This is a genomic window from Thioclava sp. GXIMD4215 (assembly GCF_045291555.1).
Taxonomy (GTDB): Bacteria; Pseudomonadota; Alphaproteobacteria; order Rhodobacterales; family Rhodobacteraceae; genus Thioclava; species Thioclava litoralis.
Window position 1 is genome coordinate 1468505 of sequence record NZ_CP149515.1, and the last position, 57456, is coordinate 1525960.

Annotated in this window: 51 protein-coding genes and 1 riboswitch (2 of these 52 only partly in view); of the genes, 24 read left to right on the forward strand and 27 right to left on the reverse strand. The window is 62.4% G+C overall.

Translation table 11 applies throughout. The annotated features are described in order from the left end of the window. The 9 genes from gcvP to WDB86_RS07330 form a co-directional block, all read right to left on the reverse strand. Positions 1-2422 carry the 5' portion of an aminomethyl-transferring glycine dehydrogenase gene (gene gcvP / locus WDB86_RS07290; protein WP_406735589.1) on the reverse strand. Its footprint begins 410 nt before the window's first position, so the window shows 2422 of its 2832 coding nt (coding positions 1-2422); it begins with the start codon at positions 2420-2422; its stop codon lies off the left edge, out of view. Between the two features lie 122 nt (positions 2423-2544). Continuing rightward, positions 2545-2904 (reverse strand): glycine cleavage system protein GcvH, encoded by a 360-nt coding sequence (gene gcvH, locus WDB86_RS07295; RefSeq protein WP_339109476.1) that lies wholly within the window; start codon positions 2902-2904, stop codon positions 2545-2547. A gap of 64 nt (positions 2905-2968) precedes the next feature. Next, a complete protein-coding gene (gene gcvT, locus WDB86_RS07300) occupies positions 2969-4069 on the reverse strand; it encodes a glycine cleavage system aminomethyltransferase GcvT (protein WP_406735590.1) in 1101 nt (366 codons plus the stop codon). A gap of 171 nt (positions 4070-4240) precedes the next feature. Beyond that, positions 4241-4331, reverse strand: a riboswitch (glycine riboswitch). 80 nt (positions 4332-4411) lie between these two features. Further along, positions 4412-5065 (reverse strand): HAD family hydrolase, encoded by a 654-nt coding sequence (locus WDB86_RS07305; protein WP_406735591.1) that lies wholly within the window; start codon positions 5063-5065, stop codon positions 4412-4414. A 104-nt stretch (positions 5066-5169) separates the two neighbouring features. After that, positions 5170-7461, reverse strand: a complete 2292-nt coding sequence (locus WDB86_RS07310; RefSeq protein ID WP_339109133.1) for an arginine/lysine/ornithine decarboxylase — start codon at positions 7459-7461, stop codon at positions 5170-5172. A gap of 334 nt (positions 7462-7795) precedes the next feature. Next, positions 7796-8887 carry an ABC transporter ATP-binding protein gene (locus WDB86_RS07315; RefSeq protein ID WP_406735592.1) on the reverse strand — a complete coding sequence of 364 codons (1092 nt, stop codon included), beginning with the start codon at positions 8885-8887 and terminating at the stop codon, positions 7796-7798. Between the two features lie 4 nt (positions 8888-8891). Next, entirely contained in the window at positions 8892-9782 is an 891-nt protein-coding gene (locus WDB86_RS07320) for a carbohydrate ABC transporter permease (RefSeq protein ID WP_406735593.1), read from the reverse strand. After that, entirely contained in the window at positions 9775-10647 is an 873-nt protein-coding gene (locus WDB86_RS07325) for a sugar ABC transporter permease (RefSeq protein WP_339109130.1), read from the reverse strand. The genes WDB86_RS07320 and WDB86_RS07325 overlap by 8 nt, the downstream gene beginning before the upstream one ends. A 68-nt stretch (positions 10648-10715) precedes the next feature. Beyond that, positions 10716-11963 (reverse strand): ABC transporter substrate-binding protein, encoded by a 1248-nt coding sequence (locus WDB86_RS07330; protein WP_339109129.1) that lies wholly within the window; start codon positions 11961-11963, stop codon positions 10716-10718. Positions 11964-12235: 272 nt separating this feature from the next. Between WDB86_RS07330 and WDB86_RS07335 the strand changes: the two genes are divergently transcribed. The 4 genes from WDB86_RS07335 to WDB86_RS07350 all read left to right on the forward strand — a co-directional run bounded on the left by WDB86_RS07335 (position 12236) and on the right by WDB86_RS07350 (position 15689). Beyond that, the gene (locus tag WDB86_RS07335) at positions 12236-12961 is read left to right on the forward strand and encodes a response regulator transcription factor (protein WP_339109128.1); all 726 of its coding nucleotides are present in this window, start codon (positions 12236-12238) and stop codon (positions 12959-12961) included. Continuing rightward, entirely contained in the window at positions 12958-14412 is a 1455-nt protein-coding gene (locus WDB86_RS07340; protein ID WP_339109127.1) for an ATP-binding protein, read from the forward strand. The genes WDB86_RS07335 and WDB86_RS07340 overlap by 4 nt, the downstream gene beginning before the upstream one ends. Before the next feature lie 66 nt (positions 14413-14478). Beyond that, positions 14479-14895, forward strand: coding sequence for a DUF1489 domain-containing protein (locus WDB86_RS07345; RefSeq protein WP_339109126.1), 417 nt, complete (start codon positions 14479-14481; stop codon positions 14893-14895). 71 nt (positions 14896-14966) lie between these two features. After that, the gene (locus WDB86_RS07350) at positions 14967-15689 is read left to right on the forward strand and encodes a GNAT family protein (RefSeq protein ID WP_339109125.1); all 723 of its coding nucleotides are present in this window, start codon (positions 14967-14969) and stop codon (positions 15687-15689) included. Positions 15690-15696: 7 nt separating this feature from the next. Here WDB86_RS07350 and WDB86_RS07355 read toward each other — a convergent pair whose 3' ends face one another. Further along, positions 15697-16407: a response regulator gene (locus WDB86_RS07355; RefSeq protein WP_339109124.1), complete on the reverse strand. Its 711-nt coding sequence runs from the start codon at positions 16405-16407 to the stop codon at positions 15697-15699. 178 nt (positions 16408-16585) lie between these two features. Between WDB86_RS07355 and mce the strand changes: the two genes are divergently transcribed. From mce to WDB86_RS07370, 3 genes are read left to right on the forward strand one after another with little or no spacing between them, the layout of a single operon-like run. After that, positions 16586-16990, forward strand: coding sequence for a methylmalonyl-CoA epimerase (mce, locus tag WDB86_RS07360; RefSeq protein WP_406735594.1), 405 nt, complete (start codon positions 16586-16588; stop codon positions 16988-16990). 3 nt (positions 16991-16993) lie between these two features. Further along, positions 16994-17245: a DUF167 domain-containing protein gene (locus WDB86_RS07365; protein ID WP_339109122.1), complete on the forward strand. Its 252-nt coding sequence runs from the start codon at positions 16994-16996 to the stop codon at positions 17243-17245. 54 nt (positions 17246-17299) lie between these two features. After that, positions 17300-17470: a YqaE/Pmp3 family membrane protein gene (locus WDB86_RS07370; protein ID WP_339109121.1), complete on the forward strand. Its 171-nt coding sequence runs from the start codon at positions 17300-17302 to the stop codon at positions 17468-17470. A gap of 93 nt (positions 17471-17563) precedes the next feature. On the opposite strand, the gene aspS is transcribed toward WDB86_RS07370, so the two are convergent. Further along, positions 17564-19339, reverse strand: a complete 1776-nt coding sequence (gene aspS, locus WDB86_RS07375; protein WP_339109120.1) for an aspartate--tRNA ligase — start codon at positions 19337-19339, stop codon at positions 17564-17566. A 403-nt stretch (positions 19340-19742) separates the two neighbouring features. Here aspS and WDB86_RS07380 point away from each other — a divergent pair, with 403 nt between their 5' ends. Next, positions 19743-19985, forward strand: coding sequence for a hypothetical protein (locus tag WDB86_RS07380; RefSeq protein ID WP_406735595.1), 243 nt, complete (start codon positions 19743-19745; stop codon positions 19983-19985). A gap of 232 nt (positions 19986-20217) precedes the next feature. Next, positions 20218-23550 (forward strand): carbamoyl-phosphate synthase large subunit, encoded by a 3333-nt coding sequence (gene carB / locus WDB86_RS07385; protein WP_406735596.1) that lies wholly within the window; start codon positions 20218-20220, stop codon positions 23548-23550. 52 nt (positions 23551-23602) lie between these two features. On the opposite strand, the gene WDB86_RS07390 is transcribed toward carB, so the two are convergent. Beyond that, positions 23603-24040 (reverse strand): hypothetical protein, encoded by a 438-nt coding sequence (locus tag WDB86_RS07390; RefSeq protein WP_406735597.1) that lies wholly within the window; start codon positions 24038-24040, stop codon positions 23603-23605. Between the two features lie 177 nt (positions 24041-24217). Here WDB86_RS07390 and WDB86_RS07395 point away from each other — a divergent pair, with 177 nt between their 5' ends. Next, positions 24218-24553: a carboxymuconolactone decarboxylase family protein gene (locus tag WDB86_RS07395; RefSeq protein WP_339109116.1), complete on the forward strand. Its 336-nt coding sequence runs from the start codon at positions 24218-24220 to the stop codon at positions 24551-24553. A gap of 97 nt (positions 24554-24650) precedes the next feature. Beyond that, entirely contained in the window at positions 24651-25475 is an 825-nt protein-coding gene (locus tag WDB86_RS07400) for a GH25 family lysozyme (protein WP_339109115.1), read from the forward strand. Positions 25476-25508: 33 nt separating this feature from the next. Here WDB86_RS07400 and WDB86_RS07405 read toward each other — a convergent pair whose 3' ends face one another. Further along, positions 25509-28013: an FAD-dependent oxidoreductase gene (locus tag WDB86_RS07405; RefSeq protein WP_406735598.1), complete on the reverse strand. Its 2505-nt coding sequence runs from the start codon at positions 28011-28013 to the stop codon at positions 25509-25511. Positions 28014-28243: 230 nt separating this feature from the next. Between WDB86_RS07405 and WDB86_RS07410 the strand changes: the two genes are divergently transcribed. Together WDB86_RS07410 and WDB86_RS07415 are read left to right on the forward strand one after the other, a co-directional pair. Then, the gene (locus tag WDB86_RS07410) at positions 28244-28993 is read left to right on the forward strand and encodes a hypothetical protein (RefSeq protein ID WP_406735599.1); all 750 of its coding nucleotides are present in this window, start codon (positions 28244-28246) and stop codon (positions 28991-28993) included. A 153-nt stretch (positions 28994-29146) separates the two neighbouring features. After that, positions 29147-30214 (forward strand): PRC-barrel domain-containing protein, encoded by a 1068-nt coding sequence (locus tag WDB86_RS07415; RefSeq protein WP_406735600.1) that lies wholly within the window; start codon positions 29147-29149, stop codon positions 30212-30214. Positions 30215-30316: 102 nt separating this feature from the next. Here WDB86_RS07415 and WDB86_RS07420 read toward each other — a convergent pair whose 3' ends face one another. Further along, entirely contained in the window at positions 30317-31777 is a 1461-nt protein-coding gene (locus WDB86_RS07420) for a glycosyltransferase family 39 protein (RefSeq protein WP_406735601.1), read from the reverse strand. A 6-nt stretch (positions 31778-31783) separates the two neighbouring features. Then, positions 31784-32770 (reverse strand): 2-hydroxyacid dehydrogenase, encoded by a 987-nt coding sequence (locus WDB86_RS07425; protein WP_406720312.1) that lies wholly within the window; start codon positions 32768-32770, stop codon positions 31784-31786. Positions 32771-33081: 311 nt separating this feature from the next. Here WDB86_RS07425 and WDB86_RS07430 point away from each other — a divergent pair, with 311 nt between their 5' ends. Both WDB86_RS07430 and WDB86_RS07435 read left to right on the forward strand, forming a co-directional pair. Next, positions 33082-33549 (forward strand): SH3 domain-containing protein, encoded by a 468-nt coding sequence (locus WDB86_RS07430; RefSeq protein WP_339109475.1) that lies wholly within the window; start codon positions 33082-33084, stop codon positions 33547-33549. 78 nt (positions 33550-33627) lie between these two features. Further along, on the forward strand, positions 33628-34518 hold the full coding sequence (locus tag WDB86_RS07435) for a cation diffusion facilitator family transporter (protein ID WP_339109109.1): 891 nt from the start codon (positions 33628-33630) through the stop codon (positions 34516-34518). A gap of 44 nt (positions 34519-34562) precedes the next feature. Here WDB86_RS07435 and WDB86_RS07440 read toward each other — a convergent pair whose 3' ends face one another. The 5 genes from WDB86_RS07440 to WDB86_RS07460 all read right to left on the reverse strand — a co-directional run bounded on the left by WDB86_RS07440 (position 34563) and on the right by WDB86_RS07460 (position 40127). Beyond that, complete coding sequence (locus WDB86_RS07440) at positions 34563-36581, reverse strand: M3 family metallopeptidase (RefSeq protein WP_406735602.1); 2019 nt, start codon at positions 36579-36581, stop codon at positions 34563-34565. A 57-nt stretch (positions 36582-36638) separates the two neighbouring features. Beyond that, a complete protein-coding gene (locus tag WDB86_RS07445; protein ID WP_406735603.1) occupies positions 36639-37409 on the reverse strand; it encodes a HesA/MoeB/ThiF family protein in 771 nt (256 codons plus the stop codon). Beyond that, positions 37410-37862: a dUTP diphosphatase gene (dut, locus tag WDB86_RS07450; protein WP_339109106.1), complete on the reverse strand. Its 453-nt coding sequence runs from the start codon at positions 37860-37862 to the stop codon at positions 37410-37412. After that, positions 37859-39064: a bifunctional phosphopantothenoylcysteine decarboxylase/phosphopantothenate--cysteine ligase CoaBC gene (gene coaBC, locus WDB86_RS07455; protein WP_406735604.1), complete on the reverse strand. Its 1206-nt coding sequence runs from the start codon at positions 39062-39064 to the stop codon at positions 37859-37861. The genes dut and coaBC overlap by 4 nt, the downstream gene beginning before the upstream one ends. A 184-nt stretch (positions 39065-39248) precedes the next feature. Further along, the gene (locus WDB86_RS07460) at positions 39249-40127 is read right to left on the reverse strand and encodes an RNA polymerase factor sigma-32 (RefSeq protein ID WP_406721641.1); all 879 of its coding nucleotides are present in this window, start codon (positions 40125-40127) and stop codon (positions 39249-39251) included. Between the two features lie 314 nt (positions 40128-40441). Here WDB86_RS07460 and WDB86_RS07465 point away from each other — a divergent pair, with 314 nt between their 5' ends. Further along, positions 40442-41971: a YifB family Mg chelatase-like AAA ATPase gene (locus tag WDB86_RS07465; RefSeq protein WP_406735605.1), complete on the forward strand. Its 1530-nt coding sequence runs from the start codon at positions 40442-40444 to the stop codon at positions 41969-41971. Here the strand turns inward: WDB86_RS07465 and WDB86_RS07470 are convergent. The 4 genes from WDB86_RS07470 to rsmI all read right to left on the reverse strand — a co-directional run bounded on the left by WDB86_RS07470 (position 41922) and on the right by rsmI (position 45316). Continuing rightward, the gene (locus WDB86_RS07470; RefSeq protein WP_339109103.1) at positions 41922-42845 is read right to left on the reverse strand and encodes an alpha/beta hydrolase; all 924 of its coding nucleotides are present in this window, start codon (positions 42843-42845) and stop codon (positions 41922-41924) included. The genes WDB86_RS07465 and WDB86_RS07470 overlap by 50 nt on opposite strands. A gap of 35 nt (positions 42846-42880) precedes the next feature. Beyond that, positions 42881-43825, reverse strand: a complete 945-nt coding sequence (gshB, locus tag WDB86_RS07475) for a glutathione synthase (RefSeq protein ID WP_406735606.1) — start codon at positions 43823-43825, stop codon at positions 42881-42883. A 157-nt stretch (positions 43826-43982) separates the two neighbouring features. Further along, entirely contained in the window at positions 43983-44420 is a 438-nt protein-coding gene (locus WDB86_RS07480; protein WP_406735607.1) for a YraN family protein, read from the reverse strand. Beyond that, the gene (rsmI, locus tag WDB86_RS07485; RefSeq protein ID WP_339109100.1) at positions 44417-45316 is read right to left on the reverse strand and encodes a 16S rRNA (cytidine(1402)-2'-O)-methyltransferase; all 900 of its coding nucleotides are present in this window, start codon (positions 45314-45316) and stop codon (positions 44417-44419) included. The genes WDB86_RS07480 and rsmI overlap by 4 nt, the downstream gene beginning before the upstream one ends. A gap of 89 nt (positions 45317-45405) precedes the next feature. Between rsmI and WDB86_RS07490 the strand changes: the two genes are divergently transcribed. The 3 genes from WDB86_RS07490 to murJ all read left to right on the forward strand — a co-directional run bounded on the left by WDB86_RS07490 (position 45406) and on the right by murJ (position 51054). Continuing rightward, complete coding sequence (locus WDB86_RS07490) at positions 45406-46587, forward strand: penicillin-binding protein activator (protein WP_339109099.1); 1182 nt, start codon at positions 45406-45408, stop codon at positions 46585-46587. Positions 46588-46712: 125 nt separating this feature from the next. Then, positions 46713-49493, forward strand: a complete 2781-nt coding sequence (locus WDB86_RS07495) for a [protein-PII] uridylyltransferase (RefSeq protein ID WP_406721640.1) — start codon at positions 46713-46715, stop codon at positions 49491-49493. Positions 49494-49506: 13 nt separating this feature from the next. Further along, a complete protein-coding gene (murJ, locus tag WDB86_RS07500; RefSeq protein ID WP_339109097.1) occupies positions 49507-51054 on the forward strand; it encodes a murein biosynthesis integral membrane protein MurJ in 1548 nt (515 codons plus the stop codon). Between the two features lie 33 nt (positions 51055-51087). Here the strand turns inward: murJ and WDB86_RS07505 are convergent, their stop codons facing one another. Further along, entirely contained in the window at positions 51088-51771 is a 684-nt protein-coding gene (locus WDB86_RS07505) for a rhomboid family intramembrane serine protease (protein ID WP_339109096.1), read from the reverse strand. 168 nt (positions 51772-51939) lie between these two features. On the opposite strand from WDB86_RS07505, the gene trpS reads away from it, so the two are divergent. The 4 genes from trpS (at position 51940) to rnhA (ending at position 55033) form a co-directional block, all read left to right on the forward strand. Continuing rightward, entirely contained in the window at positions 51940-52992 is a 1053-nt protein-coding gene (trpS, locus tag WDB86_RS07510; protein ID WP_406735608.1) for a tryptophan--tRNA ligase, read from the forward strand. A 146-nt stretch (positions 52993-53138) separates the two neighbouring features. Then, positions 53139-54086: a 4-hydroxy-3-methylbut-2-enyl diphosphate reductase gene (ispH, locus tag WDB86_RS07515; RefSeq protein WP_339109094.1), complete on the forward strand. Its 948-nt coding sequence runs from the start codon at positions 53139-53141 to the stop codon at positions 54084-54086. After that, entirely contained in the window at positions 54086-54520 is a 435-nt protein-coding gene (locus WDB86_RS07520) for a hypothetical protein (protein ID WP_406735609.1), read from the forward strand. Before ispH ends, WDB86_RS07520 begins: the two co-directional genes overlap by 1 nt. Positions 54521-54574: 54 nt before the next feature. Continuing rightward, positions 54575-55033, forward strand: coding sequence for a ribonuclease HI (rnhA, locus tag WDB86_RS07525; RefSeq protein ID WP_339109092.1), 459 nt, complete (start codon positions 54575-54577; stop codon positions 55031-55033). 97 nt (positions 55034-55130) lie between these two features. Here the strand turns inward: rnhA and WDB86_RS07530 are convergent, their stop codons facing one another. Continuing rightward, positions 55131-55847, reverse strand: a complete 717-nt coding sequence (locus tag WDB86_RS07530) for an LrgB family protein (protein ID WP_339109091.1) — start codon at positions 55845-55847, stop codon at positions 55131-55133. Continuing rightward, positions 55844-56200, reverse strand: coding sequence for a CidA/LrgA family protein (locus WDB86_RS07535; RefSeq protein ID WP_406735610.1), 357 nt, complete (start codon positions 56198-56200; stop codon positions 55844-55846). Before WDB86_RS07535 ends, WDB86_RS07530 begins: the two co-directional genes overlap by 4 nt. Before the next feature lie 273 nt (positions 56201-56473). Between WDB86_RS07535 and smc the strand changes: the two genes are divergently transcribed. Then, on the forward strand, positions 56474-57456 hold the 5' portion of the coding sequence (gene smc, locus WDB86_RS07540) for a chromosome segregation protein SMC (RefSeq protein WP_406735611.1). It continues 2476 nt past the right edge of the window; 983 of the gene's 3459 nt are visible here — the first part of the coding sequence; the start codon lies at positions 56474-56476; its stop codon lies off the right edge, out of view.

Below are 57456 nucleotides of genomic sequence, written 5' to 3' on the forward strand. Positions count from 1 at the left end.
CATCGGCAAAGCCACGTGTATCAAGGATGCACTCATGCGCCACACGGCCACGATTGCCCATGAACAGGATCGGGTAATCGCCTTTCAGGCGCGAGGCGATGTAATTGGCGTTCAGGATCGCCACACGGGTCGCCTGCGCCAGACCCTCGCCGCCCATCATCAGGCAATAGGCCCATGAGATCAGCAGGATAGAGGCCGAGCCATAGGGCGCCGCCGAGACCGTGCCCTCGGTGCCTTCTTCGGGGTGACCGGGCAGATAGGGTGCCAGATGCGCCTTCACGCCAATCGGCCCCATGCCCGGACCGCCGCCGCCATGCGGGATGGCGAAGGTTTTATGCAGGTTGAGGTGGCTGACATCCGAGCCGACCTCGCCCGGTTTCACCAGACCCACCATCGCATTCATATTGGCCCCGTCCAGATAGACCTGACCGCCATGCTTATGGGTAATCTCGCAGATTGTGCGGACGGTTTCCTCGAAGACGCCGTGGGTCGAGGGATAGGTGATCATGCAGGCCGCCAGATTGGCCCCTGCCTCCAGAGCCTTGGCCTCGAAATCCTCGATATCCACATCGCCATTGGGCGCGGATTTCACCACCACGACCTTCATCCCCGCCATCTGCGCCGAGGCCGGATTGGTGCCATGCGCCGAGACGGGGATCAGGCAGATGTTGCGATGCTCTTCACCGCGCGCCTTGTGATAGGCGGCAATGGTCAGAAGCCCCGCATATTCCCCCTGCGCGCCCGAATTGGGCTGCATGGAGAACGCGTCATAGCCGGTGATCTCGCACAGCTTTTCCGTCAGATCGGCAATCGCCTCATGATAGCCCTCGGCCTGATTGCGCGGCGCAAAAGGATGCAGCGAGCCGAATTCCGGCCAGGTGATCGGCATCATCTCTGCGGCGGCATTGAGCTTCATCGTGCAGGACCCAAGCGGGATCATCGCGCGATCCAGCGCCAGATCGCGGTCCGAGAGGCGACGCATATAGCGCATCATCTCGGATTCGGCGCGGTTCATCTGGAAGACCGGATGGGTGAGGTAATCGCTTTCACGCACTAGCGCCTCGGGGAAGCCACGCTCGACCTCTGTAGGCGCTGCTTCGGTGATCCCGAAGGCGTCCAGCAGGCGGGTCAGAACGCCCTCATCGGTGAGCTCATCGACCGAAATCCCCACGCGGTCGGTGCCGACCTTGCGCAGGTTCAGCCCACGGTGACGGGCGGCGGCCATGATGCCCTGCTGACCCACACCCACGCGCACGGTCAGCGTGTCAAAGAAGGCTTCGGGCTGCACATCGGCCCCTGCCGCCACCAGCGCATCGCGCAGACGCACGGCATGGTAATGCACCGATTCCGCAATCGCCTTCAGGCCCATCGGACCGTGGAAGACGGCATAGAAGGACGCCATCACCGCCAAGAGAGCCTGCGCGGTACAGACATTCGAGGTCGCCTTCTCGCGGCGGATATGCTGTTCGCGCGTCTGCAGCGCAAGGCGGTAGGCCTTATTGCCCTTGGCGTCGATCGACACGCCGACAATCCGCCCCGGCATGGACCGTTTGAACGCATCGCGGCAGGACATGAAGGCGGCATGCGGGCCACCATAGCCCATCGGCACGCCAAAGCGCTGCGCGGAACCGACCGCAATATCGGCGCCCATCGTGCCCGGCTCTTTCAGCACACAAAGCGCCAGAAGATCGGTGGCGACCACGGCCACGGCTTTGGCCTCATGCAGCGCCTCGCATTGAGCGGTGAAATCACGCACATGGCCCAGAGTGCCCGGATATTGGAAGATGGCGCCGAAGACCTGATCGGCCACCAGCTCTTCCGGCTCGCCCTTGAGGATCTCGATGCCCAATGGCTGCGCACGGGTCTCGATCACGGCAATCGTCTGCGGGTGGCAGTTGATATCCACAAAGAACGCCTTGGCCTTCGACTTGGACGCGCGCTGCGCCATGGCCATCGCCTCGGCCGCCGCAGTTGCCTCATCCAGCAGGGAGGCATTGGCCACCGGCAGGCCGGTCAGGTCCGAAACCATCGTCTGGTAGTTCAGAAGCGCCTCAAGACGGCCCTGCGCGATCTCGGGCTGATAGGGCGTATAGGCCGTGTACCAAGCGGGGTTCTCAAGGATATTGCGCTGGATCGCGGGGGGCGTGACAGTGCCGTAATAGCCCTGCCCGATCAGCGAGGTCATCACGCGGTTCTTGCCCGCCACCTCGCGCATTTTCTCAAGCAGGCGGTATTCCGACAGGGGCGCCCATGACAGCGCGTCCTTCTGGCGGATGCCCGCAGGCACGGTCTCGTCGATCAGCTGATCAAGCGTCTGCACGCCCACCACCTTCAGCATCTCGGCCATTTCCGAGGGGCTGGGGCCGATGTGGCGACGATTGGCGAAATCATAGGTATTATAGGCGGAAGGGGTAAAGGGCATAGCGCAGCACCTGTTCCAATAGGGGAAACGTCCGGCCCGCAACATGCGGACCGAGAGAGGCGGACCCGTGAAGAAAGGCCCGAGAAGGAACGGGCCCGAAAAGGGCCCGTCCGACCGGCCAATCAGCCGATGAAGTCTTTATATTCGTCTTCGTCCATGAAGGCGTCGAGCTGGTCCATGTCCTCGAGCTTCATCTTGAAGAACCATGCGCCTTCCAGCGGGTCTTCGTTGACCAGCGCGGGATTATCGGCCAGCGCGTCATTGACCTCGACCACTTCGCCATCAACGGGGGCGCTGATGTCAGACGCCGCTTTGACCGACTCGATCACGCAGATCTCGTCGCCCTTGGCCACTTGCGTGCCGGGCTCGGGCAGTTCGACAAAGACCACATCGCCAAGCTGCTCGGAGGCATGCTCGGTGATGCCGACAACAACCAGATCGCCCTCGACGCGGAGCCACTCATGCTCTTCGGTGAATTTCATCATGCGTTCCCCTGTATGATGATGCCTATGTGATGATGCTTGTGCCTAGGGCACGAAGGTAGGTTTAACGTTTGTAGGTTTGCACTTGGAAAGGCATCGCCGCCACCTTGGCAGGCAGGCGCTTGCCGCGGACCTCGCCCCAGACGGTATCGCCTTCGGTCAGGGTGGAGGGCAGATAGGCCATCGCGATGGGCGCGCCGACCGAGGGGCCGAAACCGCCCGAGGTGATCGTGCCGATCCTGCTGCCGCCTTCGGGCGCGTCAAAGACCTCGACGCCCTCGCGCATGGGGGCGCGGCCTTCAGGGCGCAGACCCATACGGCGGCGGGAGGCGCCTGTTTCCAACTGCGCCAGAATGCGATCTGCCCCAGGGAAGCCGCCCTCGCGGGCACCGCCCTTGCGGCGGACCTTCTGGATGGCCCATGCGATATTGCCTTCGACCGGCGTGGTATCGGGGTCAAGATCATGGCCATAAAGGCACAGACCCGCCTCAAGGCGCAGGCTGTCGCGCGCGCCCAGACCGATGGGCGCAACCTCTTCCATCTCCAGCAGCGCCTGCGTGAAGCTTACTGCCACCGCAGAGGGCACCGAAATCTCGTAGCCATCCTCGCCGGTATAGCCCGAGCGCGAGATCCACAGCACCTGTCCGTTCCATTCGGCCTCTGCCACATCCATGAAGCGCATCTCGGCCACGGAGGGCATCAGGCGGGCCAAAGCGGCCTCGGCCTTGGGGCCTTGCAGCGCGATCAAGGCGCGGTCGCGGATAACGGTGACTTCCGGCAGATGGGCCTGAAGATGGGCGATATCGGCCTCGGCACAGGCGGCATTGACCACCAGAAACAGATGGTCGGATTTACGTGCGATCATCAGATCGTCCAGAATGCCGCCCGTTTCATTGGTGAAAATGCCATAACGCTGGCGGCCTTCCTTCAGCCCCGCGATATCGACAGGGATCAGCGCTTCCAGCGCGTCAATGGCTGACAAGGGCACGATCACCTGCCCCATATGCGAGACATCGAACAGACCGGCCTCGGCGCGGGTGTGAAGATGTTCCTTCATCACGCCCATAGGGTATTGCACGGGCATTTCCCAGCCAGCGAAAGGCACCATCTTGGCACCCAAAAACACATGCAGATCATATAGATCCGTGCGCAAGAGCTCCGTCATCGGGATCTCCTTATATAAAGCCGGATCCCCGGCATCGATGTGTTTCGTCGCAGGAAAGCCCTGCAACCGCTCGATGCCCCATCTGTCCCTGCCCGACCCTATACGGGTCTCAGGCGCCTGAGAATGTTATTCCTTCGGCGGACGCAGTTTCCCGCGCCTCTCTCCAGAGTCTGTAGCCGTTCGGTCCTTTTGCCTGAGAGTTTCCCGGGGCGGTTGCTCCTTCGGCACCGGCGCGATGGCCGGATTCTCCCGTAGCGGCTGTTGGCTGAGGGATGCCCGATCCGCTGCGACAGAGCAAGTGATTTTTACGCAAAACCGACGCTTGCGCGATAATTTGCGACTTTAGGCGACAGGTGCCGCCTGCGCCGGAAGCCCGTCCAGAAGGCTTAGCGCGCAGGGCAGATCCAGCTTTTCACGTAAGGCAGGCGCCATATCGGGGGCGGCATAAACGGTCATGCCCGCGGCCCGTCCGGCCTGCACGCCCGTCGGGCTGTCCTCGACCACCGCGCAGGTGGTCGGGTCCAGTTCAAGCAACCATGCCGCACGCAGGTAAGGCTCGGGGGCGGGTTTGCCTGCACGCACATCATTGCGGCTGACCAGCTTCATCCGCGGACGGCTCAGACCGAGCACATCCAGATTGGCCATCACCAGCCTGCGGTCGGAATTGGAGACCGGCATCTGGGCGATTCCGGCCGCCTCCAGCCCGGCCCAGATCTGCAGCGCCCTGGGAAAGGCGGCCACCTCGCCCAGCATCCCCATATAGATCGCATGGCGACGATGGGTCCAGTCGGCCAGATCCATCCGCAGACCACAGTGATCGACCAGAAACGCGTGGCAGACCTCCTCGCTCAGCCCCAGAATGCGGTCATGCAGATCGTCGGGCAGGCTGAGCCCCAAACCTTTGATGGCCTGATGGAACGAACGCTCATGCACCGGCTCGCTATCGGCAAGTGTGCCATCGATATCCCAGAAGATGGCCTGATGGGGAAAGCTCATGGTCGGCTCCTGTGTGGTCTGCGCATCGGTCTCACGCACGGGTCGGTCATGCCAGGGGGCGGCAGCGTCACCCGATCCGGCCGGATGACGCAGGGAACAGGGGCCTATTCGGCCACGCAATCCGCGAAATACTGGATCTGGCCGTCGGGGCCGGTCTCCTGCACCAGACCGTGGATATCGGTCTCGAAACCGGGGCATTCACGGGCAAATTCACGGTTGAACTTGAGGTAATCCACGATGCGTTTGTTGAAGACCTCGCCGGGGATCAACAGCGGAATGCCCGGCGGATAAGGCGTCACAAGCGAGGTGGTGATGCGGCCTTCCAGATCATCGATCGGCACCCGCTGCGTGGTGCGCCGCGCGATATGCGAGAACGCATCGGCTGGCGTCATCGAGGGCGTCAGATCCGACAGATAGATCTCGGTCGAGAGCTTCGCCACATCGTATTTTGCGTAAAGCTTATGGACATGATCGCACAGGTCGCGCAGCCCCATCCGTTCATAACGCGGCTGCTTGTGGCAGAACTCGGGCATCGCCCGCCAGAGCGGCTGGTTCTTGTCGAAATCATCCTTGAACTGCTGGAGCGCCGTCAGAAGCGTGTTCCAGCGGCCCTTGGTGATGCCGATCGTAAACAGGATGAAGAAGGAATAAAGGCCCGTTTTCTCGACCACCACGCCATGTTCGGCCAGATATTTGGTCACGATAGAGGCCGGAATCCCCCAGTCGTCAAAGCGCCCGTCAAGGTTCAGACCCGGCGTCACGATGGTCGCCTTGATCGGGTCCAGCATGTTGAAACCGGGCGCCATATCGCCAAAGCCGTGCCAGCTGTCGCCACCGCCGGTTTCCACACCCTCGGCATCGGTTTTCTTCAGAACCCAGTCGCGGGCCTGCCCCATACCATCGGAATTATGGTCGAAATCTTCCGGCCCCCAGACCTTGAACCACCAGTCCGCGGCATATTCCTCATCGACCTTGGCCATTGCACGGCGGAAGTTGAGGCTCTCGACGATGCTCTCTTCCACCAGCGCAGTGCCGCCCGGCGGCTCCATCATCGCCGCCGCCACATCGCAGGACGCGATGATCGAATATTGCGGCGAGGTCGAGGTATGCATCAGATAGGCCTCGTTGAAGAGGCTCCGGTCCAGCTTGATCTCCTCGCTATCCTGCACCAGCACATGGCTAGCCTGAGAAATTCCCGCCAGGAGCTTATGCACCGATTGCGTCGCATAGGTGACCGATTTCTTGGTGCGCCCGCGCTTGCGGCCCATCGCATGGAAGCGGCCATAGAACGGGTGGAAGGCCGCATGCGGCAGCCATGCCTCGTCAAAATGCAGGTTCTCGATATGGCCGTCGAGCATCTCCTTGATGTCTTCGGTATTGTAGAGCACGCCATCATAGGTCGATTGCGTCAGGGTCAGGATGCGGGGCGTGGCCTCTTCCTTGTCCTTGCCGGCCAGCAGAGGGTTGGCGGCAATTTTCGCGCGGATCGACTCCATCGTGAATTCGGATTTCGGGATCGGGCCGATGATGCCGAAATGGTTGCGCGTGGGCTTCAGGAAAACCGGTATAGCCCCCGTCATGATGATCGAATGCAGGATCGATTTGTGGCAGTTGCGGTCCACCACCACCACATCGCCCGGTGCCACCGTATGATGCCAGACGATCTTGTTGGACGTCGAGGTGCCATTGGTCACGAAGAAACAATGGTCCGAATTGAAGATCCGCGCGGCATTGCGTTCAGATGCGCCAATCGCGCCGTTATGGTCCAGAAGCTGGCCCAATTCTTCCACCGCATTGCAGACATCGGCGCGCAGCATGTTCTCGCCATAGAACTGGTGATACATCTGGCCGATGGGCGATTTCAGGAAGGCCACGCCGCCTGAATGCCCCGGACAATGCCACGAATAGGACCCGTCCTCGGCATAATCCAGAAGCGCCTTGAAGAAGGGCGGCTGGATGCTTTCCAGATAGGATTTCGCCTCGCGCACGATATGGCGGGCGACAAATTCCGGCGTATCCTCGAACATATGGATAAAGCCGTGCAGCTCGCGCAGGATGTCATTGGGCAGATGGCGCGAGGTCTTGGTCTCGCCATAGACATAGATCGGCACATCGGGGTTTTTCCAACGCACCTCCTCGATGAAATTGCGCAGGTTCATCACCGCAGGGTCCAGATCGGGACCGGGGGTGAATTCCTCGTCGTCAATCGACAGCACAAAAGCCGAGGCGCGCGATTGTTGCTGGGCGAATTGCGACAGATCGCCGTAGCTCGTGGCGCCCAGCACCTCGAACCCTTCGGTTTCAATGGCTTCGGCCAAGGCGCGAATGCCGAGGCCTGACGAATTCTCCGAACGGAAATCCTCGTCGATGATGACAATGGGGAAACGGAACTTCATCACACTCTCCTTGAGGGATGGCGTCTGCAAAGGGCCAGCAGGGTCATCCGCTGACCCTGCTGGCAAAACGAGCGGTTGCCTGTTTGTCACTGCTCATAAGACGAGCGTCAAGCCATCACTCAGGATAACCCGACCATAGCAGATCACGAAGCCGAGGATCACGAAACATCCAAACTTGGCAAGACGCTATTTGCAGGAAACGCGGCCAAAGCCCGATTTCCGACAAGATATCCACAGCTTTGCACCGCAAGCCCCGTGGCGTTCGTACCGCCCGACCGCCCCCGAAGGACGCGCGGGGGCAGGCCACCTGACAGAGGCCCGCCCCAAGACGCGCTTATAGCCGCGCGCCACTTTGGGGTTCGAAGAAGGTCACCTTGTCCAGATCGAATTCCAGATCCAGCAACTCGCCCGCATGAGCCAGCGTTTCGGCGTGCAGACGCGCGGTGATCATGCGCCCCCCCATCTGGGTGGTCACATAGGTATCGGCCCCCGCAGGTTCGACCATATCCACACGGATCTGCGCGCGCTGGACGGAACTGCCCGCGCGATAGCCCGCCTCGGCAAGGTCTTCGGGGCGCACGCCCATCAGCACCTCGGCAGGCAGATCGCTGCGCGGCACGTTCAGGACAATCGGCTCCATCCCGTCGCGGGCAATCTCGACCTGCGCGCCATTGCCGGTCGTTTGGGTTTTCACGGGGATCAGGTTCATCGGCGGGCTGCCCATGAAATCGGCGACAAAGGTATTGGCGGGATGGTTGTAGATCTCGGCAGGGGTGCCGATCTGCTGGATCACGCCGCCCTTCATCACCACGATCTTGGTGGCCAGCGTCATCGCCTCGATCTGGTCATGGGTCACATAGACCATCGACGCCCCAAGCCGGTGATGCAGCTTCTTGATTTCCGACCGCATTTCGACCCGCAGCTTGGCGTCAAGGTTCGACAGCGGCTCGTCAAAGAGAAACAGCGCCGGATCGCGCACCAGCGCCCGACCCATCGCCACCCGCTGGCGCTGACCACCCGAAAGCTGCCCCGGACGGCGCTTCAGAAGCGCCTCGATCTGCAACTGTTTCGCCACTTCGGCCAGCTTGCGGTCCTGTTCGTCCTGCGGGACGCCGCGCACCTTCATGCCGAAGGTGATATTCTTGGCGACCGACATGGTGGGGTAAAGCGCATAAGATTGGAACACCATCGCGATGTCACGGTCTTTCGGGCTGACATGAGTCATATCGCGCCCGTCAATTTCGACCGTTCCGCCCGAGATCTCCTCGAGCCCCGCGATACAGTTCAAGAGGGTCGACTTGCCGCAGCCCGACGGCCCGACCAGCACAAGGAAATCGCCCTTCTCGATAGAGACGTTGATATCCTTCAGGATTTCGGTCGCGCCGTAGCTTTTACGCAGATGTTTGATGTCAAGGATAGGAGCCATGAGATCAGCCTTTCACGGAACCGGCGGTCAGCCCGCGGATGAAATATTTGCCGGCGACGATATAGACGAGGAGCGTCGGCAGGCCCGCGATGATCGCAGCCGCCATATCCACGTTATATTCTTTCACGCCGGTGGTGGAGTTGACGATATTGTTGAGCGCCACGGTAATCGGCTGGCTGCCCGCCGAGCTGAAGGACACCCCGAACAGGAAGTCGTTCCAGATCTGGGTGAACTGCCAGATGATCGTCACCACGCAGATCGGCAGCGACAGCGGCAGGAAGATCGACCAGAAGATACGGAAAAACCCCGCCCCGTCGATTTTGGCCGCCCGCACCAGCTCATGCGGGATGGTGACGTAATAGTTGCGGAAAAACAGCGTGGTGAAGCCTAAACCATAGATCGTATGCACGAAGATCAGCCCCGGAATGGTGCCGGCCATGCCGAAGATCCCCAGCATCCGCGCCATCGGCAGCAGCACCACCTGAAACGGGATGAAGCAGCCAAACAGCAGGAAGGCGAAGAAGAGATTCGCGCCCCTGAACCGCCATTGGGCAAAGACATAGCCGTTCATCGCGCCAATGATGGTCGAGATCAGCACGCCGGGCACCGAGATCAGGATGGAATTCCAGAAAAAGGGCTTCAGCCCCTCGCATTGGATGCCCGTGCAGGCACCCGACCAAGCTTTGGACCATGCGTCAAAGGTGATCTCGCGCGGCAGGGCCACCAAGGATCCGGTGCGGATTTCCTCGAGGCTTTTGAGCGAGGTGGTCAGCATCACGAAGAGCGGCAGCAGGTAGTAAAGCGCGAAGAGGCAGAGCATCGCATAAAGGCCCCAGCGCAGGAGACGGCGCCCCAGAAGCGAGCCTTGAGAGCGGGGAAGCGGCATATCAGTCATGTTTCGCCCTCAATTCCGAATAGAGATAGGGAACCACGATAGCAAAAACGACGCCCATCATGATCATGGCGCTCGAAGCCGCCTGCCCCAGATCGCCGCGCGAAAACGCCATCGCATACATATAGGTGGCCGGAAGATCGGTCGCATAGCCCGGCCCGCCGCCGGTCAGCGCGATGACCAGATCGAAGCTCTTGATCGCCAGATGCGCCAGCACGATGAAGGCCGACAGGAAGATCGGCGCCATCGAGGGGATGATGATCGCGGTATAGACGCGCCATGTCGGGATGCCATCCACTTGGGCGGCCTTGATGATCTCGCCATCGACCGAGCGCAGACCGGCCAGAAACAGCGCCATCACAAAGCCCGAGGCCTGCCAGATCGCGGCCAGCACGATGGTATAAAGCGCCATCTTCGGATTGATCAGCCAGTCGAATTTGAAATTCGGGAAGCCCCAGCCCTGCACCATCGCCTGAATGCCCAGACCGGGGTTCAGGATCCATTTCCATGCGGTGCCGGTGACAATCATCGACAGCGCCATCGGGTAAAGGTAGATCGTGCGCAACGCGCCTTCGATGCGGATCTTCTGGTCAAGGAAAATCGCCAGAAGCAGCCCCAGCACCATCGAGATCACGATGAACAGCGCGCCAAAGACGAAGAGATTGTTCAGCGCCGTATCCCAGCGCGGGTTGGAAAACAGCCTGTCATACTGGATCAGCCCGTCGATGTCATAGCGCGGCATCAGCTTCGAGCGGGTAAACGACACCCACGCGGTCCACGCGATAAAACCATAGACGAACAGCAGCACCGCAAAGAAGGTCGGCGCAAGCACGATCTTTGGGACATGGCGGGAAAGCCAGTCGGTCATAGGAATGTCCTGAAAGTTGGAGGGCCGCCCGACGCCATGCATCGGACGGCAAAGGTGTAATCGGCAGATTACATCGAGTTGGCGACAGCATCCGCCAGCATTTTCACGGCATCATCCGACGACATGTCCGAGTTGAAATGCGCGGTGACCACATCCATGATCGCGCCCGATTGCGCACCATGCAGCGCCATACCATGCGCCATCGACGGCAGAAGCGAGCCCGCCGCACCATCGGCCTTCATATCGGCAGCGGATTTCTTGGCGCAATCGTCGAACTTGTCCAGAGACACGTCGGTCCGCACCGGAATCGAACCCTTATTGAGGTTGAAGGTTTCCTGGAAGGAGGGGCCGACGATCAGCTCGGCCAACAGCTTCTGGCCATCCTGCTTGTCTTTGCCATCCACCTTGAACATCGCGAAGCTGTCGACGTTATAAAGGAAACCCGCATCCCCCGGGGTCGGCGCACAGACGAAATCCACGCCCGGCTCTTTGCCTGCGGCAAGGAACTCGCCCTTCGCCCAGTCGCCCATGATCTGGAACGCCGCCTCGCCATTCATGACCATCGCGGTGGCAAGGTTCCAGTCGCGACCCGAGAAGTTGTCATCGACATAGCCGCGCAGTTTGCGCATCTCGTCAAAGACCGATTTCATCGTGTCCGAAGTCAGCGCATCGGGGTCCAGATCAACGAGCGCCTTCTGGTAGAAATCGGGGCCGCCAATGCCAAGCACGACGGTTTCGAAGATGGTTGCATCCTGCCATGCCTGACCGCCATGCGCCAAAGGCGTGATCCCTGCAGCCTTCAGCTTGTCGGCAGCGGCGTTGAACTCCTCCCAGGTGGTGGGCATCTCGATGCCATTGGCCTCGAGGATCGACTTATTGGCCCAGACCCAGTTCACGCGGTGCACATTGACCGGCGCGGCACACCAGTGGCCGTCGCATTTCATATGCTCGGCGATCTGTGCGGGCAGCACATCATCCCAATGCTGCGCCTCGGCCACATCCGAGATATCGGCCAGCACGCCCTCGTCATACCATTCCTGAATCGCGGGGCCCTTGAGTTGCACGGCGGTCGGCGCATTGCCCGACAGCACACGCGCCCGCAGCGCGCTCATCGCGGCATCGCCACCGCCACCGGCGACCGGCATATCGGTCCAGACACCGCCACGGTCGCTGAATTGCTTTTGCAGCACGGCCACGGCCTTGGCCTCGCCGCCCGATGTCCACCAGTGCAGGACTTCCGCCTGCGGCTCGGCCATGGCGACAGTCGCGGTCAGGGTTGCCGCCGACAGGGCTGCAAATGCAGTCATATGTTTCATTCGAAATCCTCCCAAATACCTGCGCCACTCCCCAGCGCATGGTCCCCGACAGTATAGCGCCACCTCGAGCTTTTCTCGCAATGGTGTTACCGCCGGACTTCTGCGCTGCGGCGTGGGTTTCTTGCCCGCTTTGTTACATCTTGTTACCAAAGGAAACATATCTGGTGGCCAAGACCGCCGGAGATGGGCGATTTGCACCGTCATGCCGGTTTGGCCAGGGCAGACACGCGGCCATGCGGCGACAGGGCAGGCGACAGGGGGGAGGAGAACCGATGGCGATACCGCATCTGCTGGTTGTCGATGACGATGCCGATATGCGACAGATGATGGTGACATTCCTGCAACGCAATGGCTTTGCCGCCCATCCTGCCGCGAACGAGGCCGAGATCCGCGCCCATATGGACGGGCATCGGGTGGATCTGATCCTGCTGGATGTGATGCTGGCCGACGAGAATGGCGTGGAAATCTGTGCCCGCCTGCGGGCCGAGCAGGACCTGCCGATCATTCTGGTCTCGGCGCTCTCTGCCGATCACCAGCGCATGGCGGGCTATGAAGTGGGGGCCGATGACTATATCGCCAAGCCCTTCAACCCCGATCTGCTGATCGCGCGGGTGAAGGCGGTGCTGCGGCGGATACGGCGCACGCCCTCGCTCAGCTACCGCCGGTCCACCGGCATCTGGCATTTCGACGGCTGGCGCTATGACGGGCGGCGCGACGAGGTCCATGCCCCTGACGGCTATCAGGTGATCCTGTCCACCCGCGAGACGGCGCTGCTGAAGACGCTTCTGGCCAATCCGCGCATCCCGCTTTCGCGCGAGGAGATTGCCGCCGCCCTCACCGATCAGGCCGAGGCCGATCCGACAGGGCGGGCCATTGATGTGCTGGTGGGGCGGCTACGTTCGAAGATCGAGCGCAATCCGAAAGCACCTGTCCTGTTGCGGACCGAACGCGGGATCGGCTACGTGCTGGCCTGCGATGTCACCCACGAGGCCGAATGACGCCCCTGTCCCATCCCAGCCTGAAGGCAATGGCGGTTTTCTGGGTGCTGGCGGCATTCGCGGCAGGGGCGCTGGCGACCGGATTGTGGATCAGCAGCCAGCGGGCATGGCAGGCACATCTGGACCGGGCCGAGCTGACCGGAGAGCTGCTGTTTGCCGCAACCGAAAGCGGAGCACCGATGCCCAAGGCCCTGCAGGCCCATCCGCTTTCCGCAACCGAGGCCGCCCATGCCGAGGCCGGGCAGTTCCTTTTGCTGCCTGAAGCCCCCCGCCCCGCCCGCATCACCCATATCCCCGTGACGGGCCTGCACCCCAGCGGCACCAATGCGCCGCAGGCTCTGGTCAGGGTGCTCTCGCCCAGCCTCACCTATCCCGTGGCACGGCTCAATAGCGGCCCCGATGTCACCGCGCAGGAGATGTTCGGGCAGATCACCCGCCTGCTCTCCACCTATTGCGGCACACCACTGGTGGTGATGCGCAACTCGCAAGGACAATGGTTCCGGCTGTCAGGCGCGGATCTGTGGAGCTGCCACGCCACCCCGCCCGATCTGCGGCTGCAGGCCGTCATTCTGGGCGGGTTCGCCCTGCTCGCGCTGCTGATCGCCTCGGCCCGTGTGGCACAGCGTTTCCGCGATTTCGGCACCCGGCTCGGCCAGCGCCAGATGCAGGGCGGCCCCGATATATACGAGGATGAGGGCCCCGCCGAGCTTGCGACCATAGTCGCCGCCGTCAACCAGCATCTAACCACCGAAAAACAGCGCCTGGCCAAAAGGTTGATGGTGCTCTCGGGGGTCAGCCACGATCTGGGATCGCCAGCAACACGGCTGCGCCTGCGGGCCGCCTTGATTGAGGATGACGCCCTGCGCGAGAAGCTGACCGCCGATATCGAGCGGATGAGCGAGATGATCGATGGCGTCTTGGCCTATACACGCTCGGAACTTGATGTCGAAGCCCCGCGGCAACTGAGCCTTGGCGCGCTGGTCGAGGCGCTGGTGGATAATTACCACGATTCCGGCCAGCCGGTCGAAATGCAGCCCGTGGCCGATATCGAAAGCACCGGCGGCCAGAGCCTGTTTTCCAGCCGGACGGGGCATGGCCATCTGGGCGCGCGCCAGATCCTTGTCACGGCCCGCCCGATGGCGCTGCAACGCGCGATTTCCAATCTGGTGGATAACGCGCTGAAATACGGTCGCCGCGCGACATTGCGGCTGGAGGCCAGCTCGCGCGAGGCGATGATCGTGATCGAGGACGAAGGCGGCACGGCCCAGCCCGAGCTGATCGCCGCCCTGGTGGCCCCTTTCGAGCGCGGCGGACAGGAGGCGCAGGTTTCGGGGCATGGTCTGGGGCTGACCATTGCCGCAACCGTCGCCGAAAGCCATAACGGCCATCTGCGCTTTGCGCAGGGCGCGCAGGGGCTTCGGGTCACGCTGACCATCGCGCGCAGCCTCTAGCGCGGTTGTCGGCCCAGCCTGTAGCGCCTATATGGGCCTTACCAGAGACGGTCAGATTGATTGCCCATGCCCCAACATCTTATCAAACTTTGCGTCGGTGCCGAAAAGGTCGAGGATCTTGCCACTTGGCAGGAGGCCCGTTTCGGCACATCGCCCGCCGAACATGTCACCCGCATGTGGCCCAAACGCGCCGAAGAGGTGCTGGATGGCGGCTCGCTTTACTGGGTCTTCAAAGGCGCGGTGCTGGCGCGGCAGAAAATCATCGGGCTGGAAGAGCGCATGGGCGAAGACGGGATCGCGCGCTGTGCCATCGTGCTGGACCGCAAGATCATCCGCACCGAGGCCCTGCCCCGCCGCCCGTTTCAGGGCTGGCGCTATCTGAGCCCCGAGGATGCCCCGAAAGACCTGCCCGCAGGCCGGACCCGCGAAGAGCCGCTACCGCGCGAGTTGCTAAGTGCGCTTTCGGAACTGGGGCTGCGCTGAACCGGCTGTCAATCTGCATATTGCCAGCTTGGCAAACTCCCGCTAGCGTTCGATAAAACGCAGGAGAGAAGATGCCGAAAGCCTTTGGTGCGCCGCTTGGCGATTGGACTGCCCCGCCACCTCCGGGACCGGAGCGGATCGAAGGCCGTTACATGCATCTGGAACGCCTGTCATCCGTGCATACCCACGCGCTCTATCAGGCACTGGCGGATAATCATGATGCCTTGTGGGATTATATGGTTGTCGGGCCCTTCCATGCCGAAACCGCCTTCATCCGCTGGATCAACGAACAGATCGCCGCGAAAGATCCACTGTTCTATGCCGTCATCGACCCTGTGACAGGGCAGGCAGCCGGTTTGCAAAGCTATCTCCGTATCGCGCCCGAGATCGGCACGATCGAACTGGGTTCCATTGTGCTGGGCGCGCAGCTTCAGCGCAGCCGCGCCGCCAGCGAAGGTTTCATCCGGATGATCGAATGGGCTTTCGAGGCAGGCTATCGCCGGTTCGAGTGGAAATGCGATGCCTGCAACCTGCCCTCCCGGCGGGCTGCTGAACGGCTGGGCCTGAGCTATGAGGGAACCTTCCGGCAGGCGCTCCATTACAAGGGACGCAATCGCGACACGGCATGGTTTGCAGCCACCGACAAGGACTGGCCTGCCTTGCGCGAAGCGTATTACGCCTGGCTCGATCCGTCGAATTTCGATGCAAGTGGCACGCAGATCGAACGGCTTTCCGATCTGACGCGACTTGTGCGGGTATCGTCCGATCCGGCACTGGCGGACCACCGCGGATAGCCTTGCGTCAGAACGCGCTGCCCGCCGCAAGACGGTCCTGTACCATCCCCGACAGGCGCGTGATATCGGCATCCGACGGCCCGCCCTCGCGTCCCAGTGCCACGGCGGCATCCTCAAGAGCATCATCACGCGCCGAGCGCGCCACACCCGAAAGGAATTGCGCGACATAGCCCAGAGAGGCCGGATCCTGCGCCCCCGAAAGGACTTCGGCCATATGGTTCAGATCGTCGCGCAAGGCGATGGGATCGGGGCTGATCGTGGCATCATTCAGCAGGATCGGCATCTTCGGGCGCTCGCTGGGCGGCAGGACAGACAGCACGGCCTGCTGGAACAGGGCAAGGCTTTCAACCGGCTTGGGCAGGAAACCATCGGCCCCCGCGCTAAAGGCCTTGGCCTCCATGCCGGTATCGCCAGACGTGCCCAACACCACCGGCAGAGCCTGATCGGCATTCTTGATCTCGCGGATCAGCTCGTCCCCGCAGCCATCAGGCAGCCCGAGATCGACGATCACCACCGACGGGCGGTAGGTGCGCAAGTGACGATGCGCCGAACGCAGGCAATCCGCACGCCGGATACGCGCCCCCGACCGCAGACACAGTAGCCGCATCGCCTCGGAGGCATAGCGGCTATCTTCCACGACCAGAATCGTCAGGCCCAGAAGCGGGCGGGCGGCGTTTACGGGGCGCTGGCCGATAAGGCCGGCAAGGTCATCACTCATCTCGGTCTCCACAGTCAGGTGAATCGGCGTATATAGAGAGTTAAGCCGAGATAGAGTGAACAGACGGTTAACGCATACCTGCTTCCTGCATTTTTGGTCGTGATTGACCTCGGGGCCAAAGGGGTGCAACGTCCCGCGCAGGAGAAAGCGCCAGATTTCCCGGCGCATAGGAGGAAAAATGATTGGTCGTCTTAACCATGTTGCAATCGCTGTTCCGGACCTCAAGGCAGCGGCGGCGCAATATGAGAACACGCTCGGGGCCAAGGTCGGCGCACCGCAGGACGAGCCCGATCACGGCGTGACCGTGGTCTTCATCGAGTTGCCCAATACGAAAATCGAACTGCTCTACCCGCTGGGCGCGAACAGCCCCATCAACAGCTTTCTGGAAAAGAACCCTTCGGGCGGCATTCACCATATGTGCTTTGAAGTCGATGACATTCTGGCGGCGCGGGACAAGCTGCAAGCCGAGGGTGCGCGTGTTCTGGGCACCGGCGAGCCGAAAATCGGAGCGCATGGCAAGCCTGTTTTGTTCTTACATCCCAAGGACTTCAACGGCTGCCTGATCGAGCTGGAACAGGTCTGACCCATGAGCGAGGAGATCGCTGCTTTATTTGCCAACGGGGCCGAGGTGGCGCTGCGCGTGACCCCCAAAGCCTCGCGCAATGCGATCCTCCTCGCCGAGGACGGGCTGCGGGCCTATGTGACCACCGTGCCCGAAGACGGCAAGGCCAATGCCGCCGTCACCAAGCTTCTGGCCAAGACGCTGGGCGTGGCGAAATCGCGCCTTACGCTGCTGCGTGGCCAGACCAGCCGCCAGAAAGTGTTCCGCCTCGATTGAGGGAACCTTTTCCCACGCCCGTCGTTTTCCTTTCAAATCACAGGAGGAAACGACATGGACCTCATTCGCATCATCGTGGCGATCATCCTGCCGCCTTTGGGTGTGTTCCTGCAAGTGGGACTGGGTAAACAGTTCTGGATCAATATCTTGCTGACCATTCTGGGCTACATTCCCGGCATCGTCCATGCGGTCTGGGTGATCGCGCGCACTCCCAGCCACGCCTGAGACCCCGCAAGACGACAGGATCAACGATTGTGAAAAAGGGCCCCAAGGGGCCCTTTTCTGATGTCGTGATAGAGGGCGGGATTACGCCGGAGCTCAGTCCTGCGGGATCACGCGCAGGTTCAACTCGCGCAGCTGCTCGTTCATCGGCTCCGAGGGGGCCCCCATCATCAGATCTTCGGCGCGCTGGTTCATCGGGAACATGATGACTTCGCGAATGTTCTGCTCTTCGGCCAGCAGCATCACGATCCGGTCGATCCCTGCCGCGCAACCACCGTGGGGCGGAGCGCCATATTTGAACGCTTTGACCATACCGCCGAAACGCTTCTCGACTTCGGAATGCGGATAACCCGCGATCTCGAAGGCCTTATACATGATCGCCAGATCGTGATTCCGGATCGCGCCCGAGATCAGCTCGTAGCCGTTGCAGGCAAGGTCATACTGATAGCCCAGCACATCCAGCGGGTCGCCATCCAGCGCTTCCAACCCGCCCTGCGGCATCGAGAAGGGGTTGTGGCTGAAGTCGATCTTGCCCTCGTCGTCTTTCTCATACATCGGGAAATCGACGATCCATGCGAATTTGAAGCAGTCCTTCTCGGTCAGACCCAGCTCTTCACCGATGACATTGCGCGCACGCCCCGCCACGCCCTCGAAGCTTTCGGGCTTGCCGCCAAGGAAGAAGGCCGCATCGCCCTCGCCCAGACCCAACTGGCTGCGGATCGCCTCAGTGCGTTCGGGGCCGATGTTCTTGGCCAGCGGACCTGCGGCCTCGACCGAGCCATCCTCGGCCTTGCGCCAGAAGATATAGCCCATGCCCGGCAGACCCTGCTCCTGCGCGAATTTGTTCATACGGTCGCAGAACTTGCGCGAGCCGCCCTTGGGCGCGGGGATGGCGCGGATCTCGGTGCCTTCCTGTTCCAGCAGCTTCGCGAAGATCGCAAAACCGGAGCCTGCGAAATGCTCGGAAACCACCTGCATCTCGATCGGGTTGCGCAGGTCGGGCTTGTCCGAACCGTATTTCAGCAGCGATTCCTTATAGGGGATCAGCGGCCATTCGCTATCGACGCGCTTGCCTTTGCCGAATTCCTCAAACACGCCTTGAATAACGGGCTGCACGGCGGCAAACACGTCTTCTTGGTTGACGAAGGACATCTCGACATCGAGCTGGTAGAAGTCGGTGGGCGAACGGTCGGCGCGCGGGTCCTCGTCACGGAAGCAGGGCGCGATCTGGAAGTAACGGTCGAAGCCCGCGACCATGATCAGCTGTTTGAACTGCTGCGGCGCCTGCGGCAGCGCGTAGAATTTGCCCGGATGCAGACGCGAGGGCACAAGGAAGTCACGCGCGCCTTCGGGGCTGGAGGCGGTGATGATCGGCGTCTGGAATTCGTTGAACTTCGCATCCCACATGCGGTTGCGCAGGCTGCGCACCACATTCGAGCGCAGCATCATGTTATTGTGCAGGTTCTCGCGGCGCAGGTCGAGGAAGCGATAGGTCAGGCGCGTCTCTTCGGGATAGTCCTGTTCGCCAAAGACCGGCAGCGGCAGCTCGGCGGCCTCGCCCAGCACTTCGATATCGCGGACATAGACCTCGATCTCGCCGGTCGGGATCTTGGGGTTCACAAGCGAGGCATCGCGCAGCTTCACCGACCCGTCGATGCGGATCACCCATTCCGAGCGCACTTTTTCCAGCGCCTTGAAGGCGGGGCTGTCGCCATCGCACAGCACTTGCGTCATGCCGTAATGGTCGCGCAGGTCGATGAACAGCACGCCACCGTGGTCTCGCACCCGATGCACCCAGCCCGACAGGCGGACGGTTTCACCGGCATTGGCCGCGCTCAGATCGGCGCAGGTATGGGAACGATAGGCGTGCATGTGACTTCCCTCAGTGTTTAGGCTCGCGAAATCGGCCCATGAAACATGGGCGTTCGGCTCTGCGCCGATACACATTCTGGGGGCAGGAAAGTCAAGGCCGGAAGAGATTTCAAAGCCTGCCAGCGGTGCTTTCTGTGCACGGCAGGCCCATGCAGCGCGGCGGACAGGCGCTGTTACATGCCTATTTAGCGGGCAAGGAGGCAAAACACATGCATCCTGTGCCACACCGCCCGCCCTGTCCGGCAGGGATTCACACGGCCACTTCTCGATTCCTCTCTTGACGGCGCGAACACGTGCAACAGGGCCGACGCCGCGCCCCGTGCAAGCGCTCCACCCTGCAAGACAGCACGCCTGGGCCGGTTTTGCCAAGGCCCGGTGGTTACGACAGTGACGAAGGAGAGAGATGATGCCTTGGGACCATCTTATGGACCGCATTATCCGCCACATGATGCAGCGTGGCGTAAAGATCACCATAAAAGGCCCCGAACTGTCGCGCCGCATCGTGCCCAACCCCGATCTGAGCGTGGTCAGGGACGCGCCTCCGACCCGTGATGACTTCTACAATCCGCCGCTCAAGCCAATGGGCGCCGTGCCCCCCCCCCTGCACGGCAGCAGCCATACAAAACACCCAAGCTGCACGGGCTGAAATCCGCAAGGCACAGCCCGAAGGCGCAGAATAATCGGGCCGACCGATCCAACCTTCAGATCAAACCCTGCACCCTGCCGGTTTCCGGAGCGGGGCTTTTGCGGATTCCCCTTGCAAGAGGGCAGATCAGGACTTGCGCCGAGGCGCAGGCTGACTATAACCCCCAACCAATTTGCGTGAGGCCATCTAGGCCCGCGCCCTTTGTTATGCGCCGAATCGAAGGAACCGCACCATGCCGAAGAGAACTGACATCAAGTCCATCCTCATTATCGGTGCAGGGCCTATCATTATCGGGCAAGCCTGCGAATTCGACTATTCGGGCGCTCAGGCCTGTAAGGCTCTGCGCGAAGAGGGTTACCGCGTCATTCTGGTGAACTCGAACCCCGCCACGATCATGACCGACCCCCATATGGCCGATGCCACCTATATCGAGCCGATCACCCCCGAGGTCGTCGCCAAGATCGTCGAGAAGGAACGCCCCGATGCGATCCTGCCGACCATGGGCGGCCAGACCGGCCTGAACACCGCGCTGGCCTTGGCCGATATGGGCGTGCTGGAGAAATTCAACGTCGAGCTGATCGGCGCGAACCGCGAAGCCATCGAGATGGCCGAAGACCGCAAGCTGTTCCGTGAGGCAATGGACCGTCTCGGCATCGAGAACCCCAAGGCAACCATCGTCACCGCGCCGAAGAAAGAGAACGGCAAGTTCGACATCAATGCGGGCGTGCAACAGGCGCTGACCGAGCTGGATCACATCGGCCTTCCGGCGATTATCCGCCCCGCCTTCACTATGGGTGGCACCGGCGGCGGTGTGGCCTATAACCGCGACGATTACGAGCGCATCTGCCGCTCGGGTCTGGATGCCTCGCCCGTGGCGCAGATCCTTGTCGATGAAAGCCTGCTGGGCTGGAAAGAATTCGAGATGGAAGTGGTCCGCGACAAGGCGGATAACGCGATCATCGTCTGCGCCATCGAGAATATCGACCCGATGGGCGTGCATACCGGCGACTCGATCACCATCGCCCCTGCCCTGACGCTGACCGATAAAGAATACCAGCTGATGCGCACCCATTCGATCAACGTGCTGCGCGAAATCGGCGTGGAAACCGGTGGTTCCAACGTGCAATGGGCGGTCAACCCCGCCGATGGCCGTATGGTCGTGATCGAGATGAACCCGCGCGTGTCGCGTTCCTCGGCGCTGGCCTCCAAGGCCACCGGCTTCCCGATCGCGAAAGTTGCAGCGAAACTGGCCGTGGGCTATACGCTCGACGAGCTGGATAACGACATTACCAAGGTCACGCCGGCGTCGTTTGAACCGACCATCGACTATGTCGTCACCAAGATCCCGCGTTTCGCCTTTGAAAAATTCCCGGGCTCCGAGCCGTCGCTGACCACCGCGATGAAATCCGTGGGCGAGGCGATGGCCATCGGCCGTACCTTCCACGAGTCGCTGCAAAAGGCGCTGGCCTCGCTGGAAACCGGCCTGTCGGGCTTTGACGAGATCGAAATCGCAGGCGCGCCTGACAAGGCGGCTGTGATCAAGGAAATCTCCAAACAGACCCCCGACCGCCTGCGTCTGATCGCGCAAGCCATGCGCCACGGGCTGACCAATGACGAAATCATCGCGGCCACCGCTTTCGATCCGTGGTTCCTTGACCGTATCCGCGAGATCATCGATGCCGAGGCCGATATCCGCAAGAACGGCCTGCCGATGGACGAGAAAGGTCTGCGCAAGATCAAGATGATGGGCTTCACCGATGCCCGCCTTGCGCAACTGACCGGTCGCACCGAAGGTCAGGTCCGCCGCGCGCGCCGCAACCTTGGCGTTGTGGCCTCGTTCAAGCGTATCGACACCTGCGCCGCCGAATTCGAAGCACAGACCCCCTATATGTATTCCACCTATGAAGCCCCCGCGATGGGCGATGTGGAATGCGAGGCGCGCCCCTCGGACCGCAAGAAAGTGGTCATTCTGGGTGGCGGTCCGAACCGGATCGGTCAGGGCATCGAGTTCGATTATTGCTGCTGCCATGCATGTTTCGCGCTGTCGGATGCGGGCTACGAGACCATCATGGTCAACTGCAACCCCGAGACCGTCTCGACCGATTATGACACCTCGGACCGTCTCTATTTCGAGCCGCTGACGCTGGAACATGTGCTGGAAATCCTGCGCGTGGAGCAGGATAAAGGCACGCTACACGGCGTGATCGTGCAGTTCGGTGGCCAGACGCCGCTGAAACTGGCAAATGCGCTGGAAGCCGAAGGCATTCCGATCCTTGGCACCACGCCCGATGCGATCGACCTTGCCGAAGACCGCGAGCGTTTCCAGGCGCTGCTCAATGATCTGGGCCTGAAGCAGCCGGTCAACGGCATCGCGCATTCCGAGGCCGAAGCCTATGAAATCGCGGGCCGTGTTGGCTATCCGCTGGTGATCCGCCCGTCCTATGTTCTGGGTGGCCGCGCGATGGAGATCGTGCGCGATCTGGAACAGCTCAAGCGCTATATCAACACCGCCGTTGTGGTGTCGGGCGACAGCCCCGTGCTGCTCGACAGCTACCTGACCGGCGCCATCGAGATCGACGTGGACGCGCTGTCGGATGGCGAGACCGTCCATGTGGCGGGCATCATGCAGCATATCGAGGAAGCGGGCGTCCACTCGGGCGACTCGGCCTGCTCGCTGCCGCCCTACTCGCTGTCGAAAGAGATGATCGCCGAGCTGAAAGAGCAAACGGTGAAACTGGCGCTGGGTCTCAACGTCAAGGGTCTGATGAACGTGCAATTCGCGATCAAGGACGGCGTGATCTATGTGCTCGAGGTCAACCCGCGTGCCTCGCGTACCGTGCCCTTCGTGGCCAAGGCGACCGACTCGGCGATTGCGTCGATTGCCGCGCGTCTGATGGCGGGCGAGCCGATGTCGGCCTTCCCCGAGCGCGCGCCCTATCCGGCGGATGCGGGCCCCGAAGACGACCTGCCCTTCGCAGACGAGATGACGCTGGCCGATCCGATCACCCCTTGGTATTCGGTAAAAGAAGCCGTGCTGCCCTTCGCCCGCTTCCCGGGTGTGGACACGCTGCTTGGTCCGGAAATGCGCTCGACCGGCGAGGTTATGGGCTGGGACCGCAACTTCCCGCGCGCCTTCCTGAAAGCACAGATGGGTGCAGGCACCCAACTGCCGACCGAGGGCCGTGTGTTCATGTCGATCAAGGATGCCGACAAGTCGGAAGATCTGGCCTCGGCTGCGAAAGACCTGATTTCGATGGGCTTTGCGATCACCGCCACCCGCGGCACCGCCAAATGGCTGGCCGAGAAAGGCGTCGAAGCAGAGCTGATCAACAAGGTCTATGAAGGCCGTCCGAATATCGTGGACCGTATGAAAGACAGCCAGATCGCGCTCGTGTTCAACACGACCGAGGGCACGCAGTCGATCTCTGATTCACGTGAAATCCGCTCGGTTGCGCTTTATGACCATATCCCCTACTTCACCACGGCCGCCGGTTCCATCGCAGCCGTCGCCGCGATGAAGAGCCGCGCCGAAGGGGATGTAATCGTGCGTTCGCTGCAAGCCTAAGCAGCCCTGCATCCAGAAACGGGCGGCACTCCGGTGCCGCCTTTTTTATGACCTACTGCCTGTTCAACGCTTCACGATATCCGGCCAAGGAGGGCGCGAAAACGGCCTTGGTACACGCTGTCACCTCTTCCCCGAGCCCCTGCCCGAGCGTCGCGAAATCCGCCGTCTCCGCCTCGGCCAGACGCGCCTTCCACGGGTTGGCCACGTGGTCGAAATAGGGGCGCATTTCGGTGTCGGAATGGTCCTGCGCCAATTCGGCCAGCAACAGATACCGCCCGTTATCGACCCGCGCCAATTCGCGCGCGGGGCTGCCGTAAAATCCGCTGATCACCCCCGGAAGGCGCATGGCCTCGATCTGTTCAAGCCATGCCCCATAGGCCGACAGCGCCTCCAGACAGGTGGCGATCTGCTGGGCGCGCGGCTCTGCCCGCGACGGCCCGCCCAAGGCAAGCCCCGCCATCAGCATCAAGGTGCCATATCGTAAAAACATCTCTCCCTCCCGTCGTTTCGTGCCTCTCTCCCTGCCCGTCAGCATGCGCCGAAATGATGGACAAAAAATTGATAAACTCGGGTTTGTTTCCAAAATCAAAAAAGTGGGTTTGATCTGCATCAATGCGGCCCGTTGAACTTCGGCCTCATATTCACACCATTAAATATGAGGACCATTATGAGCTATTCAGACAAGATCTCCTCCATGCGCGGCGAGTTGCGGACAATGGCGCAGGCCATTCCGGACACAATGAAGGGGTTTCGCACCCTATCGGAGAATGTCGAGACAGGCGGCGTGCTTGATAAAAAGCAAAAAGAGATGCTCGCCTTGGGAATGGCGCTGGTACAAAGATGCGAGCCCTGCATCCTGTTCCATGTGGAAGCGTTCCGCAAAGCCGGTGGCACGCGCGAGGAACTGGGCGACGTGCTGGGCATGGCCATCCAGATGAGCGGCGGCCCGGGGGTCATGTATGCGGGCCACGCGCTGGCCGCATGGGACGAACTCGCAGGATAACGCGCATTCCGGATATATCATTGTCATTCCCCTTCACGGGGGGATGACATTTCCACAAAAATACGAGATTTTGGCCCCATCCCTTATGGAGATGGTCATGACCTCGATCCGAAAGCTGGTGGCCACGCTTGGCCTCGCTCTTTCTCTTGCAAGCTGTGGCAGCGGCCCGATGGTGGGCAAACTTGTCAACCCGAGCCCGCTCAACCCCGCCGATTACACAGCGCCCGGCATTCCGTTACAATTCGGCGACCGTTCCCCCCATCCGTGGGACGATCTCGCGCCTGCCAGCTATTCGGTCCACGGGATTGATGCGGCGCGCTATCAGGGGCTGGTCGACTGGCGGCGTGCCCGCAGCTCGGGCATCCGGTTCGCATGGCTCAAGGCCACCGAGGGCGGCGATTATATCGATCCGGGTTACGGGCTGAACGCCAAATCCGCCCGCTCGGCAGGCGTGGCCGTCGGGGCCTATCACTTCTATTATTTCTGCCGCACCCCGCAAGAGCAGGCGCGCTGGTATATCAGCCGCGTCAAACGGGTTTCGGGCGATCTGCCCCCCGTTCTGGATATCGAGTGGAACCATCAGTCGAAGACCTGCCGCCGCTTCCCCAATCCCGAAACCGTGCGTGCCGAAATGCGCACGTTCCTCGATATCGTGACCGCCCATTACGGCACCCGTCCGGTGATCTATACCACGGTCGATTTCTGGCATGACAATGATCTGGAGCGGCTGGGCAATTATGATTTCTGGCTGCGCTCGGTCGCCGATCACCCGCGTGACCGCTATCCGGGCGTGCGCTGGACCTTCTGGCAATATACCGGCACCGGCATTGTGCCGGGCATCGGCGGCACGGTGGACCTGAACGCATTCGCAGGGTCTCCCACCGGCTGGGCCAACTGGTACACCGCCCGCCAGCAACCCTGATGTGAAAGGCCGCCCCGAGGGGCGGCCTTTTCCTTAGCCATTCATGCGGATACGCACGTTTTCAGGGTCATGCGGGCTGTCGACGGTGACTTCCGCCGGATAGTCCTGCCCCAAGATACGCACGGTCAGCTTGGTGCCTGGCTCGGCCAGATCGGGGCGCACATAGCCCATGCCGATCTGCTTGCCGAAGGCCACCGAATAGCCGCCCGAGGTCAGACGCCCGACTTTCTCGCCATCCAGCTTGATCGCCTCACGGCCCCAGGTATCGGCATCCTCCGGCCCGTCGATCAGCAGGGTGACACACATCGCGCGGATCCCCTTGTCGAGCATCGCCTGCTTGCCGGTGAAGTCTTTCTCCAGATCGACAAAGCGGTTCAGACCGGCTTCCAGCGGGGTGGCATCGCGGCCCAGTTCGTTGCCGAAGGCGCGGTAGGATTTCTCCTGACGCAGCCAGTTCTGGGCGCGCGCACCGACCAGCTTCATGCCGTGCTTGGCACCAGCCTCGTTGAGCGCCTTCCACAGGTAACGCGAGAATTCGATGGGGAAGTGCAGCTCCCAACCCAATTCGCCGGTATAGGCCACGCGGACCGCACGCACGGGGCACATGCCCAGCTCGATATTGCGCATCGACAGCCACGGGAAGCGCTTGTTCGACAGCACGGTTTCAGGCTCGGCATCCACGACAAGCTCGTTGAGGATGGCGCGGGCATTGGGCCCTGCCAGCGCGAAGACACCCCATTGCGTGGTGATGTCGTGGATGTCGAGGTAATCACCGCCCGCTGCGCGGAAATCCTCGGCCGATTTCTTGAGGTAGTCGGCGTCGTAATCCGTCCATGCACCGGCGGAGATCAGGTAATATTCCTCCTCGGCTAGACGCACGATGGTATATTCGGTGCGGGTCGTGCCTGCGGGGGTCAGCGCATAGGTCAGGTTGATCCGGCCCACTTTCGGCAGCTTGTTGCAGGTGAACATGTCAAGGAAAGCGGTCGCACCGGGGCCACGCACCAGATGTTTGGTGAAGGCGGAGGCGTCGATCAGACCAGCCGTATTGCGGATCGCCTCGGCTTCTTCCTTGGCATATTGCCACCAGCCACCACGGCGGAAGGACCGCGCCTCATGATCGAAATTCGAGGGCGCGTCTTTCGGACCGTAATAGTTCGGGCGTTCCCAGCCATTGACCTGACCCATTTGCGCGCCTTCCGCGATCTGGGCGTCATAGTTCGGCGCGGTGCGCAGCGGACGGGCCGCCTCGCGCTCCTCATCGGGGTGGTGCAGGATGAAGACATGCTCGTAGCATTCCTCGTTCTTCTTCACCGCCCATTCATTCGTCATCCACTGGCCATAACGTTTGGGATCCAGCGAGGCCATGTCGATCTCGGCCTCCCCTTCCACCATCATCTGCGCCAGATAATAGCCGGTGCCACCTGCGGCGGTGATCCCGAAGCTGAAGCCCTCGGCCAGCCACATATTGCGCAGGCCCGGCGCCGGACCCACCAGCGGGTTGCCATCGGGGGTATAGCAGATCGGGCCGTTGAAATCGTCTTTCAGGCCAGCGGTCTCGGTGGTCGGGATCCGGTGGATCATCGACATATATTCTTCCTCGATCCGCTCTAGATCCAGCGGGAAGAGATCGGCACGGAAGCTATCCGGCACGCCATGGCGGAAGCAGGCCGGTGCGCCACGCTCATAGGGGCCAAGGATCCAGCCGCCGCGTTCTTCACGCACATACCACTTGCTGTCGGAATCGCGGAGAACGGGGTGCTCGGGATTACCGGCCTCGCGATAGGCCACCAGCGCCGGATCGGGTTCGGTCACGATGAACTGGTGTTCCACCGGAATCGCGGGGATCTTGATGCCCAGAAGCTGCGCGGTGCGCTGTGCGTGGTTGCCGGTAGCGGTGACGACATGCTCGGCATGGATGTCGATCATCTCGCCCGAGCCCACAAGGTTACCGCCCTTATCGACCATCTTCTCAAGCGTCACGATCCATTCCGAACCGGTCCACTTATAGGCATTGACCTGCAGCTTGCGCACGATCTCGACGCCGCGCTGGCGCGCGCCCTTGGCCATGGCCTGGGTCACATCGGCGGGGTTGATATAGCCGTCCTGCGGGTGGAAGAGCGCGCCGATCAGGTCGTCGGTGTTCAGCAGCGGCCAACGATCCTTCATCTCTTTGGGGGTCAGGAACTCGTGGTAGACATCGGCCGTTTCAGCGATCGAGCTATACAGCAGATATTCGTCCATCCGCTCTTGGGTCTGCGCCATACGCAGGTTGCCACAGATCGAGAAGCCCGCGTTCAGACCGGTCTCGGCCTCCAGCGTCTTGTAGAAATCCACCGAGTATTTGTGGATATGGGTCGTCGCATAGCCCATGTTGAACAGCGGCAAGAGGCCCGCCGCGTGCCAGGTAGAGCCTGCGGTCAGCTCGTCACGTTCGACAAGCATCACATCCTTCCAGCCCGCCTTGGCAAGGTGGTAGGCGATCGAACAGCCGACGGCGCCGCCACCGACGACCAAAGCTTTGACATGGGTTTTCATGGGGGCATCTCCTGTTGGCCTTTCACCCATTTCTGGCAGAAGCCCAAATCTTCGGAGCGCCGCGCCCGACCTTTGGCGGCAAAAAACGACACGGCGCCCTGTCGCGGGCGGCGATATATGGCACGGATCGCGTTTACCAATGGTTCATGAATCTGTCGCGCGGAAGGTAGGGAGAGGTTATATCAAACTTATCACAATTCGTTAGTAGCCTCTTAACCATTGAGCCCCCAATGTCCCTGTCGAGCTATCTCTCCGGACTGCTGAGTTATTTCTTCAAGCTCTGGCTCAGCCAGCAGAACAGCCCCTCCGCGCAGCAAGCGGGCACAGCCCAACCAAGCAGCGCGGTTTCCGCATCGTCTCAGGCGACAGCGACACAGGGCATGACCAGCGCGGGCACGATGGCGCCGCAAAGCGCCGCACCGACGGAAACGACCCAGATCGGGCTTGTCGTCGAATCCGCCCTGCGCGGCGAGACCGCCATCCCGCCGCAAGACAGCGCGACATATCCCAAAAGCGCCCCTGCCCTGCCCACGCCCCCCTCTGCCACCGCCCAGCCGCAGCCCCCCGGTGCGGACATCCTGCCCGCGACGGGGCTCGGCCTTGGCCTGAGCCGCAGCATCGCGGAGAATGCCGTTACCGTGCCGCTGGATGCCGACCTTCAGGATCAAGCCAGCGCGGTCTTTGCCCAGATGGGCTATGGCACCGGAAACGAAAGCCGCGCCCGTGCCTACGCGCAGGCCCGCATTGTGGCCACACGACAGGAAAACCTTATCGAGCGGCTGCGCCAGACCGCCGAAAGCTTCCTGCCTGCCGCACAAAGCCACACCGCGTCCAACCGCCTCAGCCAGACGCAGGCCGCCAAGCTTTACGAAGCGCTCAGCCCGATCTTTGCCGATGCGTTCTCGTCAATGGCGCGTGGCGGGACGCAAGTCTTCGATGCGCAGGGGTTGGTGTCCAGCCAGTTGCGCATGCAGCTTTAGAACCCCATCGGCGGGTTCCCTCTCAAGCCCCCAATATCACTGAATTTTTTGTGACCCATCCCGATGGACCCGAAAAGGGGAGGTCGGGGTTTCCCTCTTCACACAGCGAGGCGAACCTGTTCCGGCCTCCGAGAATGAAGAGGGAGAAGACATATGAAAAAGCTTCTTGCAACCACCGCAATCACCGTTATGGCCGCCCTGCCGGTCATGGCACAATCCAACGCGACCGCAGGCACCGATATGGCCCCCAAGGCCAGTGGGGGCCAGGCCAGTGCGGGCAAGGCCAGTGCGGGGGCCAGCGCCGAGACTGCGGGTAAAACATTCTTTGCCTCGGTGCCGGATGCCGTCATGGCGTCGGATTTCATCGGTAAACGTGTCTACGCGACAGCCGAAAAGACCACCGATATCACCGCACAGAGCGACATGGATGACATTGGCGAGGTCAGCGATGTCGTGATCGGCATGCGGGGCGATGTCGAGGCTGTGCTGATTGATGTGGGCGGCTTCCTCGGTATTGGCGAGAAAACCGTGGCGGTCAATCTGGATGCCCTGCAGATTGTGCCCAATGGCGATAATGCCGACGAATACCGTCTGGTCATGCAAGGCGACAAGGGCGCGCTTGAGACGGCTCCGGCCTATGATCCCGCGATGGACAGGATGGACCATGCCGCCGCCACGACCGGCAGCAGCATGAAAGCTGCGGGCAATGATGTCGCGGATGCCGCACATTCGGCCGCCGGTTGGACAAAGGATAAGGCCGCCGCTGCCGGTGCCGCCGTTTCGGGCGCAGCAAGCGAGGCGGCCGACTGGACCAAGGATAAGACCGCCCAGGCCGGCTCTGCGATGGAAAAGGCAGGCGATGACATGTCGCAGGCCGCCGATCATACCAAAGCGGATATGAAATCCGCAGCGGATACGCCGGCCAATCCCGATGGCACCCCGATCACCGACTGGACGCAGATAACGGCGCAGGATCTGAACGGGCAGCCGGTTTACGGCCCCAATGACGAAACCATCGGCAAGGTCAGCGATGTGGTGACCGATGCGGGTCAGGGCGTGACCAAAGTCATCGTCAATGTCGGCGGCTTCCTCGGTCTGGGCGCGAAATCCGTTGCGCTGACGCCGGACCAGATGGAAGTCACCAAGGGCGAGAAAGGCCTGTCGATCCACGTGGCCGCCACGCAGGACGAGCTGGAGCAGATGCCCGAATATACCGGCTGACCCCACCCGCCTCTCACGACAAAACGAAGGCCCGGAGACAGCTCCGGGCCTTTCCCATATGCGCCCTGAGGGCGCGCATCTTGGGCCGGACCGGCGTAGGCCTCAGGGCTGCGTGACAGCCGGCGCATAGTCCCAGACGGACAACCGCACCGGCGCACCATCCGCCTCCTGTGCCCAGCGGGCCACAGAGGGCAGCACGAAACGTTGTTGCGATACCAATCGCGCCTGACAGGCCACACCATCGGAGGGAAGTGCGGCACGGCTTGGCACCGTATCCCCAAAATCACGTTCGACCGTCACCAGACGCAGCGGATGGTGCGGGCAGGTCTGCAGGGCATCATCGCGCACCCGTTGATCGCGCAGACCGACCATCCCCAGCAGCCAGCTATCTCCCGTGATCACTTCCGCCTGCGCGCGATCGGCCATCGCGCCGACCCGCGCGGCCAGCTCGGGGGCATCGGCATTCAGCCGCGACGGCATCAGGCCGCGCGTCACGCCCAGACCGGCCAGCACCACCAGACCAAGCGCCAGCGCAGTCCAGCCCATTGCCCGCCCCGCCACCTCGGGCGCCCTGCGATAGGCCCAAAGCGCGACCGCTATCGTGAAGCAGATCGACAGGGGCAGAAGCCAGCGCGGGCTGAGACGGGTGATCCCGATCCCCAGCGCCGCCCCCAGAATAAGCAGCGCCGCCAGACCCCACAGGCCAAACAGCGCCCGAATGACCATATCCAGTCGGGCGCTCTGCAGCCCCTTTGGCCTGCGGCGCAGGAAAATGGCCATCGCAGCCCAGAACAGCAGGCACAGGATCACCGCACCCAGCTCGCCCCCCAACACCGCCAGAACCGCAGACTCGTCGCCACGATAGAACTTGCCACCCGAGGCCGTCGCCGCGGCCGGATGGCTGACCATCCACCAAAGCGGCAGCCCCTCGATACAGGCGGCGATACCTGCCGCCAGTGCCAGCCGCCCGATACGCAAAGGCCGGAACCCCGCCCGCGCGGGCCGCAAAACCAACAGCACCAGAATGGCAGGTACGATCATCAGATAGATATTGGCCTTTGAAAGACAGGCCAGCCCGAAGACCACGCCCAGCACGCCGTAATCGCGCCAGCGCCCACGGTCGAGCACGGCGGCATAGGCCCAGATAAGCGCGGTGGTTGCAGCGATCACCGCAACCGAATGTGTCAGGCTGCGTTGCGCCTCCCACATCAGATCGGGCAGAAGCGCAAGTGACAGCCCCGCCACGGCGCCTGCCGCCCGATCACCGGTCAGCCGCCGGAGCCCCGCCACCGCCAGACAGGCCGCCAGTGCCAGCAAGGCGAATTTGGCTGCCGCAATCGAGGCGACCGACAGGCCGAACAGGTCGAAGACAAGGCTCTGATACCAGTTATAGACCGGAAACTGCGGCCCGTAGCCAAGCGCCAGATCCTGCGCGCGCAGCACCATCTCGGCCTCGTCCAGTTCCAGCCCCGGCCCGCAAAAGAGCCGCACCAGAAAACCAAGTGTAAAATACAGAACGAGCGCGAGATAAACTGCGCGCTCGTTTTGAAGAAATCGGGTCATGAAGGCTCACAGCATTGAGGGCAGAACCTGATCCGGCGGGCGGTGCCCGTCGGCAAAGGTCTTGATGTTGATCAACACCTTTTCCCCCATCTCGACGCGGCCTTCAATCGTCGAAGACCCCATATGCGGCAGAAGCACGACATTGGGCAGCTCACGCAGGCGTGGGTTGATCTCGGAGCGCCCTTCGAAGACATCAAGACCGGCACCGGCAATCTCGCCCGCGCGCAACATCCGCGTCAGGGCGTTTTCGTCGATCACCTCGCCCCGCGAGGTATTCACCACCACCGCCGAGGGCTTCAACAGCTTGAGACGGCGCGCATTCAGCAGATGGAAGGTCGAAGGCGTATGCGGACAGTTGACCGAGATCACATCGACGCGGCTGACCATCTGGTCGAGGCTTTCCCAATAGGTCGCCTCCAGCGCCCCCTCGATCTCGGGACGCAGACGGCGGCGGTTGTGATAATGGATCTGCATGCCGAAGGCACGCGCCCGCCGCGCCACCGCCTGCCCGATCCGGCCCATGCCCAGAATGCCCAGACGCTTGCCGCCGATTCGACCGCCCAGATAGGCGGTGGGCGACCAGCCCTCCCAGCGGCCCGACTGCATCACCGCAAGACCTTCGGGGATCCGCCGCGTGACCGCCAGAATCAGCGCCATCGTCATATCCGCCGTATCGTCGGTCACCACACCGGGCGTATTGGACACCAGAATACCGCGCTGACGGGCGGTGGCGACATCGATATGATCCACCCCTGCCCCGAAATTCGCGATCAGTTTCAAGGTGTCGCCCGCCTGCGCCAGCATATTGGCGTCGATCTTGTCAGTCAGGGTCGGCACCAGAACATCGGCACGCTTCATCGCGGCCACAAGTTCGTCGCGCGTCATCGGCGCATCCGTATCGCGCAGCTCGACATCAAACAGTTCTTTCATCCGGGTCTCGACAACCTCGGGCAACCGTCGCGTGACAACAACACTCAGTCGTTGGATCGGCATGGTCTGCTCTCCCCCTCTTCCAACTCTCCGTCCTTACAGGCAAACTGCGCCTCAAGGGTCAAAGATACAAGACCCGCCGAGGCAGAAAATGGCAAAAACAGCTATATCATCGCAATTATGTTGCGCGATGATCTCATTAACCTATGGGTAGCAAGCACATGATTACGAAACGGGCAACCTTGCGCGCGATCTTCCTGACGATCCTTTCGGCCAGCTTCCTGACCTTCGTCTACGGGCATTATTCCCATGCGCAGGAATCACCGGAGGAAAGCGCGCTTTTGTCCGAGGAGGATAACGGCCCTACCCCCGAGATGGATCTGGCGCCTGAAGGGGCCGATGCGGGCAAGACCAAACTCGGTTCGGCCACCAACCTGCCCATTCCGCGCTATGTCTCGCTGAAGACCTCGACCGGCAATGTGCGCCGAGGCCCCTCCCTGTCGCACCGGATCGACTGGGTCTTCAAACATCGGGGCATGCCGCTGAAGATCACCGCCGAATACGGCAACTGGCGGCGGATCGAAGACCGTGACGGCGCGGGGGGCTGGGTCCATTATGCGCTGATCTCAGGGGTCCGCACCGTGGTCATCCAAGAGGATATGGCGCTTTTGCATGCGAAGCCCGATGACAATGCCGCCATCACCGCGCGCGCGGAATCCGGTGCCATCCTGCATCTGGGCAAATGCACCCATGACTGGTGCGAGATCCGTGCGGAAGGCGCGGAAGGCTGGGTGCGCAAAACCGAAATCTGGGGCGTCGATCCCGACGAAATTCGCGACTAGCGCCTTTACCGGTCTGTCAGGTTGGGCTAGGTCTGCCGCGCAGGGAGATAGCTGATCGGCCAAAAGAGGGCCTGCCCCATGTATGATTCTGAAAGCGTGAAACTTAACAGCTCTGCGGGGCTGGCCTCGGTGGCCGTGGCGATGGTGCTGGTGGGGCTGAAGGCATGGGCGCTATGGCAGACAGGGGCAGTGTCTATCGGGGCCTCTCTGGCCGATAGCGCGATGGACCTGCTGATCTCGGTTCTGGGCCTGATCACCATCCTCTACGCCGCCAAACCCGCCGATCATGACCATGCCTTCGGCCACGGCTCTGCCGAAGATCTCGTCTCGTTGGGGCAGGCGCTTTTTGTGGCGGCCTCTTCCGGCATCATCATCTGGACAGCCGTCGAACGCTTGTTGATGCCCGCGGCCAGCTACAAGCTGGAGGCCGAGGGCACCGGCATCGCCATCATGATCTTCTCGGTCCTTCTCACGCTTGTTCTGGTCTGGTGGCAGGGGCGTGTGGCCAAGAGCACCGGCAATAAGGTCGTGGCAGCAGACCGGCTGCATTATGTGGGCGATATGATCCCCGCCCTTGGAGCGGTTTTCGCGCTCTGGGCGTCAAAATCGCTTGGCTGGCACAAGGTCGATGCGGTGGTGGCGCTGCTGGCGGCGCTGGTGATGCTCAAAGGCGCGTGGACCATTGGCACCGGCGGCTGGAACGCCCTGATGGACGGGGCTGTTGCCCCCGAGATCGTCAAGAACATCCGCCATATCGCCAGCACCCATCCGGGCGTGCGCGCGTTCCACGACCTGAAAACCCGCACTGCGGGGGCCACGATGTTCGTGCAGCTGCATGTCGAACTGGATGGGGAGCAGACGCTGGAGGACGCGCATGAGATTGCGGCCCGCCTCAAGCACAAGATCATCGACACCTATCCCAATGCGGATGTCATCATCCATAAGGATGTCTGGCGCTCTGGCAAATAGGGGCAGGCCCGCAAGCCCGCCCACCTATATGGCGCCCCTTGGGGTCAGACCTTATCCAGCAGACCGCGGCCCTTCAGCAGAGCCTCGACCCCCGGCATCCGGCCACGGAAGCCCTTGTAGAGCGTCTCGGCCTCTTGCGAGCCCCCTTTCGACAGAATCCAGTCTTCCAGCTTTTCGGCCATCGCCGGATCAAAGGGGCCGCCTGCTTCCTCGAAGGCCTCGAAGGCATCGGCATCCATGACCTCGGACCACATATAGCTGTAATAGCCTGCGCTATAGCCATCACCCGAGAAGACATGCCCGAAATGCGGCGCCGCATGGCGCATGCGGATCGCATGGGGCATGCCGATATCCTTCAGCACTTGCGCCTGACGGGCCAGCGCATCTTTGGGGGCCGCCCCCTCGTGGAAGTCCAGATCGACCAGCGCCGAGGCCAGATATTCCACCGTCGAGAAGCCCTGATCATAGGTGGCCGCTGCCTTCAGCTTGTCCTGCAGCTCCTGCGGGATGGCCTCGCCCGTCTTATAGTGGCGAGCGTGTTTTTGCAGCACCTCCGGCACATCCAGCCAGTGCTCGTAAAGCTGGCTCGGCAGTTCGACGAAGTCCCGCGCGACCGAGGTGCCCGAGATGAATTCATAGGTCACATCCGACAACATCTGATGCAGCGCATGGCCGAATTCATGGAACAGGGTCCGCGCGTCATCATGGCTAAGAAGCGTGGGATCGCCCTTGGCGAAGTTGCAGACATTCATCACGATCGGGCGCGTATCCCCGCCCAGCTTCTTCTGCGAGCGCATCGCCGTACACCAAGCGCCCGAGCGTTTGGACCCGCGTGCATGGTAATCGCCCAGGAAGACCGCGATATGCTGGCCCTTACGGGTGACCTCCCAACCGCGCACATCCTCGTGGTAAAAAGGCCCCTCCATCGGAGTGAATTCCAGCCCAAACAAACGGTTGGCCACATCAAAGGCCGCGCCAATCATCGCATCCAGCGAGAAATAGGGCTTTAGCGCCTCTTCATCGAAGTCGAATTCCGCCACACGGCGCTTTTCGGAATAGTAGCGCCAGTCCCAAGGTTCTAGCGGACCATTGGTGCCATCGCGATGCAGCATCTCGGTCAGCACCTCGGCATCGGCCTCGGCCGCAGACTTGGCAGGCCCCCAAACACCCATCAGAAGGTCGCGCACCTTCTCGGGGCTGCCCGCCATCTCGGTTTCCAGCTTATAGGCCGCGAAACTGTCATAGCCCAAAAGCTTGGCGCGTTCTTCGCGCAAGGCAAGGATCTCGTCCAGCAGCGCGGTATTGTCGGTCTCATTGCCATTGGCACCCCGCGCGGTCCAAGCCTCATAGGCAATCCGGCGCAAATCCCGATTGTCGGAAAACTGCAGGAAAGGCACCACAAGTGAACGCGACAGCGTCAGCACGGGGCCCTCTTCCTCGCGGTCCTTGCCTGCGGCCCGCGCCGCAGAGGCCAGCGAAGCCGGCAGCCCCGCCAGATCCTCTTCGGTCAAAGGATGCGACCACGCGCGCTCATCCGCCAGAAGGTTCTGCGAGAACTGGGTGTAAAGCACCGCCAGACGCGATTTGATCTCGGCCATCCGCTCGGCCTCGGCCCCTGTCAGCGCGGCACCGGCACGGATGAACATGCGGTGATAGAGCTCCAGCATCCGGTCCTGTTCGGCGCTCAGACCCAGCGTCTCCCGCGCGCGCCACAGCACGGCGATCCGCTGGTAGAGCGTTTCGTTCATGATGATTTCCGACGAAAAGGCCGACATCTTGGGCGCCAGCTCGCGCATCAGCGCCTCACGCGCGGGCGTGCTATCGGCGCCCGAGACGGTGTAGAACAGCCCCGCCACGCGGTTGAGCAGCTCTTCGGCCTCTTCCAGCGCCTCAATCACATTGGCAAAGGTCGGCGGCTCGGGGTTGGCGGCAATGGCGGCGATATTGGCGCGGGCAACGGTCAGGCCGGTCTCGATGGCAGGGCCGAACTGGTCATCCTCCATCTGCGCAAAAGGTGGCAGGGAAAACGGGCCGGTCCATTCGGACAGAAGCGGATTTGTCATGCAGATCTCCTTTCCAAGGAAGCTAGGCGCTTGGTCCGGCTATGGAAAGGGGCTGCATCAAATGCCGTGAGGTTTTCCCCCGCAGATCGCGCAATCGGGAGCACGGGTCAGTTTGATGCGGCGATTTTCACCCCAGAGGATATCGACCATCTGCAAGGATCCGCGCAGGCTTTGGCCCGCCCCCGTGATCTCCTTGATCGCCTCGGCGGCCATTTGCGCGCCCACGACGCCGGGCAAAGCGCCAATGACGCCCGCCTCGGCACAGCTGGGCGCAAGCCCTTCGGCGGGCGGTTCGGGGAAGACACAGGCAAAGCACGGCGCACCCCGGGCCGGATCATAAAGCGACAACTGCCCCTCCCATTGCGTGATCGCGCCTGACAAAAGCGGCACGCAGGCCGTGACACAGGCCTGATTGACCATATAGCGGGTCGGGAAATTATCGCACCCGTCAATCACCAGCTGACAGTTTTCGAACATATCAGCGGCCATTTCCGCCGTCAGACGGGCATTGATTGGCACAATCTCGACATCGGGGTTTTGCGCCCTAAGCCAGCGGGCCGCCACTGCCACTTTGGGCTGACCGATATCGGCTTCGGTATAGATCACCTGCCGCTGCAGGTTCGAGCGCGACACAAGGTCATCATCGACCACCGTGATCCGGCCCACCCCTGCGGCGGCCAGATACATCAGCACAGGCACGCCAAGCCCGCCTGCGCCCACCACAATCACATGCGCCTCCTTCAACCGCCGCTGGCCCGTGCCGCCCACCTCCCGCAGAAGGATATGGCGCATGTAGCGTTCCAGCTCGCGGTCGGAGAAGGCCGCCATTCAGCCGATACCCGTCGAGCCAAAGCCCCCCGCACCGCGCGCGGTATCGGACAGGGTCTCGACCTCGGTCACGTCAAAGCGATGCACCTGCGCGATCACCGCCTGTGCAATCCGGTCGCCATGCGAGATACGGAACGGCACCTTGCCCAGCAGCATCAGCCCGATCTGCACCACGCCGCGATAGTCCTCATCCACCGTGCCGGGGCTATTGGGGATGATGAACCCATGCTTCAGCGCCAGACCCGAACGCGGACGGATCTGCATCTCGGTCCCTGCGGGCAGCTCCACATGGAAACCCGTCGAGATAAATTCGAACTGCCCGGGCTCGAAGGTGATCGGCCCGTCGGGCAGAAAGGCGCGCAGGTCCATACCGGCCGCACCGGCGGTCGCATAGCTGGGCAGGGGCAGGTCCAGATTGCCCTCGGCGCGTTTGAAGCGGATTTCCATCGTCATTCCTTCGTCGTCAAAGCGGAAGCGATGCGCTGCGCCAGACGGCGGGCGACCTCTTCCTTGGCAAGGCGCGGCCAGGTCTCGGGACCCTGCGCATCAATAATCGTCACGGCGTTTTCGGAGCCGCCCATGATACCGGTTGCGGGGCTGACATCATTGGCCACGATCCAGTCGCAGCCCTTGCGCGCCCGCTTGGCGGTCGCGTGCTCCATAACCTTTTCCGTCTCGGCTGCAAAGCCCACCACCAAGGCGGGCCGCCCCTTGGGCATCTGCGAGACCTGCGCCAGAATATCGGGGTTCTCACCGAATTCGAGCGCGGGCGCGCGGCCCGTGCCGTCCTTCTTCATCTTCTGCTGACCGGCATTGAGCACATGCCAATCGGCCACAGCTGCGGCACAGACCGCCACATCGGCAGGCAGCGCCTCTTGCACGGCCAGCTGCATCTGCCGCGCGGTCTCCACCCGTACCACCTTCACGCCCGCGGGCGGCGGCACCGAGGCAGGCCCCGTGACAAAGGTGATCTGCGCGCCCAAGTCACGCAAAGCACAGGCCAAAGCCGTGCCCTGCGCGCCAGAGGAGCGATTGGCGATATAGCGCACCGGATCAATCGGCTCATGCGTCGGCCCCGAGGTCACCACGATATGGCGGCCCGAAAGCGGCCCCTCGGTTAGCGCGGCACGGATCGCGGCGATAATCTCGGCGGGGTCGCTCATGCGCCCCTCTCCGAATTCTCCACAGGCCATCGGCCCTTCGACCGGCCCAACAAAGCGCACCCCATCGGCCTGAAGCTGCCGGATATTGCGCTGCGTCGCGGGATGGTCCCACATGCGCACATTCATCGCGGGCGCGATCAGCACGGGCTTGTCGGTCGCCAGAAGCAGCGTCGAGGCCAGATCATTGGCCAGCCCCTGCGCCATCTTCGCCATCAGATCGGCGGTGGCAGGCACCACGACCAAGAGATCGGCATTGCGCGACATCTGGATATGGCCGATCTCGGCCTCGCGCGAGACATCGAAGAGATCTTCATGCGCGGGCTCTCCGGCCACCACCGACAGCGTCAGCGGCGTCACGAATTCGGCGCCCGCCTTAGTGACGATCGGCGTCACCGCACAGCCCTCGGCGCGCAGGGTGCGGATCATCTCGGGCACTTTGAAGGCCGCGATGCCGCCACCGATGATCAAAGCAATGCGTTTGCCGTTCAGCATGATCTTTCTCCGCAGAAAACGGCCTTCAGATCTAAGCCACCTGCCCCAGCCGTGCAAGCACCCGCAGATGCCACGCCATTCACGAACTCTCCCGCCAAAGAAAAGCCCGACGCAAGCGCCGGGCCAAGTTCAACAGGGAGAACGTAAAAGGGAGTCACTGATTACGACGGAGAAATCCGGACGGTCAGGCAAAATAGCTCTGCACCTCGGTCCCGTGCATCTCGAGACTTTTGCGCATTTTGCCAAAGGCCTGCGCTTCAAGCTGGCGAATGCGCTCTTTCGACAGACCCAGCTCCTGGCCAAGGCTTTCAAGCGTGCGGGGATCCTCGATCAGACGGCGCTCGCGGATGATGTAACGCTCGCGCTCGGTCAGGCGGCCCATCGCCTCGCCCAGCCACGCCCGCAGCGTGATACCGTCCTGATTGGCGGAAACGCTGCCCTCGGTATCGGCGTTTTCATCTTCCAGCGTGTCGACCCATTCGCGCCCCTCATCCTCGGAGGATTGCGTGGCGTTCAACGAGAAGTCACTGCCCGAAAGACGACCTTCCATCATCTCGACATCGGCCAGCGGCACGCCGATTTCCTCGGCCACGCGCTTGCGCAGGCTGGCTGCATCGATTTTGCCGCCCTCGGCCTCGACCTCGCGTTCGATCTGCGCCTGCACGCGGCGCATATTGAAGAACAAGGCTTTTTGCGAGGAGGTCGAGCCGGTGCGCACCATCGACCAGTTGCGCATCACGAATTCCTGGATCGAGGCCTTGATCCACCACACGGCATAGGTCGAGAACCGCACACCACGTTCGGGGTCGAACTTCTCGGCGGCTTTCATCAGACCAAGGCTGGCCTCCTGGATCAGATCGTTCATCGGGGCCCCGTAGCGACGGAACTTGGCTGCCATCGAGATCGCCAGACGCATATAGGCATTGATCAGACGATGAAGGGCCACCTCGTCACGGCTCTCGCGCCATGCTTTCGCCAATTCCAGCTCGGTCTCCGCATCCAGAAACTCGGCCTTCATCGCGCGGCGCGGCAGGGTTTCATCGGTCATACCATCGAGTGCCATCATCTATCTCCCGATCCTGAGCGAGACTGGCGCCCGCATTCAAATCCGTTTCATGATCTGACAATGCACTGGCAGCGAAACGGTTCCGTGAAACTGGAAAAGATTTTTAACCTTTTCGGGAAAATCACGCCGTTCTTTCCAAAACGACGGCAATTTTCCTTTTAACGTCAGACCTCTAGACACATTCCTGCGGGTCAAGCCTTGCCAGCAGGAAAAATCCTCTGCATCGGCGTCTTCCGGCGCGTAACGCAACCATTGCGCGAAAGTCGATTGTCTTTACACTCGGTATATCTCCATCCGCCAAGGGGCATCTTATGGTTGCAACGATTTACACCACAGCCTTCGAAGGCGTGGAGGCTCTGCCAGTCGAGATCCAATGCGCCCTTTCGCCAGGATTGCCGGGCTTTTCCATTGTCGGCCTGCCGGACAAGGCCGTCAGCGAAGCGCGCGAACGCATTCGGGCCGCGCTGGGGGCTTTGGCCATCGCGCTGCCGCTGGAACGGATCACTGTCAATCTGGCACCGGCGGATCTCCCCAAAACCGGAGCGCATTACGACCTGCCCATTGCGCTGGCGTTACTGGCGGCAATGGGGATTATCCCCAAGGAGGAGGCGGCGCAGGTGGTGGCGATTGGCGAGCTGTCTCTGGACGGGCGGCTGGTCGCGGTGCCCGGCGCATTGCCCAGTGCCATGACTGCGGCCGCCCATGACCGCGTGCTTCTATGCCCCGCCGCCTGCGCCTCGGAGGCAGCTTGGGCGGGAAAGGATCTGGTCTTTGCCGCCGCGCATCTGGATGCGATGGTGCGTCATCTGTCGGGGGCTGCGCCGCTGGTGCCAGCCGTCCCTGCCAATGCGCAAACCGACGCCCCGCGCTATGATCTGACAGACGTGAAAGGGCAGGAACGCGCCCGCCGCGCGTTGGAAATCGCCGCCGCCGGTCGCCATCACCTGCTGATGGTCGGGCCACCGGGCGCGGGCAAATCCATGCTGGCGCGCTGCCTGCCCGGCATCATGCCCCCGCTGACACCGGCAGAGGCGCTCGAGACCTCGGTCATCCAGTCGGTGGCGGGGCAGTTGCCCGAGGGCGGGCTGTCGCGCGCGGCCCCCTATCGTGCGCCACATCATACGGCCTCGAAAGCGGCTCTTACGGGGGGCGGGCGCGGGGCCGCACCGGGAGAGATGAGCCTTGCGCATAACGGGGTGCTGTTTCTGGACGAACTGCCCGAATTCCAGCGCGATGTGCTGGAGACCCTGCGCCAGCCGATGGAAACCGGCGAGGTCAGCGTTGCGCGTGCCAATGCGCATCTCACCTATCCCAGCCGTTTTCTGGCGGTGGCGGCGGCCAACCCGTGCCGCTGCGGCCATCTGGGCGACCCCGCCCGCGCCTGTGCCCGTGCGCCCGATTGTGGTGCCGATTATCTGGGGAAACTGTCGGGGCCGCTGCTGGACAGGTTCGACCTGCGCATCGAGGTGCCCCCTGTGGCCTATACAGAGCTTGCCGCCCGCCCCGCCGGCGAACCAAGCGCCCGCGTTCTGGCACGCGTGACGCAGGCCCGTCAGGCACAGGCTGCGCGCTATGCCGCCTGTCCCGAGATCCGCGCCAATGCCGATGTCAGCGGCGTCTTGCTGGACACGGTGGCCCGCCCCGATGCCGAAGGGGCCGCCCTGCTGGAAAAGGCCGCGCAGCGCCTGCGGCTTTCGGCGCGGGGCTATCACCGCATCCTGCGCGTGGCCCGCACGATCGCCGATCTGGAGGGCATAGAGCCTATCCGCAAGGCGCATCTGTCCGAGGCCATCAGTTACCGGCTGTTGTTCGGGGGGCCGCAGACCATGCGCGGCGAATGAAGCGCGACAGGTCCTCGATCGCCTCTTCCGCCTCGGGCAGGTAGCGGGCGAACATCTGCCAGACATGCGGCGTATCGGGCCAGCTCTGCACTGTCACCTCCACCCCGAAACCGCGCAGACGGTCCGCCATGCGCAGACTGTCATCGCACAGGATTTCGGTCAGGGAGTGCTGGATCAGCACCGGCCCTGCCCCCTCGAAGCGCGAATAAAGCGGCGAGACCTGCGGATCTTCCGGATCCATCCCCGCCAGAAGACAGTCAACCAGCGTGCCAAACTGCTCTGGCGGCAGGATCGGGTCGGCCTCGGCATTGTCGCGCATGGACGCGCCCTGCCCCGTCAGATCGGTCCAGGGCGACATCACACAGGTCGCGCCGGGCGGCGTGCCACGCGCACAAAGCGCCGCCAGCAGCACAAGCGCCAGCCCCCCGCCCGCGCTATCCCCCACAATCGCGATACGGTCGGGGCGAAAGCCTTTGGCCAGCAACCCGTCCCATGCCGCCAGCGCATCTTCCGGTGCCGCAGGCAGGGGATGGTCGGGGGCCAGACGGTATTCGGGCAATACCACCTCGCAGCCCAGATGCCGCGAGATCTCTCCGGCCAGCCCGCGGTAATGCCATGCCGACCCCGCCAGATAGGCCCCGCCATGCAGATACAGCACGACATGATCGTAATCGGTGATCGCCCCCGCCCGCACCGACAACGCCGCCACCTGCCCCAGATCGCGGCGCAGCACCAGAAGCGCGGGCGGGATCGGCAGACGATGGGTGCCCGCCTCGAGGGCGGCGCGGGCCTCTTGCGGCCCTGTAATCTTGCGAAACCGGCGTTTGACCAAATGGCGCAGAAATAGATTGAAAAGCTGCACACGCGCGCTCATTCGCCGGCTTCCCCGTGATGGAAGGTGATGGCGCGTCAGCCCGCGCGCCGTGCTTCGATGGCCTGCCAGATCTTGGCGGCGATATTGACCCCGTCAAACCGCTCAAGCTCCTGAATGCCGGTGGGCGAGGTCACGTTGATTTCGGTCAGCCAGTCACCGATCACATCGATCCCCACAAAAATCTGGCCCTTCTCGCGCAGATGCGGGCCGATACGCGCGCAGATCTCGCGATCCCGCTCGGTCAGCTCGACCTTTTCCGGACGCCCGCCGACATGCATGTTGGACCGCGTCTCGCCCTCGGCAGGCACACGGTTGATCGCCCCCACGGGCTCGCCATCGACCAGAATGATCCGCTTGTCACCTTTGGACACGGCGGGCAGGAATTTCTGCGCGATCAGCGGCTCGCGGTTGATGCCCGAGAACAGCTCGTGCAGCGAGGCCAGATTGCGGTCATTCGGGTCCAGACGGAACACCCCCGCGCCGCCATTCCCGTAAAGCGGCTTGAGAATGATATCGCCATGTTTGTGCTTGAACTCGCGCAGGGTCTCCAGATCGCGGGCGATCATGGTGGGGGGCGTCAGATCGGGGAAATTCAGCACCAGCAGTTTTTCCGGCGAATTGCGCACCCAGAAGGGGTCGTTGACCACAAGGGTTTTCGGATGGATGCGATCCAGCAGGTGGGTGGTGGTGATATAGCCCATATCGAACGGCGGGTCCTGCCGCAGCCAGACCACATCGAATGTGGACAGATCGACATCCTGTTTCTCGCCCAAAGTGAAATGGTTGCCCTTTTCGCGCTGCACGGTCAGCGGCCAGCCCCGCGCATAAATCGCGCCTTCCCGGTAGCTTAGCTGGTCGGGCGTATAATAGAACAGCGTGTGCCCACGGGCTTGGGCTTCCTCGGCAATGCGGAAGGTGCTGTCTGCATCGATATTGATCGGACCAATCGGATCCATCTGAATTGCAACTTTCAAGGCCATGGGCGCCCCCTTTCGTTGCTGACTTAGTGCACCGAAACCAAAAGCACATGCAATCGTGCTGTTCTCCGCATGGTCTGTTCAGTTTTCCACAGAATCTTCCTGCAAGCCCCTTTGTAACAGCGGTGCCCGCCTGTGCCCGGGGATTTATGGCCGCAAACTACAGCCAGCCATCGAAACGGAAAGCGTCGGCCACCAGCCGGATTTCGCCCGTGCCATCCACCAGCGCCAGATCAAAGCGCAGCCGCTTCTGCTGGCACTCGGGGTGGCGGGCCACATAATCCAGTGCCGCGCGCCCGATACGGCGGGTCTGCGCCGCCCCGAGGCGGGGTGCGGCATCCGCAAAACTGCGCGCCCGCTTCACCTCGACAAAGACAAGACAGGCCCCGTCCGACGCGCCACCGCAGCCCCCGCCCTCCGGCAGCGGACCTTCCAGAACCAGATCGATCTCGCCATAGGCACCCCGCCAGCGTGTCTCACGGCAGACAAAGCCCTGCGCCGCATAGTGCCGCGCCACCTGGGCCTCGGCCACCGCACCGGCAAGATGCGCCCGAAGCCCGCGCGCCTTGCGACGTGCCGCTTCGGGGTCCTCGCTCATAGATCCTCAAGCCCCAGCGCGATCTGATAGACCTCGCGGCGCTTCAGCCCCAGAAGCTGCGCGACCTCGGCAGAGGCGTCCTTGACGCTCATATGCGGCAGAAGCTTGCGCAGCGCGGTCTCGATATCTTCGGGGGCGGCCTCGCGCTTGCCCGCCCGATCCACCAGAATAACGATCTCGCCCTTGATCTCGCGGTCCTCAAGCTGCGCCTGCAATTCGGCCACGCTGCCGCGCAGAGCCTCCTCGAACCGCTTGGTCAGTTCACGGCAGATCACCACCTGACGATCCGCACCATAGGCCGCCGCCAGATCGGCCAGAGTGTCCTTCACCCGCTTCGGGCTTTCGTAAAAGATCATCGTCGCGGCAACGTTATCCATCGTGCGGAACCAGTCCTGCTTGGCCTTGGACGCCCGCGGCGGAAAGCCCGCAAACAGGAACCGGTCCGATGGCAGCCCCGAAACGGTCAGCGCCGCCAGTGCCGCCGACGGACCGGGGGCGGTATGGACCGGCACGCCCGCATCAATCGCCGCACGCCCCAACTGATAGCCCGGATCGGCCACAAGCGGCGTGCCAGCTTCCGAGGCATAGACCACCGAGCGGCCTTCGCCCAGATGGTGCATCACCTTGGGACGCGCCTGATCGCCATTCTGGTCGTGATAGGAGATCAGAGGCCGGTGATCCAGTGCAACCCCATGAATTTCCATAAGATGTCGCAAAGAACGGGTGTCTTCGGCCACCAGCACATCGGCTGTGGCCAGCATATCGAGGGCCCGCAAAGTGATATCGCGCGCCGCCCCGATGGGGGTTGCAATGAAATGCAGCCCCGGTGCCAGCGCCCCCTGTCCGGCCTTCGCGCCCACCGTCACCGTTTTTCCGGCCTGCCAATTACCGCTCATTGCGCCCCTTCCGTCACGTTTACTTCCCCTATGGAAACGCATAGGGTCTGCCCTAATTCAATCCCTGCCGAATGATCAGAGGACCACGTATGTTCGCGATTTTACGAAAGCGCCGCAACCCATTGATCCGTCTCGCAGCCGTGATGTCTGCGTTCTGGGTCGCCGCCTGTGACCCGAACGCGATGACTGGCAGCGGATCGGGCCAACGAATCGACACCTCCAAACCGGTTCCTGTCGCCCTACTGCTTCCGGGCGGCTCGGGCAATTCCGGTGACGAGGCTCTGGCGCGCTCGCTCAAGCAGGCTGCCGATCTCGCGATCTCCGATCTCGATGGCGTGAAGATCGATCTGCGCGTCTACAATACCAGTGCCAATGCCGCTCAGGCCGCACAGGTCGCCAGCAAAGCCGTGGATGATGGCGCGAAAATCATCCTTGGTCCGGTCTTCGCACAATCGGCCAATGCCGTGGGCAATGCCGTGGCCGCGCGCGATGTGAACGTGCTGGCCTTCTCGAACAACACCTCGATCGCAGGCGGCAACGTCTTCGTGCTGGGTCCGACCTTCCAGAACACGGCCAACCGTCTGGTGCGCTATGCCGCCCGCAATGGCAAACGCAACATTCTGGTCGTGCATGAACAGAACACCGCCGGTCAGGCAGGGGCGCAGGCCATTGAAAGCGCCATCAGCAGCTCTGGCGCGAAACTGGCTGGCAATATGGCCTATCCCTTCTCGCAGCAGGGGGTGATCAACGCGGCAGGCCAGATCGCGGACCGTGCGAAAGCCGATGATGTCGATGCTGTCTTCATGACCGCCGATACCGCAGGCGCACTGCCGCTTCTGTCGCAGCTTCTGCCCGAACGCGGCGTGAATACGCAGCAGAAGAAATTCATCGGCCTGACCCGCTGGGATGTGCCGCAAGCCACGCTGCAACTGCCGGGCCTGCAAGGCGGCTGGTTCGCCACGCCCGACCCGAACCTCAACGCCCAGTTCCGCGCGCGCTATCAGGCGGCCTTCGGCGAGGCTCCCTCGCCCATTGCAGGGCTGGCCTATGACGGGATCGCGGCGATCGGCGCGCTCGTGAAATCGGGCAACCCGAATGCGCTGTCGAAATCGGGGCTGACCCAGCGCTCGGGCTTTGTGGGTGTGAACGGCATCTTCCGTCTGCGCTCGGATGGCACCAACGAACGTGGCCTTGCCGTGGCACAGGTCAATAACGGTCAGGTGCAGGTGATCGATCCGGCCCCGCGCAGCTTCTCGGGTGCAGGCTTCTGATCACTCTTTCCCGCGTGCCAGCCAACTGGTAACACAGGATAACGCAAAGAGGGGCGGCCACGCATCTGCGGGCCGCCCCTTGCCTGTTAAAGCCGTGGCAAAGACGGCGGATAAGGGAGTTGATGATGGACCAAAGCGCTGCTGCCGAACAAAGGCTGATCACCCCGCTGCCTGCCGAGGCCCCGCTGCTTTTGAAAAGCGACGAGCTGATCCCCGCTCTTGACCATGTGCTGGACGGCATCACCGACCCCAAAGAGATCAGCACCGCAACGGTGCGGTTCCTCAACACCGCCCGCGATGCGGCGCGGCTGTGGATCGAGGCCGATCTGGCAGGTCATCCGCGCATCGCCCGCGCCACGGTCGAGAATTACGCGCGCATGACCGATGGGATGGTGCGGGCCGTGGTGCATGTGGCCTCGGATTATCTCAACCCGCAAACCTCCAAGACCCCGGAGACCATTACCGTGCTGGGCGTGGGCGGCTATGGCCGCGCCGAGATGGCCCCCCATTCCGATGTCGACCTGCTGTTTCTGGGCGACAAGAAGCTCAGCCCGTGGACCGAGGCCGTGATCCAGAGCATGCTCTATATGCTCTGGGACCTGAAGCTGAAGGTCGGCCATGCCTCGCGCACCATCGAGGACTGCCTGCATCTGGGGCGCGAGGATTTCACCATCCGCACCGCGCTTCTGGAGCAGCGTTTCCTCTGTGGCGATGCGGCGCTGGCCGACAAGCTGGCGACCCAGCTTCGCAAGAACCTCTTTGCCAATTCCGCCCCCGAATTTGTCGAGGCAAAGCTCGACGAGCGCGCCAAGCGCCACCAGCGGCAGGGCGGGCAGCGCTATGTTCTGGAGCCCAATGTGAAAGAGGGCAAAGGCGGATTGCGCGATCTCCAGACGCTCTACTGGATCGCGAAATACGTGCATTCGGTCAATCGTGCCGCAGAGCTGGTCAAGCTCGGGGCCTTCACCGAAGAGGAATACCGCAATTTCCGCACCGCCGAGGATTATCTCTGGGCCGTGCGCTGCCACCTGCATCTGATCGCGAACCGCGCCGCCGACCAGCTGACCTTCGATATGCAGGTCGAGGTGGCGAGCCGGATGGGGTATAAAGACAGCGCCGGACGCCGTGCCGTCGAGATTTTCATGCAGGACTATTTCCGTCATGCCACCATCGTGGGCGATGTAACGCGGATCTTCCTGACCAAGCTTGAAGCGCAGCATGTCAAACACGCCCCCAAACTGACCCGCATCTTCCGCCGCCGACGCCACCTGAAGCCTCCCTTCATCGACGACAACCGCCGGATCAATGTGGTCGATGAAAGCACCTTCCTGTCGGACCCCCTCAACCTGCTGCGGGTCTTCGAAGAGGCGCTGCGCACCGGCCTGCTGATCCATCCCGACGTGATGCGGCTCGTGCAATCCAACCTGCATCTGTTCGATGACAAGCTGCGCCGGAACCGGGAGGCACGGCGGATCTTCCTTGATCTGCTGCTCAAGCATGGCAATCCGGAACGGGCCCTGCGCCGGATGAACGAGCTGAACGTGCTGGGGGCCTTCATCCCCGAATTCGAGCCCATCGTGGCGATGATGCAGTTCAACATGTATCACAGCTATACGGTTGACGAGCATACCATTCAGGTGATCTCGGCGCTCGCACAGATCGAGCGCGGCGAGCTGATCGAGGAATTGCCGCTTTCGTCGGAAATCCTGAAAGAAGGCATCAACCGCAAGGTCATGTATGTGGCGCTTCTCTTGCACGATATCGGCAAGGGCCGCCCCGAGGACCATTCCATTCTGGGGGCCAAGATCTCGCGCAGCGTCACCCCGCGTCTGGGCCTGAAGGAAAGCGAATGCGAAACGGTGGAGTGGCTGGTGCGCAACCATCTGGTCATGTCCGACATGGCCCAGAAACGCGACATTTCCGACCCGCGCACCATCAAGGAGTTCGCCAAGGTGGTGAAGACCCGCCAGCGGCTGGACCTGTTGACGGTGCTGACGGTCTGCGACATCCGTGGCGTGGGGCCGAATGTGTGGAACAACTGGAAGGCCACCTTGATCCGGCGCCTGCATGCCGAGACAGCGGAGGCGCTGGAGCATGGGCTGGAGGCGATCAACCGCGACCAGCGCGAACAGGATGCCCGCAAATCCCTGCGCGACCGGCTGGAGGCCGAAGGCTGGGAACCCAAGGTGCGCCGCGCCGAGGTGGCCCGCCATACCCCCGCCTACTGGCAGGGGCTGTCCACCCAGACGCAATATGCCTTCGCACATCTTCTCAAGGATCTGCCCGATGACGAGATCCGCATCGATGTGCAGGTCGATGCCGATCACGATGCCACCCGTGCGGCCTTCGCGCTGGTGGATCATCCGGGCATTTTTGCGCGGCTGTCGGGCGCGATCGCGCTGGTGGGGGCCAATGTGGTGGATGCCCGCACCTATACCACCAAAGACGGCTATGCGACGGCGGTGTTCTGGCTGCAGGATGCCGATGGCCACCCCTTCGAGGCCTCGCGCCTGCCGCGCCTGCGCAACATGATCGACAAGACGCTCAAGGGCGAGGTCGTGGCCCGCGATGCGCTGAAAGACCGTGACAAGGTCAAGAAACGCGAGCGCGAGTTCCGCTTCCCCACCCATATCATGTTCGACAATGACGGCTCGGAACTTTACACCATCGTCGAGGTGGATACCCGCGACCGCCCCGGCCTGCTTTATGACCTGACGCGGGCCCTGGCCTCGAGCAATATCTACATCGCCTCGGCGCAGATCGCGACCTATGGGGCGCAGGTGGTCGATACCTTCTATGTGAAGGATATGTTCGGCCATAAGCTCCATGCCGAGAGCAAGCGGCAGAAACTGGAACAACGGCTGCGCGATTACATCGAAAGCGGTGCAAAGCGGGCGAATAACTGATGAAGGCCATGCGATGAAGGCAGGACGGCTGGTCAGGGGCTTCCTGACGGTGGGGCTATGGACGCTGGGCAGCCGCGTTCTGGGCTTTGTGCGCGATATGATGATGGCGGCCTATCTGGGCACCGGACCGGTGGCCGAAGCCTTCATGGTGGCGTTTTCGCTCCCCAATATGTTCCGCCGCTTCTTCGCGGAAGGGGCGTTCAACATGGCGTTCGTGCCGATGTTCGCAAAGCGCGTCGAGGCGGGCGAAGACCCGCATGGCTTGGCCCGCGATGCCTTCAAGGGGCTGTTCGGCGTGCTGTTTCTGTTTACCATCCTCGGTACGATGGCGATGCCGTGGCTGGTCTGGGCGATGGCGGCGGGCTTTGTGGGCGATGCGCGCTTCGATATGGCGGTCGATTTCGGGCGGATCACTTTCGTCTATATCCTCTTCGTGTCGCTGGTGGCGCTTTTATCGGGCATTCTCAACACGTTCGGGAAATTCACCGAAGCCTCTATCGTGCCGATCCTGATGAATGTCATGTTCATCCTTGCCATGCTGGCGGCCAATCAGGCGGGCTGGGATATGGGTACGACGCTGGCATGGACGGTGCCCGCCACGGGGGTCGTGCAATTCGCCTTCGCATGGGTTGCCGCCCATAAGCTCGGCTACACGCTTTTGCCCGGTCGCCCGCGCATGACACCGGAACTCAAGCGCCTGCTGATCATTGCAGGCCCTGCGGTGCTGGCGGGCGGCGTGGTGCAGATCAACCTGCTGGTGGGGCGTCAGGTGGCCTCTTTCACCGAAGGGGCTGTGGCATGGCTGAGCTATGCCGACCGTCTCTACCAGTTGCCTCTGGGCGTCGTGGGCATCGCCATCGGCACCGTGCTCTTGCCCACCCTCTCGCGCCATCTGCGCGCAGGCGAGGAAGCCGAGGGCCGCGAGAGCTTTTCACGCGGGGCGGAATTCGCGCTGTTTCTCACGCTGCCTTCGGCAGTGGCGCTGGTGGTGATCGCGCCGCAACTGATTTCGGTGCTTTATGACCGTGGCGCATGGCGCGCCGAAGACACCGTCGCCACGGCGCTGGTTCTGGCGATCTATGGCGTAGGTCTACCGGCTTTCGTGCTGCAAAAAGTGCTGCAACCGGTCTTCTATGCCCGTGAGGACACCCGCCGTCCCTTCTATTATGCGCTGGTCTCGATGATGGTGAATGCCGGTGCCGCCATCGGGTTGATGCCCCTGATCGGCTTTTCGGCAGCGGCTTTGGGCACCACGATTTCCGGCTGGGTCATGCTGGCCCAACTCTGGTGGGGCGCACGCAATATGGGCCTCTCGGCCCGCCCTGATGCGCGCTTCTGGAAGCGCCTGTGGCGGATCGCGATCGCCTGCGCGGTGATGGGCGTGCAGCTTCGCTATACCGCCGACTGGCTCGCGCCGACGCTGGCAGATCGCGGCGCCCGCTGGGGCGCGCTCGGGCTTCTCTGCGGTTCGGGGATCGTGGTCTATTTCCTGACCGCCTTCGCGCTCGGGGTCTTCGGGCTGGCGGAGTTCAAGGCCAATCTGCGCCGTCGCCGGAAATAAACAGAAACGGCGCCCCGCAGGGCGCCGTTTGCTTCAGCGACGGTTGCGCAGCTTCGCGAGCACCCGCCCCCAGCCACCGGGCGAGACAAGGAAGCTGACCAGAAAGCCCACGATGAACCCCGCCAGATCGGCGATCCACTGGTCGGTGCCGCCGAAAATCACGCTGAACAGCAGCTGGATGCCCATCAGGAACCCGATCAGCTGGAAGGCCTGCATCCGGTTGCCACGGGTATGGCCGAGATAGGTCCATTGGATAAAGCTGAACGCCCCGATCAGCCCATAGGCCGCCGGATAGCCGCCATAAAGCGCGCTCTGGGTGAAGGGCAGCGCGGTATAGATCAGCGCCGCCAGAATGGACGAGGCAAAGAACACCACCGCCACGGCCCAGCCACGGAACACCTCGCCCACCATTTTGCCAAGTGCCAGAATGAACACCAGCACGAAGGCGGCATGGGTAAAGCTGCCATGCACAAAGGGATAGGTCACCACCCGCGCCATCTGCTTCCACGGATGCACGCCCGCCTCCATCATCGCCCGCATCAGGTTCGGGTCGTAGGCAAAACGTTGCAAGGCTTCGGGCCGCCAGACGATACCGTTCTGGAACAGCCCCGCCTGCCCCAGCCCGAACATCAGCTCGCCGATGATGATGGGGGCCGCCAGCAACCAGACGATAGGCGGTAATTTGTTAAGCGGGCCTTCAGTGTAACCGGAGCGCATAGAGGATCCTTCGTATTGGGTGGCGCCGATATGGGGCGCAAAGGCCGCCCGTTCAACCAAGAAAGGGCCGGGAACCGATATAGAGCCGGGCCAGACATTGATCCCCGCCGCATTTGGGGATAAGCGAGCAAGGACGATATTACCAGCCTGCATGCAGGGGAGCCGCAGATGAGCGATACGACCGTAACCCCGCCCGTTACTCCAAATGCAAATTTCAAGCCGCGGATCTTCTCCGGCATCCAGCCGTCCGGCAATCTGACGCTGGGCAACTATCTTGGGGCCCTCAAGCGCTTTGCCCAAAAGCAGGACGAGGGGATCGAGACGATCTACTGTCTGGTGGATATGCATGCAATCACCGTCTGGCAGGACCCCGAGGCGCTGCGCCGCCAGACCCGCGAGGCGGCTGCCGCCTTCATCGCCTCGGGCGTTGATCCGTCGAAATCCATCCTCTTCAACCAGTCCCAAGTGGGTGCGCATGCCGAGCTGGCATGGCTTTTCAACTGCACCGCGCGTCTGGGCTGGATGAACCGGATGACCCAGTTCAAGGACAAAGCGGGCAAGAATGCCGAGAAAGCCTCGCTGGGTCTTTACGCCTATCCCGCGCTGATGGCCGCCGATATCCTGCTCTATCACGCGACCATGGTGCCGGTGGGCGAGGACCAGAAGCAGCATGTCGAGCTGACCCGCGATATCGCCAATAAGTTCAACCATGACTTCGGTGTGGATTTCTTCCCCGAACCCGAACCGCTGATCGAGGGCGCGGCCACCCGCGTCATGAGCCTGCGTGACGGGTCGAAGAAAATGTCGAAATCCGACCCCTCGGATGCAAGCCGCATCAACCTGACCGATGACGCCGACACGATCGCCAAGAAGTTCCGCAAGGCCCGCACCGATGCCGAGCCGCTGCCGGAAACCGTCGATGGCCTCAGCGAACGCCCCGAAGCCCGCAATCTGGTGAATATCTACGCAGCGCTTGCGGATATGACGTCCGCACAGGTCGTGGCCGAATTCGCAGGCAAGGGCTTTGGCGATTTCAAACCGGCTCTGGCCGATCTGGCGGTCGACAAGCTGGCACCGATCTCCGCCGAGATGAAACGCCTGATGGATGACGTGACCGAGATCGACCGCATCCTTGGCAAAGGCGCGGAACAGGCTGATGCCATCGCCCGCCCGATCGTCGAGAAAACCTATGACATCATGGGCATGGTGCGCTCGCGCTGATCGCCTACCCGTCGGGGGCCGCACCGGCCCCTGACAGCGGATTTCGGGGGCTCGATGCCCCCGAAATCCGCACCCCCTTGGCACAGACCCCCATCCTGCCTACCTTCACGCCATCAGGCCAAAGGACACCCCCCAGAGGACCCCCCATGAAACAGCCGCTCAACCTCTATCTCGCAGCCCCCCGTGGCTTCTGCGCAGGCGTGGACCGCGCCATCAAGATCGTGGAAATGGCCTTGGAAAAATGGGGCGCGCCGGTCTATGTCCGCCATGAGATCGTCCATAATAAATTCGTCGTCGACAGCCTGCGCGACAAGGGCGCGGTCTTTGTCGAGGAGCTCGATGAATGCCCCGATGACCGCCCCGTGATTTTCTCGGCTCATGGCGTCCCCAAAGCCGTGCCCGCCGAGGCCGCCCGCCGCGAGATGGTCTATGTCGATGCCACCTGCCCGCTGGTCTCCAAGGTCCATATCGAGGCCGAGCGTCACCATGCAGCAGGCCTACAGATGATCATGATCGGCCATGCAGGCCATCCCGAGGTTCTGGGCACGATGGGCCAGCTCCCCGAGGGCGAGGTCCTGCTGGTCGAGACCGAAGCCGACGTCCCCCATCTGACGCCGCGCGACCCAGAGGCACTGGCCTTCATCACCCAGACCACGCTCTCGGTGGATGACACCGCAGGCATCGTGGCGGCCCTGCAAAAACGCTTCCCCAAGATCGTCGGCCCCGCCAAGGAAGACATCTGCTACGCCACCACCAACCGTCAGGCCGCCGTCAAAGCCATCGCGCCGAAAATCGACGCGCTTCTGGTGATCGGCGCGCCCAATTCCTCGAACTCGCGCCGTCTGGTCGAGGTCGGCTCCTCCGAGGGCTGCAGCTACAGCCAGCTTGTCCAACGTGCCACCGATATCGACTGGCGCGCACTCGAAGGCATCTCCTCCATCGGCATCACCGCAGGGGCCTCGGCCCCCGAGGTGCTGATCAACGAGGTCATCGACGCCTTCCGCGACCGCTATGATGTCACCGTCGAACAGGTAGAAACCGCGCAGGAACGGGTGGAATTCAAGGTCCCCCGCGTGTTGCGCGAAACCGCCTGATGCGGGCCTCGCGCAGCCACTCCGGTCGCCCCTCGATCCCGCGCAGGGCACTGGCAGTCACGGCGCTTGCCTGCCTGCCGCTGGTCTGGGCCGTGATCGCCACACGCGACGGGCAGCTCACCCTGCCCATCACCACCACCCCGCGTGACCTCGCCGCCTTCTGGGCGCTGATCCTGCTGGCGCTCTGGGCCTTTCGCGCAGCCCAAAAGATGCAGGCCAGCACATCGCTCCTGCTGGCCCATACCCTGCCCTTCTTCGCCACAATCGCGGCGATCCGCGCAGGGCTGCCGGTTATGCAAAGCCTCTTTGCCACCCATCTGGTCACGCTCATCATCGACCTGATCCTGAAAAACCGCCGCCCCGAATGGTGGGCCCGCCTGCGTCTGGGCGAAAGCCTCCTGATCCTCGCCTGTCTCTACGCGCTGATCCCCTGAGCCTCTGGACCACAATAGCCCTTGCCGCTATCACAAGCCGCAAAGGAGACCCCCATGCCCGACCTATTCGCCTATACCGACGGAGCCTGCTCCGGCAATCCCGGCCCCGGTGGCTGGGGGGTCCTGCTTCTGGCCAAAGACGGCGAGACCATCGTCAAGGAACGCACACTCGAAGGCGGCGAAGCGGACACCACCAATAACCGCATGGAACTTCTGGCGGCGATCTCGGCGCTGGAAACCCTCGCGCGGCCCTCTAAAATCACCATCGTCACCGATAGCGCCTATGTCAAAAACGGGGTCACCGGCTGGATCTTTGGGTGGAAACGCAACGGCTGGAAAACCGCCGCCAAAAAGCCCGTGAAAAACGTCGACCTCTGGCAACGGCTGGATGAGGCCCAGGCCCGCCATGATGTCACATGGGAATGGATCAAGGGCCACGCAGGCCACCCCGAAAACGAACGCGCCGACGAATTGGCCCGCTCCGGCATGGCCCCGTTCAAACCGTCGAAATAACGCGCAAACAGCGGCCAAAGGCGCCGCGCAGGCCCTCCAAAGGCCTGCGCCGTAAGAAACTCTTGCGCCGGCCCGCAGGGTCGGCGCGCCGCTTGGTTCAGAAAAACCAGCCCATCACCAAAGGTGCGATGATCGCGGTCAGGATCGCATTCAGCCCCATCCCGATCGAGGCAAATGCCCCCGCCTGCTCATGCACCTGAAAGGCCCGCGCTGTGCCGATCCCGTGGGCCGCAACCCCTGTCGCAAGCCCCCGCGCGCGCCAGTCGCGCACGCCGATCAGGTTCAGCAAAGGCGACACGATAATCGCCCCGATCATCCCCGTCAGCAGCACCAGCGCCGCCGTCAGCGTCGGCTCGCCTCCGAGGCTCTCACTGATGCCGATTGCCACAGGCGCGGTGGCCGATTTCGGTGCCAGCGTGGCCAGCAGGCTGTGATCGGCCCCCAATGCCCAGGCAATGCTCAGCGCAGAGATCACCGCCGTGGCACTGCCAACCACAAGCCCCACCGTGATCGGCAGCCATGTCCGCTTGATCTCGCCGCGATTGGCATAAAGCGGCACCGCGAGGCAGACCGTCGCCGGACCCAGCATGAAATGCACGAATTGCGCGCCCTCGAAATACTGGTCATAGGGCGTGTTGGTCAGCGTCAGCAGCACCCCCAGAAACAGCACCGCAAGGGCAACCGGATTGGCCCAGGGCTTCCGCCCCGACGCACGGAAAATCGCATCTCCCGCCCAATAGGCAAAAAGCGTCGCACAAAGCCACAGAAGCGGCTGCGAGGCGAGATAGGACCAGATCGTGAAAGCATCCCTCATTTGCCGCGCCCTCCCTTGGTGAGGCGCAGCGTAATGGCAAAGGCCGCAGCCCCCGCCATCAGCGCCAGCGCGGTCGACCCGAACAGCGACAGCCCCAGCGCAAGCCCGTGGCTTGTCAGCGTGTGAAGATGCGCCACCACCCCCACCCCGACCGGCACGAAGAGAAGCGACAGATGCGACAGCAGCCCCTTGGCCGTCGGCTGCACCAGCTCGCGCAGCCGTGCCGAGGCAAACAGCCCCAGCAGCATGAAGATCATGCCCAGAACCGGTCCCGGCAAAGGTAGCCCCACCCCGCGCGAGATGACCTCGCCCAGAAGTTGGAATAACAAGATGAAAGCAAAGGCAGCGACCATGATCCCTCCGGCACCCGAAACCGTAAAAAGATGTCCTCCCGATGCGTCAGCTATGGCACTGTGACCAACGCTCCACAAGGCAATGACCTCCGAAGCAATACACAGACTTGCGATAAATGCGATAATCTGGGGATAAATCGGCCTTTCCCCGCGCGCGACTGTGTCTTTGAATTGACACATGACAGATCGGCTGGGAAAAGGCGGCCTTATCCGGTGCCCTCGGGGGCCAAGATATCTGCGCGCTTCGCGCATCCTGTAGAAGGAATGGTGCCCTTGCGTTTCACCCGCTTGCGTCTGAACGGCTTCAAAAGCTTCGTCGACCCCACCGATCTGGTCATTCAGGACGGGCTGACGGGGGTTGTCGGCCCCAATGGCTGCGGCAAGTCGAACCTGCTTGAGGCGCTGCGCTGGGTGATGGGGGAAAACCGCCCCTCGGCGATGCGCGGCGGTGGCATGGAGGATGTGATCTTTGCAGGCACCTCTTCGCGCGGGGCACGTAACTTTGCCGAGGTCGTGCTGCAGATCGACAATGAAGAACGCCTCGCGCCCTCGGGCTTTAACGACAGCGATCTTCTTGAGATCACCCGCCGCATCACCCGCGATGTGGGCTCTGCCTATAAGGTCAACACCAAGGATGTGCGCGCCCGCGATGTGCAGATGCTCTTTGCCGATGCCTCCACGGGGGCGCATTCGCCCGCACTTGTGCGTCAGGGCCAGATCAACGAGCTGATCAACGCCAAACCCAAGGCCCGCCGCCGCATTCTGGAAGAGGCCGCAGGGATTTCCGGCCTTTATCAGCGCCGCCATGAGGCAGAGCTGCGGCTGAAGGCCACCGAGGCCAATCTCGAGCGCGTCGATGATGTGATCGACCAGCTGGCCTCCCAGCTGAACAGCCTTGCCCGTCAGGCGCGTCAGGCCGCGAAATACCGCCAGATTGGCGAGGAATTGCGCCGCTCCGAGGGGATGCTGCTGTACCGGCGCTGGCTTGAGGCCGATGAGACCCGCCAAGAGGCCGAAAAGGCTCTCAGCGCCATCATCGCCAATGCGGGTGTGGCCGAACGCGCCGCCCGTGACAGCGCCGAGCTGCGTGCCAATCTCGAAGAGATCCTGCCGCCCCTGCGCGAGGAAGACACGGTTGCCACCGCCATTCTACAGCGGCTTGTTCTGTCGCAGGACCAGCTGTCGCAGCAGGAAGCGCAGGCCCGCACCCAGATCGAGATGCTCAAGGGCCGGATTGCCCAGATCGACCGCGATAT

Bases quoted from the DNA above. Each gene is read 5' to 3' on its own strand.
- gcvH (WP_339109476.1), bottom strand. From the start codon at position 2,904: ATGAAATTCACCGAAGAGCATGAGTGGCTCCGCGTCGAGGGCGATCTG.
- gcvT (WP_406735590.1), bottom strand. From the start codon at position 4,069: ATGACGGAGCTCTTGCGCACGGATCTATATGATCTGCATGTGTTTTTG.
- WDB86_RS07305 (WP_406735591.1), bottom strand. From the start codon at position 5,065: ATGAGCTTTCCCCATCAGGCCATCTTCTGGGATATCGATGGCACACTT.
- WDB86_RS07310 (WP_339109133.1), bottom strand. From the start codon at position 7,461: ATGAAGTTCCGTTTCCCCATTGTCATCATCGACGAGGATTTCCGTTCG.
- WDB86_RS07315 (WP_406735592.1), bottom strand. From the start codon at position 8,887: ATGGCTCCTATCCTTGACATCAAACATCTGCGTAAAAGCTACGGCGCG.
- WDB86_RS07320 (WP_406735593.1), bottom strand. From the start codon at position 9,782: ATGACTGATATGCCGCTTCCCCGCTCTCAAGGCTCGCTTCTGGGGCGC.
- WDB86_RS07325 (WP_339109130.1), bottom strand. From the start codon at position 10,647: ATGACCGACTGGCTTTCCCGCCATGTCCCAAAGATCGTGCTTGCGCCG.
- WDB86_RS07330 (WP_339109129.1), bottom strand. From the start codon at position 11,963: ATGAAACATATGACTGCATTTGCAGCCCTGTCGGCGGCAACCCTGACC.
- WDB86_RS07335 (WP_339109128.1), top strand. From the start codon at position 12,236: ATGGCGATACCGCATCTGCTGGTTGTCGATGACGATGCCGATATGCGA.
- WDB86_RS07340 (WP_339109127.1), top strand. From the start codon at position 12,958: ATGACGCCCCTGTCCCATCCCAGCCTGAAGGCAATGGCGGTTTTCTGG.
- WDB86_RS07345 (WP_339109126.1), top strand. From the start codon at position 14,479: ATGCCCCAACATCTTATCAAACTTTGCGTCGGTGCCGAAAAGGTCGAG.
- WDB86_RS07350 (WP_339109125.1), top strand. From the start codon at position 14,967: ATGCCGAAAGCCTTTGGTGCGCCGCTTGGCGATTGGACTGCCCCGCCA.
- WDB86_RS07355 (WP_339109124.1), bottom strand. From the start codon at position 16,407: ATGAGTGATGACCTTGCCGGCCTTATCGGCCAGCGCCCCGTAAACGCC.
- mce (WP_406735594.1), top strand. From the start codon at position 16,586: ATGATTGGTCGTCTTAACCATGTTGCAATCGCTGTTCCGGACCTCAAG.
- WDB86_RS07365 (WP_339109122.1), top strand. From the start codon at position 16,994: ATGAGCGAGGAGATCGCTGCTTTATTTGCCAACGGGGCCGAGGTGGCG.
- WDB86_RS07370 (WP_339109121.1), top strand. From the start codon at position 17,300: ATGGACCTCATTCGCATCATCGTGGCGATCATCCTGCCGCCTTTGGGT.
- aspS (WP_339109120.1), bottom strand. From the start codon at position 19,339: ATGCACGCCTATCGTTCCCATACCTGCGCCGATCTGAGCGCGGCCAAT.
- WDB86_RS07380 (WP_406735595.1), top strand. From the start codon at position 19,743: ATGATGCCTTGGGACCATCTTATGGACCGCATTATCCGCCACATGATG.
- carB (WP_406735596.1), top strand. From the start codon at position 20,218: ATGCCGAAGAGAACTGACATCAAGTCCATCCTCATTATCGGTGCAGGG.
- WDB86_RS07390 (WP_406735597.1), bottom strand. From the start codon at position 24,040: ATGTTTTTACGATATGGCACCTTGATGCTGATGGCGGGGCTTGCCTTG.
- WDB86_RS07395 (WP_339109116.1), top strand. From the start codon at position 24,218: ATGAGCTATTCAGACAAGATCTCCTCCATGCGCGGCGAGTTGCGGACA.
- WDB86_RS07400 (WP_339109115.1), top strand. From the start codon at position 24,651: ATGACCTCGATCCGAAAGCTGGTGGCCACGCTTGGCCTCGCTCTTTCT.
- WDB86_RS07405 (WP_406735598.1), bottom strand. From the start codon at position 28,013: ATGAAAACCCATGTCAAAGCTTTGGTCGTCGGTGGCGGCGCCGTCGGC.
- WDB86_RS07410 (WP_406735599.1), top strand. From the start codon at position 28,244: ATGTCCCTGTCGAGCTATCTCTCCGGACTGCTGAGTTATTTCTTCAAG.
- WDB86_RS07415 (WP_406735600.1), top strand. From the start codon at position 29,147: ATGAAAAAGCTTCTTGCAACCACCGCAATCACCGTTATGGCCGCCCTG.
- WDB86_RS07420 (WP_406735601.1), bottom strand. From the start codon at position 31,777: ATGACCCGATTTCTTCAAAACGAGCGCGCAGTTTATCTCGCGCTCGTT.
- WDB86_RS07425 (WP_406720312.1), bottom strand. From the start codon at position 32,770: ATGCCGATCCAACGACTGAGTGTTGTTGTCACGCGACGGTTGCCCGAG.
- WDB86_RS07430 (WP_339109475.1), top strand. From the start codon at position 33,082: ATGGATCTGGCGCCTGAAGGGGCCGATGCGGGCAAGACCAAACTCGGT.
- WDB86_RS07435 (WP_339109109.1), top strand. From the start codon at position 33,628: ATGTATGATTCTGAAAGCGTGAAACTTAACAGCTCTGCGGGGCTGGCC.
- WDB86_RS07440 (WP_406735602.1), bottom strand. From the start codon at position 36,581: ATGACAAATCCGCTTCTGTCCGAATGGACCGGCCCGTTTTCCCTGCCA.
- WDB86_RS07445 (WP_406735603.1), bottom strand. From the start codon at position 37,409: ATGGCGGCCTTCTCCGACCGCGAGCTGGAACGCTACATGCGCCATATC.
- dut (WP_339109106.1), bottom strand. From the start codon at position 37,862: ATGACGATGGAAATCCGCTTCAAACGCGCCGAGGGCAATCTGGACCTG.
- coaBC (WP_406735604.1), bottom strand. From the start codon at position 39,064: ATGCTGAACGGCAAACGCATTGCTTTGATCATCGGTGGCGGCATCGCG.
- WDB86_RS07460 (WP_406721641.1), bottom strand. From the start codon at position 40,127: ATGGCACTCGATGGTATGACCGATGAAACCCTGCCGCGCCGCGCGATG.
- WDB86_RS07465 (WP_406735605.1), top strand. From the start codon at position 40,442: ATGGTTGCAACGATTTACACCACAGCCTTCGAAGGCGTGGAGGCTCTG.
- WDB86_RS07470 (WP_339109103.1), bottom strand. From the start codon at position 42,845: ATGAGCGCGCGTGTGCAGCTTTTCAATCTATTTCTGCGCCATTTGGTC.
- gshB (WP_406735606.1), bottom strand. From the start codon at position 43,825: ATGGCCTTGAAAGTTGCAATTCAGATGGATCCGATTGGTCCGATCAAT.
- WDB86_RS07480 (WP_406735607.1), bottom strand. From the start codon at position 44,420: ATGAGCGAGGACCCCGAAGCGGCACGTCGCAAGGCGCGCGGGCTTCGG.
- rsmI (WP_339109100.1), bottom strand. From the start codon at position 45,316: ATGAGCGGTAATTGGCAGGCCGGAAAAACGGTGACGGTGGGCGCGAAG.
- WDB86_RS07490 (WP_339109099.1), top strand. From the start codon at position 45,406: ATGTTCGCGATTTTACGAAAGCGCCGCAACCCATTGATCCGTCTCGCA.
- WDB86_RS07495 (WP_406721640.1), top strand. From the start codon at position 46,713: ATGGACCAAAGCGCTGCTGCCGAACAAAGGCTGATCACCCCGCTGCCT.
- murJ (WP_339109097.1), top strand. From the start codon at position 49,507: ATGAAGGCAGGACGGCTGGTCAGGGGCTTCCTGACGGTGGGGCTATGG.
- WDB86_RS07505 (WP_339109096.1), bottom strand. From the start codon at position 51,771: ATGCGCTCCGGTTACACTGAAGGCCCGCTTAACAAATTACCGCCTATC.
- trpS (WP_406735608.1), top strand. From the start codon at position 51,940: ATGAGCGATACGACCGTAACCCCGCCCGTTACTCCAAATGCAAATTTC.
- ispH (WP_339109094.1), top strand. From the start codon at position 53,139: ATGAAACAGCCGCTCAACCTCTATCTCGCAGCCCCCCGTGGCTTCTGC.
- WDB86_RS07520 (WP_406735609.1), top strand. From the start codon at position 54,086: ATGCGGGCCTCGCGCAGCCACTCCGGTCGCCCCTCGATCCCGCGCAGG.
- rnhA (WP_339109092.1), top strand. From the start codon at position 54,575: ATGCCCGACCTATTCGCCTATACCGACGGAGCCTGCTCCGGCAATCCC.
- WDB86_RS07530 (WP_339109091.1), bottom strand. From the start codon at position 55,847: ATGAGGGATGCTTTCACGATCTGGTCCTATCTCGCCTCGCAGCCGCTT.
- WDB86_RS07535 (WP_406735610.1), bottom strand. From the start codon at position 56,200: ATGGTCGCTGCCTTTGCTTTCATCTTGTTATTCCAACTTCTGGGCGAG.